Consider the following 57,671-nt stretch of genomic DNA (forward strand, 5'->3'; position numbering starts at 1 on the left):
ATTTTATTTTTAACCAATGCATCAGGAGGAATTAATATAGAATTTCATGCAGGAGATTTCATGTTGATCACAGATCAGATAGCAAGTTTTGTTCCATCTCCTTTAAATGGAGTCAATATAGAAGAATTTGGAGAACGTTTTCCAGATATGAGTCACATTTATGATGAAGATCTACAGGATATGATCAGGCAGAGTGCAGATCACCTGATGATCGATCTGAAAGAAGGCGTCTATATCCAGCTTGCAGGACCGAATTTTGAATCACCAGCTGAGATACAGATGTGTAAAGTGATCGGTGCAGATGCAGTCGGAATGAGTACAGCATGTGAAGCGATCGCAGCAAACCATATGAAGATGAAGATCTGTGGAATTTCCTGTATTTCAAATCCAGCAGCAGGGATCAGTGAGAATCCGCTAAGTCATGAGAATGTACAAAAAATGGCAGATGAAGCTGCACCGAAATTCAAATTGCTTGTAACAGAAGCGGTGAAAAGAATGGGGAAATATTTAGAAACAACGAGGTAATCATAATGATAAGAATTTATCATGCAAGAATTCTGACGATGGAAGAAGATCAGGATATCTTTGATGGAGAAATCTGGATTTCAGGGACAAAGATACAATATGCAGGGCCAGAGAAGAAAGAAGAAGCAGCGAAAATAACATGGGATAGAGAAATTAATGCGAAAGGGAATCTGATCATGCCAGGATTTAAGAATGCACATACACATTCAGCAATGACATTTTTAAGATCCCATGCAGATGATATGCCGCTTTTATCATGGCTAAACGATCAGGTATTTCCATATGAAGCGAAACTCACACCAGAAGATATCTATCATTTATCCAAACTTGCAATCATGGAATATCTGACAAGCGGGATCACAGCGAATGCGGATATGTACCTGACACCAGATACGATGATCGAAGCATCCAGAGACTGCGGCTATCGAACGACAGTGATCGGAGCGGTTAACAATTTTACACAGTCAGTAGAACTTCTCGATGAATGGTATAAGAAATATCACAAAAAAGAGAATCTGATCAATTTCGAGTTAGGATTTCATGCAGAATATACAACAAAGAAAGAGATATTAGAAGGTATCGCAGATCTGGCAGAGAAATATAAAGCTCCTGTATATACACATAATTCAGAAAGTAAATCAGAAGTAGCACAATGTATTGAGCGGACAAAAGTGACACCAACAGTCTATATGGATCGACTTGGAATATTTAATTATGGAGGCGGTTTTTATCACTGTGTTCATATGACACAGAATGATCTCGATATTGTGAAAGAACACAATATATCCGTGATCACAAATCCAGCATCAAATCTGAAACTTGCAAGCGGAATTGCACCGATCGATCATATGTTAAAAGAAGGAATCAATCTTGCGATCGGAACAGATGGTCCAGCAAGCAATAATTGCCTTGATATGTTCCGCGAGATGTTCCTTGTCACAGCACTTGCCAAATACAGAGAGAATGATGCCAGTGCTGTTGATGCATTAGAAGTATTAAAAATGGCAACAATAGGCGGCGCAAAAGCAATGAATTTAACAGACTGTGATGTTTTGGCAGAAGGAAAAGAAGCAGATATTATTATGATTGACCTGAATCAGCCCAATATGCAGCCAATCCATAATATACAAAAGAATCTTGTATACAGTGGAAGCAAGCAAAATGTAAAACTGACCATGGTTGCAGGAAAGATCCTATATGAAAATGGTGAATTCTTTATAGGAACTGATGCATATAAAATTTACGAAAAGGCAAACGATATAGCCGAAAGAATTGTCAAGTAAGAATAAAAAAGAGCCGTATTCAGGCTCTTTTTTTTGTTGGAAATGGATGATATTTTTTCTTCCAGACATTTAACAGATGTTTGATCTTAAAAGCTTGGTATTTTTTATAGCCTTGAATCCCTAAAAAAGCTAATAAAAAAATAAGGAAATGAGTAACAATAAGTTTCATAATGCGATGCATAAAAACCTCCTAGAAATGAATCAATAGTGAAAGCACAAATAATTAACTTTATCATAACAAAAATAAGGCAAATAGTCCAATACAATAAAAACTATTGCTACGGACTATTATTTGCAAACTTGATTCATAATAAAATCAGAGTATATAAGGAGTGTGGGAATTATGACCATCGATTATAAAGCTCTGGGAGCAAAGATTAAGGAATATCGCAAAAAAGAAAATATAACACAGGAACAATTAGCAGAGATGGCAGATATCTCATTAAGCCATATGTCTAATATAGAAACAGCTTCAGCGAGCGTATCACTTCCAGCATTAAAATTGATCGCAGATGCATTGGATGTGACATTAGATGAACTTCTGATAGATAGCTACAGTAAAAAGCAGAAAGAGTATCTCTATAGCAGAAAGTTAGAATGTATTTTGGAACAATGCGAGACTGTGGAGCAGGAGATCATAGTTAATACAGCATCAGCATTAGCAGATAATTTAATGAAGAATCGAAAATAATAAGAGGAAGGTTTAAAAAGGTGTTAGATCACCTTATAAAAACCTTCCTTTTGTTATGTTATTACTATAGGACATCATGGATCAAAGATTCCAGAGTATCGACAGCATATTTTTCCATATTACAGTGATAATAAAATACAGGAACCTGTGCAGCAAGATCTTCCGCCATAGACCAGATCTTTTCTACAACAGAAGGATTCCACACATTGATCGTTAACTGGCTGATCAATTGTTTGACAGAATCAAAATATCGGCATCTCATACCACCATTTTCCGGAGCTTGTCCAAGAAAAACAATGGCTTTCACAGGAAAACTTTCATTATGACAGATTTCAGAAGAACCACAGATCGGCCATCCAAGAGACATCCAGCGATCACCTAACTTCTGAAGCAAAGTACGATCTCCATTGATCACTCTGGCACCACGATGTTTTACCCAGAGATCTGCATGTGTTGACTTTCCAATGCCACTTGGGCCACTAAATAAGATCACGCCATCATTGACTTGCAAAGCAGAACAATGCAGCACCATGGCATCATGGGCAAACATTCGCTTCTCCATAGCAAAAAGAGAAACAAACACGGTATCCGCTGAAAGCATGGAGAGAAACGAACGTTTAAAATAAGAATAGATCACACGTTCAGATTTTTCTTCATATACACCATAAGGTTCAGGAATTCCGACAAAATTCATGCGCCGGCTTTCAATATTCCCATTTTGAAATACCTGCAAATCATTTCGTGTAGTAATACATTCGCCCTGTGGTTCTGGAAGTTCATCAACGATTTTAATAAAATATTCAGTTTGTATATCTTCGGGAGAAGATGAGATTTCAAACTTTTTGAAATTCTCTGGGATATCCAGAGATTCGTCCATATGGACTCCGAAGATGAAATCTGCGATTTTGTATAGTTTCATAGAGAAACTCCTTTTTGCTTGCTATTATAAAAGCTGAAATCAAAATAAGAGATTATCTTGATTTCAGCTTATAAAATTTAAGAATGATTAGGACGACTAGAATCTAAAGGTGCTAATATACCATAATGATTCCAACGTCTGTCTACAAATGACTGTCCCCAATAATTGTTTTTTTTACTTTCTGTATGCCAATAAATTCCGTCTTTAGTATCAACAATGCCATTATTATTTCTATCATCCCAATAATCAAATCCACCATCAAGCCAGCCTTGATCTTTATTATATTCACCAACGCTTTTAACAACAGAACCATCATTAGTGATAACACGGTTAGCACTTGCGTCAGTACAAGTTCCAGATACGAAATCATGTTCATGAAAAACAGAACCTTTTTCGTCATATTTCCATTTGTTTCCTTTATCACCACTATTACCGAAACCAACACTGCAGGCAAGGCCGTAACAAGCAGCTACATATTCATTAGCAACAAAAGCTTCTTCATAAGCCATAAGCTTTTCATACATTCTTTTCATGGCAACTTCCCCTTAGTTGTTTTGAAGTTATCTATTCAATTATTTGAATCTGTTATTAATTTAAAATATTACAATTATATTATATAGGGGATACAGAATTAAGACAAGAAGAAATTTTATCAATTAACGGATTTTAGGATAATTAAACAAAAACTGTCGCAATTTATACGACAGTTTTTGTAAAATCTTATAAAAATTGTGTTATTAGTATTTACCGGATTAAGAATGATTTGGATGATGGTCGTCAATATTGGTGATATTCAGTCTTCCAATATGACTGTAAGTTCCAGAATGCTTATCTCCATCATAACCACATAATCCATGAAGTTTTCCTTGTGAGTCAGTCCAATATCCACTTTTATGACCATTGTAATCGTCAAATTTATCAGTTCGCCCATTCGTTCGCCCATTACCGGGATAAGCACACTGAATTATGCCAGTAATACAAGCGGATACATATTCATTAGCAACAAAAGCCTCTTCATAAGCCATAGGCATTTCATACATTCTTTTCATGGTCAATTCCCCCTTTAATAAAAATACAATTCAATTTTGGGTTAAAATATCTATAATTATGGGTAAGTGATTTCTTGATTTAAATTTAATATAAGGGGGATGGAAAGGGGGCAAGGCGTTTGAAATAAAAGGAAAGTTTTTGGCGTGATAGGCACAAAGGATCACTAGTCCATACTCAAATATAAGTCAAAATAAAACTTCCTTTTTCCATTCTCACATCATATAATAAAACAGAACACACAAGAAAGAAGGTGAGCCAATGTACGATTTAGGTAATATGGATTCAATGGAAAAAAGACTGATTCAAAAAGCATATATAAAACAAGCTCCGATCAATGGAAGTTTAGAGCTGTTACCACTTTGTAATATGAACTGCGACATGTGTTATGTTCGTTTATCCAAAGCAGAGATGGAACAAAAAGGCCGTTTAAGAACGAAAGAAGAATGGATTTCACTGGCTCATCAGATGAAAGATGCAGGTACATTATTTTTATTATTAACAGGCGGGGAACCATTGTTATTTCCAGAATTTAAAGAGCTTTACAAAGAACTTCAGAATATGGGAATGATTTTGACAATAAATTCAAATGGAACATTGATCAATGAGGAATGGGCGGATTTCTTTGCAAAGCATAAACCACGCAGAATCAATATTACATTATATGGGGCAGATGATCAGGCATATGGAAAGTTATGTCATTATCCAGCTGGTTTTCAAAAGACAGTAAATGCAATCAGGATGCTTAGAGATAGAGAAATCGATGTCAAAATTAATGGAAGTATTACATCAAAAAATGAGGAAGATATAAAAAAGATCTTAGATATTGCAAAACAATACGATGCAGCAGTAAACCTGGATACATACATGTATCCGGCAAGCAGGGAAAGAAATAAGCCGTTTGATGAACAAAGCCGTATGAATCCAAAGGATGCGGCAATGGCAAAAGTATTGATTTATAAATACCAGATGGGAGACATTGCGTTTGAAGAATATAGAAGAGCAATAATAAATACGATAGAACAATATATACCAGAAAACTATGGCTATGAACGGCATATTTCCTGTCTTGCAGGTAATTGCTCTTTTACAATTAATTGGCAGGGAATGATACGTCCATGTGTGATGCAAAGTATGCCACAGGTAAATGTATTCGATAAAGGATTTTTACAAGGATGGGAAACGATTTCAAATGAAACAAAAAAGATACTTATCAATGAAGCATGTGTATCATGCAGGTACCGTCCAATCTGCAACATCTGTGCAGTTGCAGCATTGCTTGAAACAGGAAACTATGATGGAATACCAGAATATATTTGTGAATATACAAAAGAATTTTATAGAATCATGAAAGAAGGTGCTCGTATATGTTAGATGATGAAAATCAGGATCAATCAAATCAGAAAATATCATTTGAATCTTTGGACATTCTGATCGGAAAATGGAAAGATGGAACATTTTCAGAGATCATTGATGACTGGAAATGGATTTTTTCATATAGCAAACGATATAAAGGCGCGATCGCATTTTACACGATTCTTGGTATTTTCAGCACATCAATGGGACTGGTAGGAAGTGTTGCCAGTAAATATATGATCGATATCATCACAGGTTATCAGATGAGCAAGCTTTGGATTATGATCGTGATCACACTTGGAAGCGCATTTTTCAGCATGACCATTGGAAATGTGATCGGTCGTATTTCAACAAAGTTAAGTATCTATATTAATAATGACATTCAGGCAGATATTTTTGATAAGATCATTGATGCGGACTGGATGGAGATCAGTCAGTACAGCAATGGAGATGTATTAAACCGATTTAACAGCGATGTCAGTACGATCAGTGGAAATGCGATCAGCTGGCTGCCAACGATCATTATTGCTGTTTATGATTTTATCGCAACATTTGTGGTTATTTGGCATTATGATAAGATCATGTCACTTTTAGCATTTGCAAGTGCACCTTTTATGCTCGTGATGTCTAAATTTCTGATCTCAAAGCAGAGAGAATATGGAAAGAAAGTCCGTGAAATGAGCAGTGATATGATGACGTTTGAAGTAGAAACATTTTATAATTTTGATACGATCAAATCATTTGGAATTTCTTCTCTATATGGAAAGAAGATGAGACAATGGCAGGAGAAATTTAAAGATATCAGTTTAAAATACAACATGTTCACGATCAAAACGAATATCTTAATGTCACTGGTTGGAATGGTCGTACAATATGCGGCATTTGGATATTGCCTGTTCCGATTGTGGACAAGAGATATCACTTATGGAACGATGACTTTGTTTTTGCAGCAGAGAAGCAGTTTAAATGGCGCATTTAACAATCTGGTATCAATTATTCCAAATTTTTTAAACAGCTCCATTTCAGCACACCGTATCAGAGAGCTTGCACAGCTTAAGAAAGAAGTACATATTCCAGAAAGTTCAGAGATGGACGATTATGTGGAAGATGGATTTGAAGTGAAGATGCGGGATGTAAACTTCTCTTATATCGAAGGAAACCGAGTTATCACAGATTCAGCATTTGTGGCAAAACCGGGAGAGATCGTGGCGCTGGTTGGTCCGTCTGGAGAGGGAAAGACAACGATGATCCGTTTGATCTTAGGTCTGATCCGACCGGAAAAGGGAGAAGCATATTTAAAAGCATCCAATGGAAAACAGGTGGAAATGAATGCCGATACTCGCCATTTATTTGCCTATGTACCACAGGGCAATACAATACTTTCTGGAACGATCGCTGAGAATCTAAGAATGGTAAAGCAGGATGCGACGGACGAAGAAATGATAGAAGCTTTGAAGATTTCCTGTGCGTGGGATTTTGTAAAGGAGATGGATGAAACGATCTATACAAAGATTGGAGAGAGAGGCCGCGGATTTTCAGAAGGACAGGCGCAGAGAATTGCGATCGCAAGAGCAGTCTTAAGAGATGCACCGGTATTATTACTGGATGAAGCGACATCGGCACTTGATGTAACAACAGAACGTAAGGTATTAAGAAATATCATACAACAGCGTCCGAACAAGACATGTATCGTGACAACTCACAGACCAAGCGTGTTAAATATGTGCCAGAGAGTCTACAGAGTTATGGAAACACAGGTCACAGAATTATCAGAAGAAGAATCAAGTAAGATGGCAATGGACTTTTAGGACAAAGGATGTCCGAATACGGAAGATTCGTTGACCGTATTTTCAAAAAAATGTATAATATACTTGATAGAATCTATGAAAAAGTAAGGGGGAAGATGATGAAGAAGAACGGATGGAAGATCATTCTGGCAATTGCAGTGTTAGTCTGTGTGGTCTGCCTTGGACGTTTTGGATGGATCAAGTACCAGAATCATAAGACAGAGCAGGCAAGGCAAGAGACATTAAAAGCCATTGCAAGCACTGAATTTACTGGAGAGAATGATGGGGACGAACCAGAGAAAGTTCCAGCGGGAGTTAAGCATGGACAGAAGATTGATTTTAAGAAACTGATCAAGATCAACAGTGATATTTATGCATGGATTTATGTACCGGGAACAAGAATTGACTATCCTGTGGCACTGAATCAGGAAGATGATACCCACTATTTAAAATATAACTTTAAGAATGAACCAGAGTTTGCAGGATGTATCTATACAGAGAAAGCAAACAAAAAGGATTTTACAGACCCTAATACTATTTTTTACGGACATAACATGAGAAATGGATCCATGTTCCAGAATCTTCACAAATTTGAGGATGAACAGTTCTTTAACAAACACAAAGAAGTATATGTATATACACCAAAGAAGACATATACATATACGATCTTTGCAGCTTACAAATTTGATGACAGACATTTATTAAAGACATTTAATTTTAAAAACAAAGCGAAGTTTGAGAATTATTTAAGAAATGTCAAGAATATCAGAGATATGGAAAGTCATATCAGAACAAAGCAGAAGGTTACAAGTAGCGACAAGATTATTACGCTGAGCACCTGCGTAGGAGGACAGCCACATAATCGTTATCTAGTACAGGCGGTGTTAACAGATGAAAGAAGTGCAGAATAAAGTAGATGAAGCAAAGAAACTCAATGACGAACTGAAGAAAGAGCTGGAAGGATATGATTCAGAGACAAAAGAAGAATTCCAAGGCTATGAAGTAAAGGAAGAGAAGCCGGAGAAGAAAAAGCAAAAGAAAAAGAAAACTCCGAAACAGATCGTAAAGAGAATTGTGATCGTGGCAGCGATCATCATACTACTTCCAACAGCGGTTATTTTAGGAATGTGGGCAATTGGGAAAAGTTCTCTTTTTGGCGGTAAAGTAGACATGTCGAAATCAGTGGATGGCGTAAAAGTCCAGAATAAGGGGGATTTGGTCATTTACAAAGGCCACAAATACCAGTATAATGAGAATATGACAAATATCTTATTTATGGGTGTAGACAAAGAGAATCTTGATTCCAAAGAAAGCAAGCTCAAGATGCGTGGAGCCGGGCAGGCTGACACCATATTTGTAGCAGCAGTTGATACCTCAACAGGCAAGGTTACACTTGTCAACGTTCCAAGAGATATTATGACTTACGTCAGATCATATGATAAGAACGGCAAATATGACGGGAAGAAACTTCGTCAGATCTGTCTGGCTTATGCATATGGGGATGGAAAGAAGAAGAGCTGTGAGAATGTAGCATATGCGGTATCACAAGTATTATACGGATTACCGATCCAGTCTTATATGTCCATTGACTTGTCAGCGATCAGCGTTTTGAATGATGCGGTTGGCGGGGTGAATGTTCAGGTGATCGGAGATCTGACTAGTGCAGATCCAGCTTTGAAGGAAGGAGCGAATGTCACACTGCTTGGTGGACAGGCAGAGACATATGTAAGATCCAGAGAATTTGAGCCATTGGATGCAAACTTGAAGCGTATGCAGAGACAGCAGCAGTATATTACATCTTATGCACAGAAAGCATTGCAGGAGATGAAGAATGACTTGACGTTACCACTAGATCTATTGAATCTTGTGTCTGACAATTCAGTAACGAATCTTTCAGCACCGAAGATCACATATCTGGTAACGAAAGTTTCAGGAAGCAGTTTTTCAGCTGATAATATTCAGAGTATCGAATGTAACATCAAAGAAGGTGAGACAGGATATGCGGAATATTATCCAGATGAGACGAAACTCTTTGAGATGATATTAAAGGTATTTTATAAACAGGTCAGCTAAGCTGAACTATTTAAGGGGGAACAGAATATGAAGAAGACAATCGTAATGTTAGCAACATTGATTATGAGTTTTGCTTTTGCAATATCTGTAATGGCAGCACCAAGTCCTGAGGACGAACACGATGATGATAATGGACCAACAACAACTTCACAGAAAAAAGAAACTCAGGAAAAGATTGATAAGAAAACAAAGATTACAGAAGATGAATTTGACAAAGACGGGGATAATGGAAGTTCTTCCTCTCCGAAGACTGGTGATCAGGGAGCACCGGTTACATTAGTATATGTATCACTGGCAGCTGCAGCATTAGCAGTATATGCAGCAAAACATGTACAAGAACAGAATTAATCACAATGTGCACCAAACAAAACCTCCGGTCGTAAAGAGACTGGGGGTTTTTCGAATATGAGGGTTGACTATGATAGATATACATACACACATTTTGCCAGGATTAGATGATGGTGCAAGAGATATGGACGATTCCCTCGAGATGGCAGTAATTGCAGTACAAAGCGGGGTTCATGCACTGGCGGCAACATCACATGCGAATACGGGAGGATTTTTCTCAGAATACAGCGTGGAAGGATATATGAAACGGCTTTCGGATTTCAGAAGAGAACTGGATAGAGAAGCTATTCCGCTAACAGTTTTATCAGGAATGGAGATTTTTATGACACATGAAGTTCCAGATATGATCAGGGAAGAAAGATTGTTGCCGCTCAATGAGACAGACTATTTCCTTATGGAATTCAGCTTTGGAATTGAGCAGGAAGAGATGGATGAACTGATAGATGGAGTGATGGAACTTGGAGTAACACCGATCATTGCACATCCAGAACGTTATCAATGTGTACAAGAATCGGCAAGGGGAATCTTTTACTGGATGGAACAAGGGTGTCTTACACAGATAAACAGAGGAAGTATCTTTGGAAGATTCGGAGAAAGAGCAAAGATATGTGCCGATCATTTATTGTCAAAAAGGATGGTTACCTGTATTGCAAGTGATGCACACAAACCATATGAACGGACAACATATATGGCAGATATAAAAGAATATATGGAAGATCATTATTCTTTTGAATATTCAAAGAAATTATTATATGATAATCCTAAGAAGATTTTTGAAGGAAAGAAGATCATACAAAAATAACAGAAGTTAGGAGACTTAGTGAGATGAAGAAATTAAAGATGGCAAGTTTTGTGATATTTTGTATATCACTGGCGGCGAGTTTGCTTTTTTGGTTTACACAAGTCAGAAAAGGGGACAGGATCGGACCGGTGATCACAATTGATCAAAAAGAACTTACAGTGGATCTGAATGCGACAGATAAGTATTTCTTAAAAGGTGTAAAAGCAATTGATGCAAACGACGGTGATGTGACATCTTCTGTTGTTGTAGAAAGTGTATCAAACTTCTTAAGCGGAGGGCGCCGTCTTGTCGTTCTGGCAGCAGTGGATAATCATAACAATGTTAGCAGAGCCAATCGCATTGTAAAATATGCGGGGTATACCTCTCCGACATTTGATCTGAAGAAGCCATTGTGTTTTGAGTCAGGAGGATCTGTAAAGAATGAGGATCTGTTGAAGAATCTGACAGTCAAAGACAAGATTGACGGAGATTTGTCAAATCAGGTAAAGATTCTAACGAATTCTGTAGTAGATCTTTATACACCAGGGGAATATCCGGTAAAACTACAGGTAAGCAACAGTGCAGGAGATACTGTATCATTTCAGGCAACGATACAAGTATATAATGGAACAGAGAGATCAGAGATTCCATTTATCCATTTGAAGAAATATCTCGTGTATACAAAGAAAGGACATAAATTAAATGCCAAATCTTATATTTCAAAAGTATGTATGGGCGGAGATTATGAATCAAATGTCGAAGGGGACGTTGATAATAAGAAAGTAAGCATTAAGGACGAAGTAGATTATAACAAAGCAGGTTCCTATGAGATCACATATTCTGTAAAGAGTGGGAAGAGCCGTACAGGTACCGTAAGACTGATCGTGATCGTTACAGAATAGGAGGCAGGATGAGATATGAGTAATGAAAAACATAATATATCGGTAAATGATTATGAAATGAATATAGATCTGTACAGCATTCTCAGAGATATCAGCAAATATATTGTAGTGATCCTGCTGTTAGCCGCATCTATGAGTCTGTTGGCTTATGTATATGTAGGAAGAAGTTATCACAAGCAATATGAATCAACCAGCACATTTATTGTCAGCAGCAAAGGAAGTAACAACAGTGTATATTCTGATCTGAGCACAACGACAGAGATGGCAACAAAATTTTCAGAAATCTTAAATAGCAGTATTTTACAGAAAAAAGTTGCCAAAGAGATGAATATGGATTATTTTCCAGGAACTGCTTCGGCAGAAGTTGTCAATGAAACAAACCTTCTTGTATTAAAGGTACAGGCAGATTCACCAGAGATGGCATTTAGTCTGAATAAAGCGATCATGAATAATTATTCCGTTGTCACGAATCGGCTGATCGGTACAGTTGTACTTGATGTATTACAGAATCCAACCGTCCCAAGCGGTCCGGTGAATGAATTTCAGCCAGCAGCATTGATGAAGAAAACATTTGTTATGACAATAGTAGCACTATGTGGGTTGATTGCGATCATTTCATTTTTGAAGGATACCGTGAGAAAACCCAAAGAAGTTTCTAAAAAACTGGACGGAACGTTGCTTCAGACACTTTATCATGAGAGACTTTACAAGTCATGGAAAGCACGAATCCACAGGAAAAAGAGTAGTGTATTGTTGACAAATCCAGGAACAAGTTTTCAATATGTGGAAGATATGAAGAAACTGGCGCGAAAAGTCAGTAGTAAGATGAAAGATAAGCAGGCGAAAACCCTTCTTGTAGCCAGTGTAGAAGAGAATGAAGGAAAATCAACTGTGGCAGCGAATCTGGCACTGGCACTTGCAGAAGAATCAGAGAAAGTGCTATTGATCGATGCAGATTTAAGAAAACCATCACAGTATAAGATTTTTGGACTTGCACCAGAAGAAGTACAGGAATTTGGTGAGGTGCTGAATGGAAATGAAAAGTCAGACCATTTGGTTCATGCACTGGCAAAGTCAGAGTTACTTTTGGTTACAGGAACTATGATCTACCCGAATTCTACAGAAATGATCGCATCGGATATGTTTTATAAGATTGTAGATTTCTTCAAAGAACGACTGGATTATGTGATCATTGACACACCTCCAATGTCACAGGCAGCAGATGCAGAAGAACTTGTAGATTATGCAGATGCATCAATCCTGGTAGTACGCCAGCATACAGCCCTTGTAAAAGATATCAATGAGGCAATCAGCATCCTGAATTCAGGAGAAGGAACGATGCTTGGATGTGTATATAATGATGTATTCCATGGAATCGCACAAACAGCAAGAAATTATGGATATCGTTATGCATATGGAAGTGGAAGCAGTTATGGTTACGGGTATGGCTACGGAAATAAATATGGTTATGGCGGTAAATATGGCTATGGTTACGGCTATGGAAGAAGTAGTAGACAAAGCAAGCAAGAAGAACAGAAGGAACAACATAACAAAGATTCAGTGACAGAACGGCAGGTGAAGAAAGAAGATGAGTAAAGATTATGCAGAACATAGAGAGAATAGGGAGAATCTGATCGATATTGCCGGACTATTTGATGATCTGGTAAAAGTAGCATTTCAGTTGAAATTTAAATTTCTGATCACGATCATAGTATGTGGTGTAATTTTCTGTGGATATAAAAGGTTTACATATTCTCCATATTATATTGCATCGTCAACATTTACGATCAGTTCTAGTATTTCATCAGAGAATTCTAATACCTATATAGAAAATGCAACAGCGAATCAGATGGCAAAGTCATTTCCATATATTTTGCAAAGCGGAGCGTTTAAACAGGTATTAGCCGAGGACCTTGGAATGCAGTCAGTTCCAGGAACAATTGAAGCGGAGGTTATGGAGAATACAAACTTATTTACATTAAAAGTTACAGAGAGTAGTCCAGAACTTGCTCAGAAAGTTTTAGAATCCGTTGTTAAGAATTATCCGTCAGTTGCAGAATTTGTTATCGGAAGTTCCCAGCTGACTTTGATGGATGAAAGCGGAGTTCCAACAGCACCTGCAAACCCATTTAGTTATAAGCATGAGCTGGAGATCGGTGCTGCAATAGGAATCCTTTTATGTGTATTTTTAGATGTACTTCTTGCACTGGGAAAGAATACAGTAAAGAAAGAAGAAGACTTCAAACGCTTATTCCATGTAGACAGTCTTGGAGTTCTGCCTCATGCGAAATTCCATAAGAAACGTACCCAGGTAGAAGAACTGATCGTTTTGGACAATCCAAGACTTCCAAGAAGTTTTTTGGAAGCGTCAAGAACCGTACGAAGAAGAATTGAACGTGCACAAAAAGAAACAGGCATGAAGTCATTTCTTGTAACAAGTGCGATGCCAGGAGAGGGAAAATCTACAGTATCAGCAAACATCGCGATATCTTTGGCTATGAAAGGATATAAAGTAATACTTGTTGATGCCGATTTAAGAAATCCATCAACAGCAAAAGTTCTTGGAATGCAAGAGCAGGAACTTGGAACATTACAGGTACTAAAAGGCGAAGTCAAGATTGAAGATGCGGTACAGCCATATAAAGATACAAGTGTTATGGTACTGGCAGGTTCATCACCAATTCAAGATACTTCTACTGTCCTAAGCGGTGAGAACATGAGACAGTTTATAAAAGAACTGGAAGCAAAAGCGGATTTTGTAGTGATTGATACACCACCAAGTGCCATGTTATCAGATGCAGCGATCGTTGCACAGTATGTGGATGGTGCAGTTTTTGTTATCCGACAGGATTATACAGAAGCAGATCGTATTCTTGAAGGTATGGAAATCCTTTCAAGTTCTGGAGCACAGATCACAGGATGTATTTTAAATGATGCAAATGTGAAAGGAAATAGTTCTCAACATTATAAGAATAGTTATCGGTTGAAGGGGGAAGTGAAAGTTTAATTTGGAGTTGGCCAACTGTAGAATTCGAGTATATGATAAAAAATAAATAAGTAACTGAACGCGATGCGGTGGAATTTGTTCAAAATATGGCAAAATTCCAATGCATCGCGTTCAGTTGTTTTAAATATTGATTCTTATCTTATTTTTGTCACATATACGAAAGCCTATCAAATCAGCCTTTTGCTTTTCCCGTACTTCTTCGTTTTACGATAAATGGTTCAAACTCGAGTTTTGTGACAAAACTTCGAGGTTGATTTTTTGTCTTGGAATCACGGATACGAACAATGATATCAACAGCTTCCCTTCCCTTAGCTTCGATGGAATGTTCAACAGTTGTAAGAGAGATACGATTCATATCAGCCATTGGAACGTTGTCAAAACCACAGACAGAAAAGTCATTTGGAACTTTGTATTTCATTTCATATAAAGCATCCAAAATACCAAAAGCTACCATATCATTATATCCGACAAAAGCAGTGCAGTCCGTTCCTTCCTCGAGGATTTGCTTTGTGAGATTATACCCAGAGGAGTATTCCAAAAGATTTGGAGAAAGCAGATTATATTCTCCAGGAGAAAGAGAACGGATCTGTACACAATCATCTCCAAATCCATGCTCTTTGAAAGTAGCGACAAGAGCATCATAACGTTTTGATCTGGAACGCTCAATATCAGTGATCGGTGTTGATATGTAAGTAATCTTACGATGTCCAAGAGAAATGAGATGTTCTGCGACAAGTCTTGCAGGTTTTACACTGCTGATATGAATCGAATCAAATGTGATCTCATCATTTTTATCACCGATATTAACGATCGGGATCTGTTTGGACATTTCGTTTACTTCTGGAAGAAATGAAGTTGAATACAGATAAATGATTCCAGCAGTATCAAGATCATTTTTCATAAGATCAAGATAATATTGTTCGGTACTTGGATTACGAAGCGTTGGTGCGACAAAAGTTAGATATCCGTAATCATGTGCCCGTTCGGTGATCGAATGTATCAAAGTTGTATAATAGTGATTTGATAAAAATGGACAGATGATCAAAATAACTTTAGAAAGAGGCTTGTTTTTTGATTCTGTTTGTTTCTTCTTTTTTTGGTAACCAAGCTCTTTCGCAGCATCAAATACTTTCTTCTTTGTACTCTCTGAAAATGAAACATTGCTTTTATTATTTAAGATCATGGAGACTGCAGATTGTGAGAGACCGACATGATCTGCAATGTCTTTGGTTGTAACTTTCTTCTTTAAGCCCATAAAATCCTCCTTAATCAAAATTATTTTAATTAATTAATAACTGTTAATAAAAATTTGAAATATTACTAATAAAAAATAAATTATTAATTAAAACCACATTTATCATAGCATATTTTTTTGAAAAAAAACAAGGAAAATCAAGCTTTTTATAATTGAAAGAAATTAAAAAAATCATCTTGAAAAAAATAAAAAAACAAGGTACTATTAATAAAGTTGAAAAATATTAATAAATTCATCGCATAATGCTTAAAAATGCCTTGTTTTGCGATTTGACAACCATCATTGTCCATGGTTAAATAAAGCCAGAAACAAAACAACGAACAAAAACAAACAACAATAAACAATGTTTTTAGGAGGAAGTAAGTTATGAGATTTTTCGTGGACACAGCAGATGTAGATCAGATTCGTAAAGCAAATGATATGGGAGTTATCTGTGGAGTAACAACAAACCCATCATTAATCGCAAAATCAGGAAGACAGTTCGATGATGTTATCAAAGAGATCACAACTATCGTAGATGGAGCGATCAGTGGAGAAGTAAAAGCTACAACAACTGATGCAGAAGGAATGATCAAAGAAGCAAGAGAAATCGCTAAGATCCATCCAAACATGGTTGTAAAAATTCCTACAACAATCGAAGGGTTAAAAGCTACAAAAGTATTATCTTCTGAAGGAATCAAAACAAACCTTACATTAATCTTCAATCCAAACCAAGCATTATTAGCTGCAAGAGCTGGAGCAACATATGTATCTCCATTCTTAGGAAGATTAGATGACATTTCTCAGAACGGATTAGACTTGATTGCAGATATCAGAGAAATCTTTGATGCAGCAGGAGATATCGATACACAGATCATCTGCGCAAGTATACGTAACCCAATCCACGTAATGGAATGTGCTAAGATGGGAGCTGACATTGCCACAGTACCATATAATGTATTCGAACAGATGATGAAACACCCATTAACAGATCAGGGAATCGAAAAATTCCAGGCAGATTATAAAGCAGTATTCGGAGAATAAGAAAGGGTGGTAGATACAATGACAACCGCAGAATTAAAGAAAACAGCAAATGAGGTTCGCAAAGGCATCATTAAGTCAACACATGCTGCCAAATCTGGACATCCAGGCGGATCTTTATCAGCAGCCGACTTATTTACATATCTGTATTTTGTTGAGTTAAACGTTGATCCTAAGAATCCAAAAGATGAAAACAGAGATCGTTTTGTATTATCCAAAGGACATGTAGCTCCTGGATATTATTCAACATTAGCAGAAAGAGGATTCTTCCCTAAAGAAGACCTGTTAACATTAAGACATGTCGGATCTTATTTACAGGGACATCCTGATATGAAGAAAATCCCTGGAGTAGATATGTCCAGCGGATCTTTAGGACAGGGAATCTCTGCTGCAGTTGGTATGGCACTTGCTGCAAAACTTCAGAATAAAGATTATCGTACATATACACTTCTTGGAGATGGTGAGATCCAGGAAGGTCAGGTATGGGAAGCTGCAATGTTTGCAGGATCAAGAAAACTTGATAATTTAGTAGTGATCGTTGATAACAACGGATTACAGATTGACGGACCAATCGATGAAGTAAACTCTCCATATCCAATCGGAGCTAAATTTGAAGCATTTAACTTTAATGTGGTTGAAATTGATGGTCACGACTTTGATCAGATCGCAGATGCATTCAAACAGGCAAAAGAATGCAAAGGAAAACCAACAGCGATCATTATGAAGACGATCAAAGGTAAAGGTGTATCTTTCATGGAGAACCAGGTATCATGGCATGGTTCTGCACCAAATGATGAACAATGTAAACAGGCACTGGAAGAATTAGAAAAGGTGGGCGAGTAAGATGGCAGAAGTAAAGAAGATTGCGACAAGAGAAAGCTATGGTAATGCTTTAGTTGAATTAGGACAGGAAAACCCTAATGTTGTAGTTTTAGATGCTGACTTAGCCGCTGCAACTAAAACAGGAATGTTTAAAAAAGCTTTTCCAGAAAGACATATTGACTGTGGTATCGCAGAGTGCAATATGATCGGTATTGCTGCAGGACTTGCAGCAGCAGGAATGACTCCATTTGCAAGTAGTTTTGCTATGTTTGCAGCTGGACGTGCATTTGAACAGGTAAGAAACTCTGTTGGATATCCACACTTAAACGTTAAGATCGGAGCGACTCATGGTGGTATTTCCGTAGGTGAAGACGGTGCAACACATCAGTGCTGTGAAGATATCGCCCTAATGCGTACAATCCCTGGAATGACAGTTATCGTTCCATCTGATGATATTGAAGCAAAAGCAGCAGTCAAAGCAGCAGCAGCTATGGAAGGACCAGTCTATATGAGATTTGGCCGTCTGGCAGTACCTGTGATCAACGATGAAGATTACAAATTCGAGATTGGTAAAGGTAACGTTTTAAAAGAAGGAACAGACGTAGCGATCATCGCGAACGGACTTTGTGTTGCTGAATCCTTAGAAGCAGCTAAAAAATTAGAGGCAGAAGGAATCAACGCTCAGGTGATCAATATGGCTACAGTAAAACCATTAGATACAGAGCTTGTATTAAAAGCAGCAAAAGAAACAGGAAAAGTCGTTACAGTTGAAGAACATTCAGTGATCGGTGGATTAGGAAGTGCTGTATGTGATGTATTATCTGAACAGCTTCCAACACCTGTATTAAAGATTGGTGTTAATGATGTCTTTGGACATTCAGGACCAGCAGTAGAACTGATCAAAGAATTCGGATTAGATGGTGACAGTATCGCTGCCAAAGTAAAAGAATTTGTAAAATAATAAATTCTCTTAATAAATAAAATGAAGAAACAGCACATTTGTTTTTATAGCAGATGTGCTGTTTTTATGTTATGATAAATTTAGTTTTATGATCAAAACAATTTAGGAAAGGGACAGGTGATTGATTATGTGGACACGAGGTGAATTAAAGGAACGAGGAAAGGCGGCATTGCATCGCAATTACTGGATCGTTGTGCTGGCAACACTTGTAGTTACAGCATTGACAGGAGGATTTAGCAATACAGCTGGAAATGGTTCTTTACAAGATGGAAGTAATGCAGTAGCTGGAAATGGTGATGCATCTGCAACTTTGATGCAAATGTTGTTTTCACTTTTTGGGGTTACCGGTGATATGATTTATAAAAAATTAATAGGACCAGTATACGCAGGAATGTATGCATCATTTCTATTGATCCTGATAATGATAGTTATTAGTGCTGGATTGTTGTTTCGGATTTTTGTTGGTAATTTATTTGAAGTTGGCGGATGCCGTTTCTATGAAGAAAACAGTGAACATAAAACAAGGATTGCATGGATTATTGATGGATTTCGTAATGGGGCTTACTTAAGGAATGTTGTAACGATTTTTTTGAGAGATTTGTATACATTATTATGGATGCTATGCTTGATCATACCAGGAATTGTAAAAAGTTATGAATATAAAATGATTCCGTATATTCTTGCAGAAAATCCACAGATTTCAAGGAAAAGGGCTTTTGAATTAAGTAAACAGATGATGGATGGACAGAAAGGGGACGCATTTGTGTTAGATCTTTCTTTTATCGGATGGGAGTTTTTATCTTTTATCACACTTGGAATTGTTCAAATCTTTTATGTGGGTCCATACATAAATGTGACATGGGCAGAATTTTATAAAGTTATGCGTGAGAATGCATTGGAGTCAGGAATTGCGACAAGAGAAGAACTTCCAGGACTTCAAAAAGAAATAGACGAATAAAGATTTCATAAGAGGACTTAGATAGAATTGATCTGAGTTCTCTTTTATATTATTTAAGAAAAAGTTCATAGATTCTATATTTGATAGGAACTGTGAATCATGTTATACTATAGATTAGCAAAAAAATAATCAGGAATTATTTAAGGAGTTTGTAAGATGGGAAAATATTTTGGAACAGACGGGTTCCGTGGAGAAGCAAATATAAATTTAACTGTAGAACATGCATATAAAGTAGGACGTTACATCGGATGGTATTTTAATCAGAAGTCAAGCAGCAGAGCAAAGATCGTCATTGGTAAAGATACAAGACGAAGCAGTTATATGTTCGAGAATGCACTAGTTGCAGGACTGACTGCATCTGGTGCTGATGCTTATATGCTTTATGTAACAACAACACCAAGTGTTGCTTATGTCGTAAGAACAGAACAATTTGACTGTGGTATCATGATCTCAGCAAGCCACAATCCATACTATGACAATGGGATCAAACTGATCAATGCCAAAGGACATAAGATGGAAGCAGAAGTCGAAGCGAAGATCGAGGCATACATCGATGGAGAGATCGAAGAACTTCCATTTGCAACCAAGAAAGAAATCGGTCGTGCAAAAGACTATGCAGCAGGAAGAAACCACTACATCGGATATCTGATCTCAACTGCAACAAGATCATTTAAAGGTGTGAAAGTCGGATTAGATTGTTCTAACGGAAGTTCTTTCGCAATCGCTGAGAATGTATTTAAAGCACTTGGAGCAGAAACACATGTGATCAATAACGAACCAGATGGAACAAACATCAATACAAACTGTGGTTCTACACATATCGAAATCTTACAGGGATATGTCAAAGAGAATCATTTAGACGTAGGGTTTGCATATGACGGAGACGCTGACCGTTGTATCGCTGTTGATGAGAATGGTAAGGTTGTTGATGGAGACCTGATCCTTTATGTATGCGGACAATACATGAAGAAACATGGAGAATTAAATAACAATACAGTTGTAACAACAGTGATGTCTAACCTAGGATTATATAAAGCATTTGATGCAGCAGGAATCTCTTATGAGAAGACAGCTGTTGGTGATAAATATGTCAATGAAAATATGGTCAAGAACGGACATGCATTAGGTGGAGAACAGTCTGGACATATCATTTTCAGTAAGTTCGCAACAACAGGAGATGGTATCTTAACATCTATTAAGATCATGGAAGCAATGATCGAACAGAAACAGACACTTGCACAGTTAGCAGAACCAGTACAGATCTTCCCACAGATTCTTGAAAATGTCCGTGTGACAGATAAAGCAGCAGCACAGGCAGATGAAGATGTGCAGAAGGCAGTCAAAGAAGTGGAAACAGAACTTGGAGATGAGGGAAGAATCTTAGTACGTGAAAGTGGAACAGAACCACTAGTACGAGTTATGGTTGAGGCAAGAAGCCATGAGATCTGCAGAGAGAAAGTAGATAAAGTGGTGAAAGTCTTAAGAGAGAAAGGTCACGTTATCAAATAGTCTATGGAAAAGTTATATGCGGATATTATCATTAATATTTCTCATGAGGCACTGGATAAGGTATTTGCCTACAAAGTGCCTTTTTCCTTGATTCAGGATATTCGAGTGGGGCAGCAGGTCGTTGTCCCATTTGGACGTTCTAATAAGGAGCAGACAGGATATGTGGTCAATCTTTCAAGAACTGTAAACTACGATGAGAGTAAAGTCAAGGAGATCATAAGAATCGAGACAGACCATGTTGGCGTGGAAGCGAAGATGATAGAGCTTGCAGCGTGGATTCGGGAGAATTATGGATCAACAATGATTCAGGCACTAAAAACAGTTCTTCCAGTACAAGAGAAAGTTGCAAGAAAAGCAAGAAAATATATTGAACTGACCATGGATGCAGTACATGGACCTGCGATGCTTGAGGAGTATTTTAGTAAGCATTATGTGGCGAAAGCAAGACTTTTGGCAGCATTGCTAGATCATCATAAGATTTCATGGGAGATGGCATCAAAAGACTTAAAGATTTCCAAAAGTACAGTGGACAGCATGGAGAAAGAAGGAATTCTCCATGTTGTGACAGAATATTATTATCGAAGTCCGGGACAATTCAATGCAGCATACTCCCAGACAGAGATTACATTAAATGAACAGCAGCAGGAATTGATCGATGAATTCAGAGAAGATTTTTTGAAGAAGAATTACAAAACATATCTTTTACATGGAATTACAGGAAGTGGAAAGACAGAAGTATATCTTGCAGCGATTGAAGAAGTGATCAAGAAAGGAAAACAGGCAATTGTCTTAATCCCCGAGATCGCATTGACGTATCAGACAGTAACAAGATTTACAAAGCGTTTTGGTGACCGCGTGTCAATCTTGAATTCGAGGTTATCAAAGGGAGAGAAATACGATCAATGGCTGCGTGCAAAACGTGGGGATATTGATGTGATTATTGGACCAAGATCAGCATTGTTTGTGCCATTTCCGAATTTGGGATTGATCGTGATCGATGAAGAACATGAAGGAAGTTACAAGAGTGAGCAGACGCCGAAATATCACGCAAGAGAAGTAGCGATCAAGAAAGCACAGATGGAAGGTGCATCTGTGATCCTTGGTTCAGCAACACCATCTATGGACAGTTATAAACATGCACAGGATGGAACTTACCGTTTATGGGAACTTACTAAACGTGCTAAAGAAGCAGTTCTTCCAAAGGTTTATATAGAAGATCTAAGGGAAGAACTAAAGGCTGGAAACCGCAGCATGTTTAGTAGAAGATTACGAGATCTTATACAAGACCGTCTGGATAAAGGTGAGCAGATCATGTTGTTTTTAAACCGCAGAGGATATGCAGGATTTGTTTCATGCAGAAGCTGTGGCCATGTGATGGAGTGCCCACATTGTGATATTTCGATGACGTATCACAGAGATGGCAGACTTCGGTGTCATTATTGTGGGTATGAACAGCCGATGCTGAAAGTCTGCCCAGAATGTGGAAGTCCGTACATTGGAACATTTGGTCTTGGTACTCAGAAAGTAGAAGCAGCACTTTATAAAGAATTTCCACAGGCAAGAGTTCTTCGAATGGACATGGATACAACGAAGAGAAAAAACAGTCATGAAAAGATACTATCAGCATTTTCCGATGGTGAGGCAGATATCTTAGTTGGAACACAGATGATCGTGAAAGGGCATGATTTTGCAAATGTAACATTAGTTGGAGTTCTGGCAGCAGATCTTTCACTGCATGCAAATGATTACAGAGCCGGGGAGAGAACCTTTCAGCTTCTTACGCAGGCAGCAGGAAGAGCAGGAAGAGGAAGCAAGCCGGGCGAAGTTGTGATCCAGACGTATTCACCAGATCATTACAGCATTCAGACGGCAGCCAGACAGGACTATCATGCATTTTATAATGAAGAGATCGCATATCGTACGATGATGAAATACCCTCCGGTATGGCAGATGTTAGTTGTATTTGCATCAGGAGAAGATAAGGCATGGCTTGATAAAGTAATGGATGCGATGGCAGAAGTTGCAAAGCATATGGATCTTATGGTGATCGGACCGAGTGAGGCAGGATTTGGCAAGATCAATGATCAATACCGCAAGGTTATTTATATTAAGAATAAAGATTACGAGATACTGGTAAAGGCAAAGAATCGTCTGGAGCAGTGGATTGACTTGAACAATATCAGAAAGAAATTACTGGTTAATTTTGATTTTAACCCGATGAACAGTTATTAACCAAGAAATAGGTATTAAGACATATAGTTGTTAACAAGAAGAAAAGGAGAAAATTATGGCAATTCGACAGATTCGAGTATTAGGAGATGACATTTTAAGAAAGACATCCAAAGAAGTAAAGGAAATGACACCAAGAATGCATACATTAGTAGAGGATATGTATGACACAATGTATGAGGCAATGGGAGTTGGACTTGCGGCACCGCAGGTTGGAATCTTAAAGAGAATCGTAGTGATCGACACAGGAGAAGAAGGAGAATGTGTAACACTTGTAAATCCAGTGATCACATTAAAAGAAGGAGAACAGGTTGGAGAAGAAGGATGTTTAAGTCTTCCAGGAAAAGTAGCCGTTGTAAAACGTCCAGACCACGTTATCTGTGAAGCATTTGACGAAGATATGAACCCGATCACAGTCGAAGGATTTGGTTTATTTGCAAGAGCAATCTGTCATGAAACAGATCATTTAGATGGAATTTTATACCCAGATGTAGCAGAAGAACCAGCAAGAGACATCACAATGGAAGAGGTAGAATAAGATGAGAGCAGTATTTATGGGAACTCCGGAGTTTGCAGTACCAACCTTGCAGGCACTGATCGATCACCATGAAGTGCTTGCCGTTGTGACACAGCCGGATAAACAAAGAGGACGCGGAAAGAAAATGCAGTTTCCTCCAGTGAAAGAAAAAGCAGTTGAATACGACATCCCGGTTTATCAGCCACAGAGAGCCAGAGATGAAGAATTTATCGAAGAATTAAAGAAGATCAATCCAGATGTGATCGTAGTCGTAGCTTATGGGCAGATTTTGCCAGAAAGCATCTTAAATATTCCAAAATACGGATGTATCAATGTGCATGGATCACTTCTTCCAAAATACAGAGGAGCAGCACCAATTCAGTGGGCAGTCCTTGATGGAGAAGAAAAGACAGGAATCACAACGATGTATATGGAAAAAGGTCTTGATACTGGAGACATGATCGACAAAGCAGAAGTTGTGTTAGACGAGAAGGAAACAGCAGGTTCTCTGCATGATAAACTCATGGTATTAGGGGCAGACTTATTATTGGAGACATTAAAGAAATTAGAAGATGGTACTGCGGTCAGAAAGAAACAAAATGACGAAGAAAGCTGTTATGCTAAGATGTTAAGCAAAGATATGGGACAGATCGATTTTACAAAAGATGCAAAAGAGATCGAATGTCTTATTCGTGGAATGAATCCATGGCCAAGTGCCTATACATCTCTTGATGGAAAAACAATGAAAGTCTGGGAAGCAGATGTGTTAGACAGAGAAAGCAAAGAAGAACCAGGAACGATCGTCGAAGTGACAAAGAAAGAGATCATCGTGGCGACAGGAAGCAACGATCTTGCACTTCATGAGATTCAGCTGGCAGGAAAGAAACGTATGCAGGTACAGGCATTTTTACTTGGATATCAGGTAGAAGCAGGTATGAAATTAGGAGAGTAATTGATGGAGAATCCAAGAGAATGTGCATTGGATGTGCTTATTAAAGTTGATAAAAAGGAAGAATTATCCCATATAGCGATCAGCAATGTTTTAGAAAAATACCAGTTTTCAGAAAAAAGAGACAGAGCCTTTTTTACAAGATTGGTGGAAGGAACACTAGAACGTCAGATTACGATCGATTATGTGGCTGATCAGTTTTCAAAAACAAAGATCAGAAAATGCAAACCTTTAATCAGAGCATTGCTTCGCATGGGAATCTACCAGATCCTTTACATGGATCAGGTACCAGATTCAGCAGCATGTAATGAGGCAGTAAAATTAGCAAAGAAGCGAGGATTTTCAAGATTATCAGGCTTTGTAAATGGAGTACTCCGCAATATTTCAAGAAAAAAAGAAACGATCAGTTATCCAAAGAAGGACAAGAATCTTGTAACATATTTGTCTGTGACCTATTCAATTCCAGAATGGATCATAAAATTCTTTATGAAAACATACGACGATGAGACAGTGGAGAAGATCATAGAATCTTACTTAGAAGACAAAAAGACAACACTGTGCTGCCTTATGAGCAAAGGCGGCAAAGATGTGATCCGTAAGGAATTAGAAGAAGAGAATGTCACAGTAGAAGACGGAGAACTGATTGAAAATGCAGTGAAGATTTCAGATTATGATTTCTTATACCGACTGAGAGCATTCCGTGAAGGAAAATGCTATGTGCAGGATGAAAGTTCCATGTTATGTGCAAAGTTAGCTGGAGCAAAAGAAGGACAGTTTGTAATGGATCTTTGCAGTGCACCAGGAGGAAAATCCTTGTATACAGCTGATCAGATGAAAGGCAGTGGGCAGGTATTATCAAGAGATCTGACAGAATATAAGACAGATCTGATCGAAGATAACATTGAGCGCATGGGATTTACCAATATGGAAGCAGAAGTATTCGATGCGACAATTTTGGACGAAGAACATATCGAAGCAGCAGATGTAGTGATCGCAGATGTTCCATGTTCTGGTCTTGGGATCATGGGTAAGAAAAATGATATCAAATACCATATTTCTGAAGATGGAATGAAAGATCTTGTAAAACTTCAAAGAGAAATTCTTACAAATGCAGTACAGTATGTAAAACATGGAGGAACTTTGATCTACAGCACATGTACGATCAATCCAGAAGAGAATGAAAAGAATATGCAGTGGATAATTAATAATTTTGATTACGAAGCTGTGGATATCACAGAAGAATTGCCAAAGAATCTAAAGATTGAAACTGCAAAAGATGGATATATCCAGCTGCTTCCGGGAGTTCATCCATGTGATGGATTCTTCATAGCAAAATTAAGGAGAAAATAATTTTATGGATTTAAAATCAATGACTCTTATTGAGATGCAGGAATATATGGAATCGATCGGAGAGAAGAAATTTCGTGCCAAACAGGTATACGAATGGTTTCATAAACATCTTGCACTATCTCTTGATGAGATGAATAATATACCAAAGAAATTAAAAGAAAAAATAGAGCAGACACAGGATGTTTATGGAGTCAAACCAGTCGATTGTTTTATATCAAAGATTGATGGAACCAGAAAATATCTGTTTGAATTATATGATGGGAATATCATTGAAAGTGTATTGATGAAATACAAGCATGGAAATTCTGTCTGTATTTCATCTCAGGCAGGTTGCAGAATGGGATGTAAATTCTGTGCATCCACACTTGGTGGATTAGACCGAAACCTGACACCATCCGAGATGCTTTCCCAGATTTATTATATCCAGAGAGATACAGGAGAAAGAGTTTCCAATGTTGTGATGATGGGAACAGGGGAACCGATGGATAATTACGACAATGTGTTAAGGTTTTTAGAATTGATCACATCTGAGAATGGATTAAATATCAGTCAGAGAAATATCACGATCTCAACATGTGGAATTGTTCCAAAGATCAAAGAATTAGCTGAAAAACATTTGCAGATTACATTAGCAATCTCTCTTCATTCTCCAAATGATGAAATGAGACGAGGACTTATGCCAATTGCTATGAGATATTCGATCAATGAGTTGTTAGATGCATGCCATTACTATTTTAAAGAAACAAATCGAAGAATGACATTTGAGTATAGTCTGGTAGCCGGTGTGAATGATCAGCCGGTACATGCACAGGAACTGGCGTCAAGATTAAAAGGTTTTCCATGTCATGTAAATCTGATCCCAGTCAATCCGATCAAAGAGCGAGATTTCAAGCAGTCCATGCCTCAGTCAGTGATGGAATTTAAAAAGATACTTGAAAAAAATCGTGTAAATGTTACCATAAGAAGAGAAATGGGCGCAGATATCAATGCCGCCTGTGGACAGCTTAGAAGAAAAAAACTGCAGTCAAGATTGTAAAGGAGAACGATATGCGATCCGTAGGAGCTTCACATATAGGCAAGGTAAGGACAGAGAATCAGGATAAGATTTTCTTTCATGACCAGCCTGTAGGGAACTTAAAAAATCTTTATATTGTGGCAGATGGTATGGGAGGACACCGCGCAGGAGGGAAGGCCTCTTCTTTTGCAGTGGAAAGATTTGTAGAATTGATCGAAGAATCAGAACAGACAGACCCGATTGAGCTTATGAAGACTTGTATTGCCACAGTGAATCAGGAAATCATTGCAGAAAGCAAGGAGAATGAAAAGTACGCAGGAATGGGTACGACTTTTGTTGCCGCAACGGTTTCTGATCATAAAGTTACTGTTATGAATATTGGTGATAGCAGATTATATTATGGAAATAAGGAATTAAAACAGATTACGGTAGATCATTCTTATGTAGAAGAACTGATCAATGCTGGAATGTTAGATAGAGAACAGGGAAGGATTCATCCGAAGAAGAATGTGATCACAAGAGCTCTTGGTTCACAGGTAGCAACGCCGGATTTTTTTGAATTTGAAGCAGAAGAAGGATACCTGCTGCTTTGCAGTGATGGACTTTCCAATATGATATCAAACGATGAGTTAAAAGAACTTCTTTTAGATCACGATCAGATTGCCAATAAGATAAACAAGATGATCGCTCGTGCCAATGAGTACGGAGGAAAAGATAATATTTCGTTGGTGATCGTGGATTTAAAGAGATGAGGTGAAGGATAGATGTTAGAACTTGGTACGATGCTGTCAGGCCGTTATGAGGTGCTCAAGCGCGTTGGAAGCGGTGGAATGGCAGATGTTTATATGGCGAAAGATCATAAACTAAACCGGAACGTTGCAGTGAAGGTATTAAAAAGTGAATATGTAGAAGACGAGAAATTTTTAAAAAAATTTGAGACAGAAGCACAAGCCGTAGCAAGATTATCCCATCCAAATATCGTTAATATCTATGATGTTGGGATAGAAGATGGCATTAACTATATTGTTATGGAACTTGCAGAAGGTATTACATTAAAAGAATATATCAGAAAAAAAGGATATTTAAGTCCAAAAGAAACGGTGGAGATTTCAACGCAGATCGCATCCGCAATCTCCCATGCACATAAAAATCATATTATTCACAGAGATATCAAACCGCAGAATATCCTTGTGTCTGATACTGGAATTATTAAAGTTACAGATTTTGGGATTGCAAAGGCAACAAGCAGTAATACAGTAACTTCCACAGCAACAGCTATGGGATCCGTACATTATATTTCGCCAGAACAGGCAAAGGGACGTTTTTGTGATGAGAAGAGTGATATTTATTCTTTAGGTATCACAATGTATGAGATGGTTACAGGTCATGTTCCATTTGATCATGAAAATGGTGTAACGATCGCATTGATGCATTTGCAGAATGAGATCACACCTCCAAGTCAGATCAGGGATGGAATTCCAGACAGCTTAGAAAAGATCATTCTAAAATGTACAATGAAAAAGCCGGAAGAGCGTTATCAGACAGCAGATGATCTGATCGCTGATCTGCGACTTGTATTTGAAGACACATCTGGCGGTTATGTAGGTGTTGTGCCGGCAATCGATGATTCGCCAACGATTATGATCGATCAGAATGAGCTGACACAGAGAATCAATACACCAAAGAAGGATCAAAAGATACAACAGGAAGAACCATTGAAAGATGAAGAACAGAATGCGTATCTTGATGAAGATGATGAGGAAGAATCCGGAATGAATTCCAAGATTGAGAAATTAGTTATTGTGCTTGCGGCAGTTGTTGGAGCAATCATATTAATTTCAATCATTGTATTTGTTGTGAAAAGTTCTGGAGTGTTCAAATCCGGAAAATCAACAACGACAACAAGCATTGGAACAACGGCAGAATCAAATGACACGGAATCTAAAAAATATACAGTCGACAACTATATTGGAATGTCATTAAGTGCAGCAAGAGAGAAGATCGATGGCAAATTTAAGATCAAAGTAGAAGAAGAATATTCTGCTGATTATGCAAAGGGTCTTGTTATAAGACAGGATCCAGAAAGTGATACAGAATTAGAGGAAGGCAAAACACTGACTTTAGTTGTAAGCAAAGGTACAAGAACAGAAGATAAAGTTTCTGTGCCAGAAGTTGTAGGCAAGATGGAATCGTCAGCCAAAAGTGAGTTAGAAGCAGCAGGACTGAAAGTATCTGTTAAGACAAAATACAGTACAGATGTAGCAAAAGGAAAAGTTATTTCCCAGTCACCAGGAAGTGGAAATCAAGTTACAAAGAATTCTACAGTCGTTATTACTGTAAGCCAAGGTGAGAAACCAGAGACTATGGTAAGAGTGCCAAATCTTCGTTATTTCACAGAATCAGGAGCAAGAAGTGAACTAAAGAATTCGAATTTGGTACTTGGAAGTGTATTAACAGAATATAGTGACAGTGTTGAAAAAGGACTTGTTATCAGACAGACAGTAAGTTCAGGAAGCAAAGTAAAAGAAGGAACAGCAGTCGGAATTTATGTGAGCCTTGGGCCTCGCCAGACTGCAACAACAGCAGATCAGGATTCAACAGCAGATGAAGAATAGCAGGAGATAATTCATGCAGGGAAAGATCATAAAAGGAATCGCAGGATTTTATTATGTGCAGACAGAAGATAAATTATATGAATGTAAGGCAAAAGGTATTTTCAGGAATAAGAAGATGAAGCCATTAGTCGGAGATAATGTTGAAATTGATATTCTTGACGAGGAAGATCAGGAAGGAAACATTACAAAGATCTATGAGAGAAGTAACGAATTGATCCGTCCGGCAGTTGCAAATGTCAATCAGGCGTTGATCATATTTGCAGCGAAAAACCCAAAGCCGAACTATAATCTGTTGGATCGATTCTTGATGATGATGGAGAAACAGGAAGTACCTGTGATCGTCTGCTTCAACAAAGTGGATCTTGCAAAAGAACAAGATCTGACATTGTTAGAAAAAGTATATGAAAACTGTGGACATATTGTAAAGTTCATCAGCGTCAAAGAAGAAGAAGGAATTGATGAGATCAGGAAACTGATCCACGGAAAGACGACAGTGCTTGCAGGACCATCCGGAGTAGGAAAATCATCTTTGATGAATCTGCTCCAGCCAGAAGCACAGATGGAAACAGGAGAAGTCAGTGAGAAGATCAAAAGAGGACGTCATACAACAAGGCATTCGGAATTGATCCGTATCGAGAAAGATACATTTGTATTAGATACTCCGGGATTTAGTTCTTTATTTATTCATATGTTTGAAGAAGACGAGATCAAAGATTATTTTCAGGAATTTGCTGATTATGAAGATGAATGTAGATTTCAGGGATGCAGTCACACGCATGAGCCTGACTGTGGAGTTAAGAAAGCTTTGGAAGAAGGAAAGATTTCAAAGATCCGATATGATAATTATGTAAATATTTATACAGAATTAAAAGAAAAGAGAAAATGGTAATGCGCGTATTGATTTTAACAGGCGGAGCGGTAGAAGAAACATTTGCGGCAGATTATATTAAGAAGTGGAATCCAGATAAAGTGATCACCGCAGACAAAGGACTGCTTTACGCTAAAAAATTAGATATCAAACCAGATATCATTCTGGGTGATTTTGATAGCTGCAACAAGGATGTAATGGAAGAGTTTTCCACAGATGAGAAGATCATCGCACCATGTGAGAAAGACGATACCGATACAGGACTTGCAATGCAGAAAGCCATTGAAACAGGTGCAGACGAGATCCTGTTAGTGGGAGGAACAGGAACAAGGCTGGATCATGTTTTAGGTAATATCGGGCAGTTGTTTTATGCACACAGCAAGGGTGTAAAGGCAGAGCTGATCGATGCGAATAATCGTATGAGAGTTCTGGATCACAAAAGCACAGTATCAAAGAAAGACCAGTTTGGTAAATATGTATCTTTGATCCCGATATATGAGGCAAAAGGTGTCACATTACAGGGATTTAAATACCCACTGAATAATGACACGCTGGTATTCCATGAATCATGGGGGATCAGCAATGAACTGGAAGCAGAAGAAGGAACTATCTCTTATCGAGAAGGCAAACTGCTTCTGATAGAAAGTAGAGATTGAGGTTATACAAGATGAAGAAAGAAAATGTAACAACGAATAAAGTAACAAGAAAGCTGGAAAAGGTTCTCTGGGCGGTTTTGATCCTGATGTTTATCATATCAGTGATCGGAATGTTTTTAGGACAGTATATGAATGGTAACGTATTCTATAAAATGTGTGTGATCATGACAATATTAGCTGCCGCCATTTTATCAGCAGAACGTTTTTATTTTGGAAAAGAAATGGGAAGAGATATGCCAGAAGCATTTAAGATCGGTTACTGGCTGATCATCGCATGGGCAGTGATCTTACTGATCCACGCGGCAGGATTGGCATTTTTACCATTTTTAATGGAACTTGAATACAGAGTATTATGGGTAGTGGTTCCAACGGTCAGCTTATTATGGATGACAAGATATATCTTCGGAGACAACCTAGACTGGGATAAGACAGACAAGAAGGGTTGGAAAGAAGGAAGAATGAACTACTCTCAGAAGAGCAATAAGAAGAATATCGGGAGATAGAACATGAATTACAAACAGGCAAAGATCGCTGATTCAGCAAAAGTAGCAAAAGAAACTGTTTTAGTTGGGGATATTACTATAGGAGAAGAATCTACGGTACTGTTCTTTACAGCAATGCGCTGTGAAGGAGAAGAGTCCATTGTGATCGGAAATCAGAGTAATATACAGGAAAATTGTACGATCCATGTAGATGAAGGGAATAGTGTAAAAATCGGTGATGGAGTGACAGTTGGACATAACAGCGTGATCCATGGATGCCAGATCGGAGATAATTCCATGATCGGAATGGGATCTGTTATTATGAATGGAGCAAAGATCGGTAATCACTGCTTGATCGGGGCAGGAAGTCTTGTAACACAAAATACAGTGATCCCAGATAGATCTTTAGTTATGGGAAGTCCAGCAAGAGTCAAACGTACATTGACAGAGGACGAGATCAAATATCTTGAGGGAAGCAGAGAAGAATATGTAGAAGTAGGAAAGCTGCTTCGAGAAGATGGGATACTTTAAGAATAAGTTAGAAATGGAAGGTATGGAATGAAACCTGGAATAAAAGATGTGGCAAAAGTAGCGGGAGTTTCTCCTACAACAGTATCCAGGGTATTAAATAACCGAGGATACATCAGCGAAGAAACAAGAAAAAAAGTATATGATGCTATGGAAGAGATCAATTATTATCCAAATGAGATTGCCAGAGCGTTGTTAAATAACAGAACGTATTTTGTCGGGGTTATCGTTCCTACTGTAACATCACCATTTCATGGAGAAATTGTAGAACAGATAGAATATTATTTATCACAGAAAAATTACAAAATGCTTCTGTGTAACAGCAAAAATCAGATGGATACAGAGAAAGCCTATATTGATATGCTAAGACGCAATCAGGTAGATGGAATGATCGTTGGAACACATAACGCAGTCGTAGAGACATACTCCAAGTTAAAGATGCCAGTCGTAGGAATTGACCGTTATCTTGGAGAACATATTCCAGTCGTTTCATGTGATAACTATGCGGCAGGGCAGATGGCAACCAGACATTTGATCGATAAAGGTTGTCAGCATATTTTATGTATCCGAGGAAACAGTAAATTAAAGATGCCAGGTAACAATCGAAGTCAGGCCTATATTCAAGAGATGGAGAAAGCAGGGCTTCCTCAGATGATTTTAGAAGTACCATTCATCATGGAGAATGTGGAGAAGCAAAAACTTATTTATGATATGTTAAATGCACACCCTGAGATTGACGGTATTTTTGCAGGAGATGATTCGCTTGCAGTGATCGCACTTCATGTCGCAAGGCAAAAAGGAATCAATATTCCGAAAGATCTAAAGATCATCGGAGTAGATGGAACAAAGCAGATTTTAGGATTTGTTCCAGAACTGACAACGATCCAGCAGCCAGTTAAACAGATTGCAAAGGTAGCGGTGGATAAGCTGATTGATCTGATCGAAGGGAAAACAGCAGAAAGCTGCATGGATCTTCCAGTAAAATTACTGGAAGGACAGACAACATAATAGAGAATAAAAAAAGGAAGAGAAAATACTACTCTTCCTTTTTTTGATGCCTAAAAATATGTTAGAACGTACAAAATAAAATGAGTTTTGTGCAAAACTACCAAAAATTGTCCTAATATTTTATACAAAAATAAATGTGGTAACGATTGACATATGAAAACGTTTGACATATAATAAAGCCATAGAAAGCAACAAGGTAAATCAAAGAAAGGATTAAATTATGTATCAGTTATATTATCAGCCAGAAGGTATTTGGGTAGGAGATATTATGCCTTATGGAAAAGAAGGTCAGTTTTATGTATATCATCAGAGAGATACAAGAAATCCAGGACCTTTTGGAGAACCATTCGGTTGGGCATTAGCAACAACAAAAGATTTTGTAGATTACAAAGACTATGGAGAAAGCTTAAAGCGTGGAACGGATGAAGAAGCAGATCAGTTCATCTATGCAGGAAGTGTTTTTGAAACAGAGGCAGGATTTCATGCATTTTATACAGGATATAATAGAGAATTCTTAAAGGCAGGAAAGACATCACAGACATTACTTCATGCTACAAGTACAGACGGAATCACATGGGAGAAATCGAAAGAAGCATTAGAGATTCCTCCACAGGAAGGATATGATAAGAGAAACTGGAGAGATCCATTTGTCCTATGGGATGAGGAAAGAGAAGAATATCTGTTGATCCTTGGAGCAAGAAAGGGAGAAGATAAGAGAAAACAGACAGGACGTCTCGTACATTTCACATCAAAAGATTTAAAGAAATGGGAATTTAAAGGAGATTTCTGGGCACCAGGAATCTACACAATGTTTGAGATGCCAGAGATCTTTAAGATGGGAGACTGGTGGTATCTTGTATTCTCAGAATACAGTGATGGTAATAAAATCCATTACAGAAGAAGCAAGAACCTATACGGGCCTTGGGAAGCACCATTTGATGATGCATTTGACGGTAAAGCATACTATGCAGGACGTACAGCATTTGATGGAGAACGAAGAGTACTTTTTGGATGGGTGCCAACAAGAATCGATAACGATGACAAGAACGCATACTTGTGGGGAGGAACTTTCGTGCCACACGAAGTATTCCAGAAAGAAGATGGAACACTTGGGGTAAAACCGGTAGACCAGATGATGGAAGCATTCGATGGTTGGAAAGATTTATTTAATCCTTGCATGAAAACGATTGACACAAAAGAAGAAACACTTCTTTGTGAAGATACAGGAAGCATCGCAGCATTCAAAACAACTGTAAAATTTGAAGAAGGAACGAAAGAATTTTCTATCAGATTTTACAAAGATGAAGAAACAGAAGTTTCATATGAATACAGATTCTTTGTGGAAGAAAATAAAGTTGTCTTTAACAAATGTCCAAATTATCCATGGTATCAGTGCTTTAACATTGGACTTGAGCGTCCGATCAAATTGGAAGCAGACAAAGAATATGAAATCTGCCTGATCATAGACCAGGATATTTCAACATTATATATTAATGGAACGGCATTAAATGCAAGATTATGTGATCATCCAGGAAATGGATTGGCACTGACAGTGACAGATGGTACACTAGAAGCAAAAAACACAAAAATAGCAACAAAAATAAACAAATAAAAAGAGAGAAATAAAGGAGACAAGTATAGATGGATTACAAAAAAATATCACAAGATGTGGTAGATCACGTTGGTGGGATTAGTAACATCAAAGGTGCGACACATTGTGTGACAAGACTTCGACTGATTTTAAATGATGAAACAAAATATGACCGTAAAGCATTAGAGAATATCGAAGGTGTTAAAGGTGTCTTATTTAATAGTGGGCAGCTGATGATCATTTTTGGAACAGGAACAGTTAACAATGTCTATGATGCATTTATTGAATTAACAGGTGTCAAAGAAATGTCTCAGTCTGATGCCAAGGCAGAAGGAATGAGCAAGATGGGGAAATTACAGCAGGGATTCAAAGTATTCTCTGATATCTTTATTCCGATCATTCCAGCATTTGTTGCAGCAGCGATCCTGACTGGTGTCAAAGCATTATTGACAGCCAATGGATTATTTGGATTAGAAGGATCCTTAGCAGATCAGAGCAAACTTGTTGCAGATATTGCAGAATTCTTAGCAATCATGGCAACAACATTTAATTATCTGCCAATCCTTGTAATGTATAGTGCTGTCAAACGATTCGGTGGGAATCCGATCCTTGGTATCTTAGTCGGAATCGTTATGGTACATCCAGATCTTGTAAATCGTAATACGTTTGTATTAGACCCATCTGCCGCAAGCTACTGGCATTTCGGACCATTAGCAATTGCAAAAGTTGCATTCCAGGGTGGAGTATTCCCAGCAATCTTAACCGCATGGTTTATGTCTAAAGTAGAAAAGATCGCACAGAAATATGTACCAGCTGTGGTATCATTTGTATTCGTACCAACAATTACTATTTTCTTTGCAAACGTAGCATTATTTACAGTATTCGGACCAGTTGGAAATATGATCGGTAACGGATTAGCAGCAGTGATCGATGTTTTATACAACAGTTTCGGAGCATTTGGAGCATTTGTCTTTGCAGCGTTATTACAGCCATTAGTAGTTACAGGAACACATCAGGCGATTCAGGGAATTGAAGCAAATCTGATCGCTACGACAGGATTTAACTACATTCAGGGAATCTGGTCTGTATCAATCATTGCACAGGGTGGTGGAGCCATCGGAATGTACTTGTTAGCAAAGAAACATTCTAAAGACAGAGATATCGCAATGTCAAGTTTCATTCCAACATTAGTAGGAATTTCAGAACCAGCCATCTTTGCTGCAAACTTAAAATATTCCGTGATTCCATTTGTATGTTCTTGCTTAGGAGCTGGATGTGGAGGAGCATTCATGAAACTTGCAGGCGTAAGAGCCATTGGACAGGGATTAACAGGAATATTAGGACTTCTGATCGTAGTACCAAATAAATTAGTATTTTATGTCATTGGAAACCTGATCGCATTTATCGTACCAATCGTACTGATCGTTATTTATAATAAAACAAAAGGTGTTCCACATGGTGAAGAAGAGGAGGAAGCTGAATCTGCATTAACAATTGATGAGACAGCGAAAGTACCAGTCAAAGCAGTTGTTGACGGAAAAGTTATTGCGATTGAAGATGTAAAAGATGGAATCTTCTCTGAAAAAGTATTAGGAGACGGGGTGGGGATCATCCCAACAAGTGAAACAGTCTTAGCGCCGGCAGAAGGTGAAATCTGTACAGTGATGGAAGGTTCAAAACATGCCATCGGTGTTCGAACAACAAACAATAGTGTATTTCTAATCCATGTAGGAATCGAAACAGTATCCATGAATGGGGAAGGATTTGAATATCTTGTAAAGAAAGGACAACACGTGAAGGAAGGTCAGCCAATTCTCAAATTTGACAAAGCAAAGATTGAAGCAAAAGGATTAAATCCAGTTGTCGTATTTGTCAAAACGGATGAAGGTAACCAGACACCTGTGGCATTTAAGACAGGAATCAATGTCAAAGCAGGAAAAGACGTGATCGGGGAATAATATGAAATTTTTAGATGTAGAAAAATATACACCGATCCAAAAAAGCCATGAAGCATATTTAAAGGAGCTTATGGAGTATTGTAAAGATACTCCACGGCATCCATCCTATCATATACATCCCCCATGTGGACTAGTGAACGATCCAAATGGACTGGCGTATTTTGGAGGAAAATACCATGTGTTTTATCAGTGGTTTCCATTTGGACCAGAACACGGAATGAAACACTGGGCACATGTGATCTCGGAAGATCTCATAAAATGGGAACGGTCTGATCAGATGCTCATTCCAGATCAGGAATATGAGAAAAATGGATGTTATTCAGGAAATTCCATAGAAGCAGATGGTAAGCTTTATCTTTATTACACAGCAAACTATAAGACAGAACAGGGAAAGATTCCAAAACAGGCAATGGCAGTTATGAACAGTGATGGTACAATTCTTAAATCTCCAAACAATCCGATCATCGATGAACAGCCAGAAGGACTGATCGGGGAGATCAGAGACCCATTTGTCTTTGAAAAAGAAGGAGCATACTGGATGCTTTTAGGTGGTGGAAGCATCGATGGGCAGGCAAGATTGATTTTGTATAAGAGTACGGATCTTGAAAACTGGGTATATCAGGGAAATATTGAACTGACAGGAATTGACCTGGAGCTTGGTTATATGTATGAATGTCCATCTTATATTGAAATAGATGGAAAAGATGTTTTATTCTTATCATTAATGGGACGTACACCAATGGGAGAACGTTTTCACAATGAGTTTTCCAGTGTATATTTTGTCGGTGAGTTAAGTCTTGAAGATAAAACATTTCATGTGGAATCATTTGATGAGATCGACAAAGGATTTGATTTTTATGCACCACAGGCATTCTATGGAAAAGACAAACAACCAATGATGTTTGCGTGGCTTGGGTGTGGGGCACAGGAACTCCCATATGCAAAAGAAGATATGTGGATCCATAGTCTGACAATGCCAAGGTTCTTAACGATCAAAGAAGGAAAGTTATGCCAGGAAGTGCCAGAAAATATTAAGAATGAATATGCACATCTTGATATAGACAGTAAAAGAATTAAACCAGAAGAAGATACATGGTATATCAATCTGACAGATAAACAGATCTCAGAAATTCAGATCGGAGATCAAGAAGATCATCTAAGTATTAAGATTGACTGGGCAGCAGGACATATAGTTGCAGACCGAAGTACGCTTAAGCATCAGTTTAGTACAGAATACGGAATTCAAAGAGAAGTTTCAATGTCAGAAGAACTCAAAAACATTGAGATATATTATGATAATACATTTATTGAAATTTATCTAAATGATGGAAAAGATACAATGACCCTTCGTGCATTTCCAGAAAATGTGGAAATTAATTTAATTTAGAAAAGATATGGTGGAGAAATCTGCCATATTTTTTTGTTGATATATAACAGATAAAGTCGAGCAATTCTTGAAAACACTAAGATTATATGATACCATTTCCATAAGATAAAAACGAATCAGTAAGAAAGCAGGGTCTATGAAATACGAGAAATGTCCAATCTGTGAAGAAAAGTTAAGAAATGGTGTCTGCCCAATGTGTGGTTATGATTTTAATCGCTTAGGTCGGTCAAGAATATTAAAAGATGGTCATTGGGATATATTAACGATTGACAAAAAGACTTCTCAGCCAAAATATATCCATGATGAAAAACGACATCCAGATTTTAAAAATATTAAGAATACAAAGACGCAGTCAATGAAGACACAGAGGAAAACATCAACCTATAAAAATAAAAAAGAAAAGAAGAGATCAAAAAAAGGAATGTGGGCGGTGATCGTTTTCATTCTTTATCTGTTGTCATTTTTAGCAGATCTTGTACCAGAGGCATTCACTCACATAAAAGATTTTATAAATCAGATCCTGAATGGATTAAATTTTTAAAAAAAGTAAGCAAAAGTCTGTCATTTTTTGAGAAAAAACGGCAGACTTTTGTTCATTTTATATTTTAAAAACATTCAAATTATGGTAACATTAACTCTATAGGCAAATTAACAGGAGGAAATTTTATGGCAAATCATATTGATGATGCAACGATTGAATATGTCGGAATTTTAGCAAAGCTTGAATTATCTGGCGAAGAAAAAGAACAGGCCAAGAAAGATATGGAAAGCATGCTTGACTATGTAGATAAATTAAACGAATTAGACACAAGCAGTGTCGAACCAATGTCTCACGTATTCCCAGTGAAGAATGTATTCAGAGAAGACGTGGTAACAAATGGGGACGGAAGCGAAGATACATTAAAGAACGCACCAGAAGCGCAGGACAATGCCTTTGTCGTGCCAAAGACGATCATATAGGAGGCAGAAGATGAGTATTTTAGAATTAACTGCCGTAGAATTAGGCAAGAAGATTAAAGACAAAGAGATCACAGTTGTAGAAGCAACAAAGGCAGCACTTGAGCAGATCAAGGCAGTCGAAGGTGATGTACACGGATATGTTTCTTACGATGAAGAAAGTGCATTAAAGAGAGCAGAAGAAGTACAGAAAGGAATCGATGATGGAACTTATACAGGACCATTAGCTGGAGTTCCAATGGCAATTAAAGATAATATCTGTACAAAAGGATACACAACAACATGCAGTTCTAAGATATTAGAGAACTTTGTACCAACATACTCCGCACAGGCAGTCGAGAACCTGATCAAAGAAGGAGTTGTATTCTTAGGAAAGACAAACATGGACGAGTTCGCCATGGGAAGTACAACAGAGACTTCCGCATATGGTGTGACAAAGAACCCATGGGATTTAGAAAAAGTACCTGGTGGATCATCAGGTGGATCTGCAGCAGCAGTTGCAGCTAATGAATGTTTTATGGCATTAGGATCTGATACGGGTGGATCTATCAGACAGCCAGCATCTTACTGTGGTGTTACAGGAATCAAACCAACTTATGGAACAGTATCCCGTTACGGACTGATCGCGTATGGATCATCCTTAGACCAGATCGGACCATTAGCAAAAGATGTCACAGACTGTGCAACATTATTAGAAGCAATCGCATCTTATGATGAGAAAGATTCCACATCTGTCAAATTAGAATCTTATGACTTCACATCTGCATTAAAAGATGATGTCAAGGGAATGAAGATCGGTATTCCAAAAGATTACTTTGGAGAAGGTCTTGACGAAGAAGTCAAAGAAGCTGTTTTAGCAGCAGCAAAGACATTAGAAGAAAAAGGAGCCATTGTAGAAGAATTCGATCTTGGATTAGTTGAATATGCAATCCCTGCATACTATGTTATCGCAGCAGCAGAAGCAAGTTCAAACTTATCACGTTTCGATGGTGTTAAATATGGCTACAGAGCCAAAGATTACGAAGGACTTCACAACATGTATAAGAAGACACGTTCTGAAGGATTCGGAGCCGAAGTAAAACGCCGTATCATGTTAGGATCATTCGTATTAAGTTCAGGATATTATGATGCATATTACTTAAAAGCATTAAGAACAAAAGCACTGATCAAGAAAGAATTCGACAAAGCATTTGAGAAATACGATGTCATCTTAGGACCAGTTGCACCAACAACAGCTCCAAAATTAGGAGACAGCTTAAGTGATCCGATCAAGATGTATTTAGGAGATATCTACACAATCTCCGTAAACCTTGCAGGACTTCCAGGAATCTCTCTTCCATGTGGAAAGGACAAGAACGGAATGCCAATCGGACTTCAGCTGATCGGAGACTGCTTCAATGAGAAGAAAATCATTCAGGCAGCATACACATTTGAGCAGACAAGAGCATATGAAGCTCCAGCAATCGCTAAAGGAGGGGCTAAATAATGAGCAAGAATTACGAAACAGTCATCGGACTTGAAGTCCATGTAGAATTAGCAACAAAGACAAAAATCTTCTGTGGATGCAGTACAGCATTCGGAGGAGCACCAAATACACATACATGCCCTGTATGTACAGGTATGCCAGGATCTTTACCAGTATTAAATAAACAGGTTGTAGAATACGCTATGGCAGTTGGACTTGCAACAAATTGCGACATCACACAGAACTGCAAATTTGACCGTAAGAACTATTTCTACCCAGATAATCCACAGAATTATCAGATTTCTCAGTTATACTTACCAATTTGTCGAAATGGTAAAGTAGAAATCGATGTCGATGGAGAGAAGAAAGACGTAAGAATCCACGAGATCCATATGGAAGAAGATGCTGGTAAATTGGTGCATGATCCATGGACAGGAGATTCTTTAGTAGACTTTAACCGTTCTGGAGTACCACTGATCGAGATCGTATCCGAACCAGATATGCGTTCTGCAGACGAAGTTATCGCATATCTTGAGAAATTACGTCTGATCATCCAGTATTTAGGAGCATCTGACTGCAAATTACAGGAAGGTTCTATGAGAGCTGACGTCAACTTATCTGTCCGTGAAGTCGGAGCAGAAGAGTTCGGAACACGTACAGAGATGAAGAACTTAAACTCTTTCAAGGCCATCAAGAGAGCAATCGAAGGAGAAATGGAACGTCAGATCGACCTGATCGAGGCAGGAGAGAAAGTCGTACAGGAAACAAGACGTTGGGATGATACAAAGGGAGCATCTTATGCAATGCGCTCCAAAGAAGATGCACAGGATTACCGCTATTTCCCAGATCCAGACTTAGTACCGATTGAGATCAGTGATGAATGGATGGACAAAGTAAGAGAAGCACAGCCAGAGTTCAGAGACGAGAAGAAAGTCCGTTATAAAGAAGAATATGACCTTCCAGACTATGATATCGACATCATTACAGGATCAAAACATCTTGCAGATATTTTCGAAGCAACAATTGCACTTGGATCAGAGCCAAAAGAAGTATCTAACTGGTTAATGGGAGAGACCATTCGTCTGGTAAATGAATCAGAGATGGATATCGACGATGTATCATTCAAACCAGAACATCTTGCAAAACTGATCGAGATGATCAAGAAAAATGAGATCAACAGAAGCGTAGGAAAAGAAGTGTTCGAGAAAGTCTTCAAAGAAAATATCGATCCCGCAGCATACGTTGAAGAACATGGATTGAAATCCATGAATGACGAAGGAGCCTTAAAAGCAACGATCGAAGAGATTGTAGCCAACAATCCGAAATCTGTTGAAGATTACAAAGCAGGTAAGAAGAAAGCCATCGGATTCTTAGTTGGACAGACAATGAAAGCGACACAGGGAAAAGCAAACCCTGGAATCGTTAATAAGATCTTAACTGAGATTTTAGATAATATGTAATTAAGAACAATTCGTTCAAAGGATCACAACACATACAAAAATCAGAATCTGAAACATCAGGTTCTGATTTTTTTGTGTGATAAAACATTGAAATTCATCCCATGAAAACGTACAATATAATTACGTATGTAAAAATAAAAAACAGGATGGAGAGAGTTATGAACAAATACAAAGGTGTCGTATTCTTCGACTACGATGGAACAACAGTTGATGAAGTCGATAATATTGCAACAGCAACACCAAAGACAGTAGAATCCTTGAATAAATTAAAGGAAAATGGTTATCTGACAATGTTATGTTCTGGAAGAACCCACAGATTTCTAGAGATGGACGTGGATAAATTCATGGGAGCGATCACATGTAATGGATCACATACAGAAGTTGAAGGGGAAGTGATCCGTGATATCTGTATTCCAGACGAACTGTTATTTAAAGTAGTCAATGAATATTTTCCAAGAGATACGATCATTCATTTTGATACAAGGGATATCAGTTATTATCTGCATCAGGATGCAGAATTTTTTATGCATCACTGTGAACTGTTTCATCTTCCACAGCGCTGGTATGCACCATGGAAATTCCGCCAGAAAGACAATCATGTAAGTAAATTAGTTATGAATTATAAAGATCCACAAGTAAAGATAGATTTTGAAGAAGAATTTAAAGATGTCTTTACTGTTGCAAAACATGTTCGAGAGAATTTTATTGATATCACATTAAAGGGAGTTACAAAAGGTGATGCAATTGTTGAATTGATCGATAAATTAGGAATCGATAAGAAAGATACTTATGCTTTTGGAGATGCAGACAATGATGTAGAGATGATGGAAGCCGTTGGAACAGGAATTGCTATGGGACGTCACAGCGAAGCCGTTGAAAAGGTAGCATCTATGATCACAGGAACAGTGAAAGAAGAAGGAATCACAACAGCATTAAAGAAGTTAGGACTAATTTAGTATGAAGAATGTAATATTTGATGTAGATGATACATTATATGACTTGATGGAAGCCTTTGATAAAGTTCATAAAGAATTTTTTGAAGACAAGACCAAAGAAGACTGTGAAGAACTTTTCAAACGTTCCAGAATTTACAGTGATGAGGCGTTTTATATGGCAAGAGAAGGAAAAATCAGTCACGACGATGAATTTGCATACCGCATTCAGAAGACTTATAAAGACTCTGGGATTGAAGTAAGCAAAGAAGAGGCAAAGCAATTTGAAGAACGATATCGTTATCATCAAAAACATATTCATGTACCAGATGGCATCAAAGCACTGCTAAGCGAATGTAAAAAGCAGGGAAAGACGATGGGTCTGCTTACGAATGGAACAGTGCGTCATCAGGGAAAGAAATTAAAGACTCTAGGACTTTCTCAATGGTTTGATAAAGATGAGATGTTTATCTCCGATGCAATCGGATATACAAAACCAAATATCAAAGCATTTCAGATCGTACAGGATAAGATGAATCTGATTCCAGAAGAAACATGGTTTGTAGGGGACACCTTTGAGGTAGACGTTGTAGGAGCCAAGAAAGCAGGATGGCATGTAATCTGGTTTAATCATAGAAAACGTCCGATGCCAGAAGGAGATATCAGGCCTGATCTTGAAGTTAGAACAGTTGAAGAACTGATGGATGTAATTACAAAGTAGATAATGTGAAAAAGAAGGTGGAACCAAATGATAAGTTCCATCTTCTTTTATGATTTTAAGATTGAGATGTAATTGTATGAGAGATAAGAAATTATTTTTTCTTAGTTTTTAAGTTCTTTGCAGATGACCAAGAAGCACGTAAAGTTGTGTTCTTATTATCAACTTTTACAGTTCTTACGGCTCTGACTCTTACATAATACTTCTTATTCTTTTTAAGTTTTGTTAAAACTTTAGAAGAAGATTTAGAAGAAACTTTTACAGTTTTTGCACCTTTGAAGCTCTTAGATGTACCATACTGTACTTCGTAAGAAGTAGCGTTGGCAACTTTGCTCCAAGAAGCTTTTAAGGATGTCTTTTTCGCTTTGCTTAATTTAACAGTTGTCTTAGCAGGTGCTTTCGCATTGATCTTGTAAGTTAATTTCTTTGTACCTGTGTAGTTTTTACCATTAAATTTAACAGTTGCTGTATAAGTTCCAGGTTTTTTACTGTTGGAGTTAGAGTAAGATACTGTGTAATTGCTTGCTGCGATTGTTTTGTTGGCAGAATCTTTTGCTACAACAGTAGCTTTCTGGACTTTTCCGTTTTCTGTGAAAGATGTTTTGTTTAATGCGATAGATTTAATCTTGGCGATTGTTGTTGTACTCTTAACATCACCACAGTTAGAGCATTTTACTACGATAGAACCATCTTTAGATGTTGAAGCTGGTGTAGTAATTGTTTTGTAATTCTTCTTTGTGACAGCTTTCATAGCAGATGTTAAATGAGATGTGCATTCTTTTACAGTACCAGAATAAATAACTTCATCTTTTAAAGCATCAACAGCTTCACCAAGTTCTGTGTCAAGATCTGCCCAAGCCTTGTCCTGTCCATCACAGTAAGAATCTTTGTCAGCTTTCATATCATTTGCCTGATCGATCAGTTTCTGAAGATCGGATTTTTCTGTGTCTGTTGCATCTTTAGCATTTGCGATATTGTCACCTGTAGCCTGAATATTGAATGAGAAGTCCTCATATCCAAGAGCAGAAATAGTAAGTTTCCAGTAACCAGTTCCATCATAATCTTCAGGTAACTGACAACGAATAGATTCTGTTAAACCAAGCTGGATTCCCATAGATTTATGCATCCAGTTGTCAGCAGCAAATTTAGTACCATATGTTGCTAATGGTTTAGAATATGTATCATCATATCCATAGTATGTCCATGTAACAGCCTGCATATTTGAACCAAGATCTCCATAAGCATCACCATTAAGATCGACACGTAAAAACTCACCATAAGAACCTGCACCAGGTTGAACGGTAACAGTAATCTTATCAGAATCCACTTTCTTGATAGCAGTATCTTTTAAACCAGATTCAGAACCAGTTTTGCGAGCACTGAAAGAGAAAGATCCATCAGAGTTTTCTGTAGCTGTTTTTAAACCATTTGTATTTGCTGTTACATTTGCAGTTGCAGTATAAGCAGATAAATTTACTTCGGTGTAACCACCAGTTAAAGTACCACCATTTTCAACAACCTGATATTTGGCTTTTAAATCATTTAATTGAGAAGTTTTAACAGCTACAGGAACATACTTAATACCAGAAACTTCATAATGGGACATTGTATAAGTATTTCCGTTATCAGTAATCTTTCCTTTATTCCAGCTGACAGATGAACCATCTGTTAAATAGATTGTTTTACCATCATCAGACCAGTGAGAAACTTTGTACTCAGGACCAGTTTTACCATCTGCATCTGTAGTAAAGATGGTAGCCATGCACTGATAGCTTCCACGATGTAATCCATGTTTTGCTGTTGCTCGAGTAACAACATCATATCCACCTTTATCTGATTCTTTTTTAGAATCTAAAACATCTGAGCTAGAAGCATCACCAGCATTATAAACATCCTCATGTGCCCAATATTCTGCCCAAGTAAGTCCAACATAACAATATGTCCATTCTTCAGCCTGATCAGCTTCAGCAGCTTTTACAACATGAGCCACATTAAAGATGTTAGCAGTTACAGGAGTAGCTGTGAAAGCCATAGCACCAGTCATGGCAACTGCAAAAGCTTTATCAATTAATCTTTTACGCATATAGTTTTCCTCCGTTTTCTTTTAATAAAATAATAGCGCGTATAATAGTTAGAAGAATCTAACTGCTGGAAAATATGATACCATATGAATGGTTAGTGGACAATAACTACAAATGAGAATAATTATCAATATACTGCCGAGCGAAAGCGGGTCACTAGTCAGTAATATTGATAATTATTCGGGAGGTGCTATGGTACAATTTAACCTTTAGAATGGCAGATATTGGTATAACATTTACTTTGCAGGTACAATTCAATATAATAAAGAAAGTTAAGAATTTTGTAAGAATTACATTAAGGGAAATTAAAGAATTAATTGTTAAGATAAAACCATCAAAGATACGAGGAGGAAAAACTATGAACCAGCCAAAGATTCTGGTCGTCGATGACGACAAGGAGATCGTAGGGGCGATCAAGAAACGTCTGGAAATGGAAGACTATGAAATTATCACTGCATATAACGGACTGGAAGCAATGGATGTGCTGATGGAACAAGATGTCCAGCTTTTGATCATAGACGTCATGATGCCAAAGATGGACGGACTTTCAGCTACCATGAAGATCCGTGAAAGCAAGAACATTCCAATTATCATTTTGTCAGCAAAGACAGAAGAAAGCGATAAGATTCTCGGATTATCCATGGGAGCCGATGATTATGTCAGCAAACCATTCCGCCCAGATGAACTGGTGGCAAGAGTCAAATCACAACTGCGAAGATACATGCAGTTTGGTGGGATGAATGCCCCAAAAAGCAATAAGGAACAAATTATAAACGGCGGACTGATCCTTGATATGAAAGGAAAAAGAATGTTAGTTGACGGGGAAGCTGTGAAACTGACAGCAACCGAATATAAGATCGTAAGCCTTCTCATGAAGAATCTTGGCAGGGTATTTTCAGCAGATGAAATCTATGAACGTGTATGGAACGAAGAAGCCTACGCAACAGAAAATACAGTCATGGTCCATATCCGCCGTATCCGCGAGAAAATAGAAATAGATGCAAAAAATCCAAGATATTTAAAGGTGGTGTGGGGAATTGGATACAAGATCGAAAAAATGGACTAATACGATACTGGTCACATTTGTGATCATTGTTATGACCTTGTCAGGAATGTATGGGATCAGTACGATTCATAACATGGCACTGACGGGAAATAGCAGTTTTACAGTGGATGAGCTGGATCAGATTGATTATATCAAAAAGACACAGACATCATTATTTGACAAATGGGCAGAGCAACAAGGTGCAAAAACTTATTCCGGCCAGCAAAACCATGTGTCAGAGGATCTGCTTACAAAGATTAAAAATGAATCCAGAGTAAAAGTAACAATGAAAGTCAAACCATATGACAAAAAGATGACAACAACAACATCGTATTATGGGGCGAAAAATGCAGATTATACAGGGGGAAGGATTGAACATTTTCATATAGAACGATCCGAAACAGAATTAAATAAAGATGGAAGTTTTAAAGGATGGGACCCAACCGATGATTTTAATGCAAATCCAGAAGAATATTATGCGTTTGCTGGAGACAGCTACACGATGGAATTTGTATTTCCATCCAATCTTCTGATCAATAATAAAAAGAAGCAGCGTCTGGAAACAGCAGAAATTGAGATTTCGTTGACAAAGAAAGCTTTAACAGAGATTGATCAGTTTCAGAAGAAGGCAACAAAACAGCTTGCTACAGGACTGAAAGCCATCGTTATTGTATCAGTGGTTGAAGTAATCGGAACAATCTTATTGTGTATTTTATTCGCACTGCAGAAGAAACGAACCAAATTTTTTAATGCACTGGATAAAATCTGGTGGGAAATTATACTGGCAGCAGGATTGATCCTGATCGGACTTGCAATTGCATTGTGCATTGGAGACTGGCAATATACGATCGAATACGCACAGGGTACAATGATGAGTTTGAGTTCATCGATATTAGAGATGATCATGATGCTAAGTTATCTGTCCGTACCATTTTTTATCATGGCGTTCGCAGTATGCGTACAGACCACGGTATGGAGAATAAAAGAAAGAAATCTTTTGGATTCCACGTTTTGCTTAGGGTATTTTAGAAAATGGTATCGTCATGAAAAGCAAAGACGAGAATTGGAAGAAGAAGCAATGTCTTTTGCACAAAAACATGCAAGAGACAGGATCAGGCAATACCGCGTTTTGAGATATATCATGATTGGAGGCGTTGCGGTCTGCGTTATCATATTGTTCACAGGAGCTCAATTGAGCGACTTCCTGGTTGCTTTAATAGCAATTACATGTATTTCATTATTCAAATTCTTTAAGAAATATTCAAACAAATATGCAGAAGAGCAAAGAGATTTAGGAAAATTAGTCGATCAGATCGAACGTATCTCAAATGGAGAATTGACAGCAATAACAGATATAAGTGAGGACTCAGATTACTACGAATACAGCCAGAAACTGACCCATATCGGACAGGGAATGGAAAAAGCATTAGAAACGCAGATGAAAGGCGAGAGGATGAAGATCGACCTGATCACCAATGTTTCTCATGATTTAAAGACTCCTTTGACATCGATCATTGGCTACGTTGATCTCTTAAGCAGGGACGATACATTATCTGATGAAGCAAAAGATTATGTGACGATCCTTGTGAAGAAGACAGAACGTTTAAAAGACATCATCTCAGATTTGTTTGAACTTGCAAAATCAACGAGTGGAGATATCAAGGTTGATATGGAAGAAATGGATATGAAACGTCTGGTGGAACAAACATTGGGGGATATGGCTGATCAGATAGAGGAATCAGGATTTGGAATCAGATATCAGTGCAATACAGAACATACAAAATTCATGGGTGATGGAAACCGTATGTACAGAGTTGTGCAGAATGTCATTGAAAATGCATTGAAATATTCACTCAAAGGCACAAGAATCTTCATTTATATCACTGAAGAAGCAGGAAATATCGTTTTGAAAGTTACGAATACAGCATCGTATGAAATGAATTTTACCGAAGAAGAGATCATGGAACGCTTTGCGAGAGCAGAAAAATCAAGAACAAGTGAAGGCAACGGATTTGGACTGTCCATTGCAGATAGTTTTACAAAGAACTGCGGAGGTAAATTTGAGATCAAAATTGAAGGCGATCAGTTTACTGTAACCATACAATTTAAACAATATTTTAAAGAAAATAATTAGTTTTCGTATCTTTTCTGCTAAAAAAGCAACGTTCTGAAAAAAAACCACGCGAAAGGGTAGAAAAAATAAATATAAAAGTATATACTAGATATTGTGTCAACAATATGCAAACAGACCATTTTCTTGAATGGTTTTATAATCCTTTCCTCGTGAAGTTTTTATGATACATGGTAACTTTTGGATCGGTTGCGTATTTGGAGACATCTGCTTTTAAAGACCTTTCAGTTCATTCAGGAGTTGGAGGGTCTTTTTTTGTTTCATAGGAAATTTCGATGAAATCCCTATGAAATAAAAAAGCCCTCCGGGCAGGATTCTTTTTTACAGTAAAATTGCAAGATGAAAAAGCATCTGATATAATATTAAGAAAAATACATGTACGAGAAAGGGCATGAAGATGATGAAGAAACGGTGGATAAGTCTCCTGCTGATCCTTGTGCTTGTTATGGCAGCAGGATGCGGAAAGAAGAATACAACGAAGAAAGTAAAGACCGAGGATCTTGACGAGGCAACACTGCAGGGAATGGCAAAGGATATTACGAAAGATATGTCATTGAAGAACAAGATCGGACAGCTGTTTATGGTATCTATATACCAGCTAGATGAAGCAGAAAGTAAAAATCAGACAAAAATAACAGATGCTATGAAAAAGACATTAAAGAAATATCCTGCGGGTGGCATTGTGATGTTTGCAAAGAACATTGAGACTCGTGAGCAGACAAAGAAAATGATAAAGAAGTTACAGAATGCTTCTTATGTACCACTATTTATGGCAGTGGATGAAGAGTGTGGAACAGTTTCAAGAGTTGCATCTAATCCAAAGATTGGAATGACAGCATATCCATCGGCACAGGAAGTAGGCAAAACATATGATGATAAGCAGATTGCCAAGATGGGGCAGACACAAGGTAAAGAATTAAAAGAATTAGGATTCAATATGAATCTGGCACCAGTTGCAGACGTACTTACGAATAAGAATAATACAGAGATTGGCGACAGAAGTTTTGGAACAGACTCAAAGAAAGTATCATCAATTGTAGCAAGCTTAGTTAAAAACATGCAAAAGCAGCAGATTTCCGCAACGATAAAACATTTTCCAGGAAGCGGTGGATGCGGAGGAGATACTCACCGTGGAAGTACAGAGACATACCAGACGATCGAGACATTAAGAAATGCAGATTTTAAACCATTTAAGGCAGGAATCAAGGCAGATGTGGATGCGGTGATGGTATCACATTTAATGCTAAGCAATGTGACAGACGAGAAAGAACCTTCCAGTTTAAGCAGTAGGGTTGTCAGTGATATTTTAAGGGACGAACTTGAATACAAAGGAATCATTATGACCGATGCGATGAACATGAAAGCGATCACAGACAACTACAGCTCAGGAGAAGCAGCAGTCAAAGCTATTCAGGCAGGAGTCGACTTAATTGTGATGCCTGATAATTATAAGGAAGCATATCAGGCAATTGAGAAAGCAATAAAAAATGGACAGATCAAGGAATCAAGGATTGATAAATCTGTAAGAAGGATCCTTTATGCCAAGATCAAGAGAGGAGAAATACCACCAGATACTACCTTATTAAAGGATAATGAGTAGAGTAAGACTCTTGCAGATTTAAAATGAATATGTTACTATCAAAAATGTGTATTTTACAAAGGAAACTAAAGATTGTATAACAGAAAGGTCAAAAGATCACGATGAGCAGAGAGAACTTTGATAAGTTGGGAGAAGAATGTGGAGTTTTCGGTATCTATGATTTCGATGGCAACGATGTAGCGTCAACAATCTATTATGGATTGTTTGCCCTGCAGCATCGAGGTCAGGAAAGCTGTGGAATCGCAGTTTCTGATACGAATGGTCCAAAACGTAATGTCACATCTCAAAAAGGTATGGGATTATGTAATGAAGTGTTTACACCAGATTCCCTTCAGGCATTAAAGGGAGATATCGGTGTAGGACATGTAAGGTATTCAACAGCAGGAGAGAGCGTTCCAGAGAATGCCCAGCCACTGGTATTAAATTATGTAAAAGGGACATTAGGACTTGCACATAATGGTAATCTGATCAATGCGTTAGAACTTCGTGAAGAATTAGAACAGACAGGAGCTATTTTCCAGACAACGATCGATTCAGAAGTTATCGCATACCATATCGCAAGAGAACGTGTGAATACATCATCTATTGAGAAAGCAGTTGCGAAAGCAATGCAGAAGATCAAAGGAGCGTATTCCCTGATCGTTATGTCACCACGAAAACTGATTGGTGCCAGAGATCCTTATGGATTTAAACCACTTTGTATCGGTAAGAGAGATAATGCATTTGTTTTAGCATCTGAAAGCTGTGCATTAGATACGATCGGAGCAGAATTTATCCGCGATGTCAATCCAGGAGAGATCGTAACGATCACAAAAGACGGAATTCAGTCTGATTGTAGTATGTGCCTTCCACAGGAGAAGACAGCAAGATGTATCTTTGAATACATATATTTTGCAAGACCTGACAGTGAAATTGATGGTATAGGAGTTTACCACTCAAGAATTCAGGCAGGAAAATACCTTGCACAGGATTCACCAGTCGAAGCAGACTTAGTTGTAGGAGTACCAGAATCAGGAAACGCAGCAGCACTCGGTTATTCTTTAGAATCAGGAATTCCATATGGAACAGCATTTGTAAAGAATGGTTATGTTGGAAGAACCTTCATTAAGCCAGGACAAAGCAGCCGTGAATCAAGCGTACAGATTAAGTTAAATGTATTAAAAGAAGCAGTCAAGGGAAAGAGAGTCATCATGATCGATGATTCCATTGTTCGTGGAACAACAAGTGATCGTATCGTATCTATGCTTCGTGAAGCGGGAGCAACAGAAGTGCATGTAAGAATCAGTTCACCACCATTCTTATGGCCATGTTACTTTGGAACAGATATTCCAGAGAGAGAACAGCTGATCGCATACAACCGTTCCATTAACCAAATCTGCGAAGTAATAGGAGCAGATAGTTTAGGATACTTAAGAGAAGAAAGACTTTCAGAGATGGTTCAGGGATTACCGATCTGCAAAGGATGTTTTACAGGAAAGTATCCAATGGAACCACCAACAAGAGATATTCGTGGAAATTTTGAAAGATAAAGATAAGGAGATTTTTATGAACGACCGTTACCAGAGCCCATTATCAGAACGTTATGCAAGCAAAGAGATGCAGTACATCTTTTCTCCAGATAAGAAGTTTAAGACATGGAGAAAATTATGGATCGCACTTGCTGAGACTGAGAAAGAATTAGGACTAGATATTACACAGGAACAGATTGATGAGTTAAAAGCACATGCAGAAGATATCAACTACGATGTAGCTAAAGAACGTGAAAAATTAGTCCGCCATGACGTAATGTCCCACGTATATGCATACGGAGTACAATGTCCAAAAGCAAAAGGAATCATCCATTTAGGAGCAACTTCCTGCTATGTTGGAGATAACACAGATATCATCATCATGACAGAAGCATTAAAACTTGTCAGAGTAAAATTATTAAATGTAATCAACGAATTATCCAAATTCGCAATGAAATATAAAGATCTTCCAACACTTGGATTTACACATTTCCAGCCAGCACAGCCTACAACAGTAGGTAAGAGAGCAACACTGTGGCTGATGGATCTTGTATATGATTTAGAAGATCTTGACCATGTAATTGCGAATATGAGACTGTTAGGTTCTAAAGGAACAACAGGAACACAGGCAAGTTTCTTAGAATTATTTGAAGGAGATCATGAAACGATCAAGAAGATCGATGGAATGATCGCTAAGAAGATGGGATTTGACAAATGCCAGCCAGTATCAGGACAAACATATTCAAGAAAAGTTGATTCCCGTGTGCTTAATGTATTAAGTCAGATCGCTCAGTCTGCTCATAAATTCTCAAATGATATCCGTCTGCTTCAGCATTTAAAAGAAGTAGAAGAACCATTTGAGAAGAACCAGATCGGATCATCTGCAATGGCATATAAGAGAAATCCAATGAGAAGTGAAAGAATCGCTTCTTTAGCAAACTATGTGATTTCTGATGCAATGAATCCAGCATTAGTTGCATCTACACAGTGGTTTGAAAGAACTTTAGATGACTCTGCCAACAAACGTTTATCCGTACCTGAAGGATTTTTAGCAATCGATGGAATCTTAGATCTTTACTTAAACGTTGTAGATGGATTAGTTGTATATCCAAAAGTTATCGAAAGCCGTTTAAGAAGCGAACTTCCATTCATGGCAACAGAGAATATCATGATGGATGCTGTAAAAGCTGGTGGAGACCGTCAGGAACTTCACGAGAAGATCCGTGTACATTCTATGGCAGCAGGAAAAGTTGTCAAAGAAGAAGGAAAACCAAATGATCTGTTAGAAAGAATCGCAGCAGATCCAGCATTTGGAATGAATATGGAACAGTTACAGTCAATCATGAAACCAGAGAACTTCGTAGGACGTGCACCACAGCAGACAGAAGAGTTTGTGAATGAAGTGATCAATCCAATTCTGGAAGAGAATAAAGAAGTACTCGGATTAACAGCTGAGATCAACGTATAAAAAGATAGAATCTTGATAAAAAGATAAAATTTTAACATAAAAAGAGATGGAAAGATCAAAACAATATAGATTTTTCCATCTCTTTTTGCTGTATTTTAAGAAAAAATTACCAAAAAGCAGGAAATGAGCAGGAGTAGATATAGGAAATTAAGAAAAGGAATGGTATAATAGGTTTAAAACAAATATGTGAGAGCATATGTAAGGGGAAAGTATAATGAAGAAATTAAAAACAATCGCTCAAAGAAAAAAATGGAATATGATACTTGGGATCTCAGATATCATAATGATGATCATAGCATCATATCTTGCATTATTAACGCGATTTGAATTCTATCCATCACAGATCGCACCGATTTTTTTGAAAAATGCTGCAAAATACATGCCGTTGAATCTCTTTTGCAGTATTGTGATCTTTATGGCATATCGATTGTATTCAACGCAATGGAAGTATGCAGGAATCTCCGATTTTATTAATGTCGTTAAAGCAGTTGTGATCGCAGCAGCTTTCCAGTTGATCGGAATTTATATGTTACAATGGGAGATACCAAGAAGTTACTATTTCTTGTATTTGGTATATCTGCTGTTGGGAATGTTTTTTATCCGATTACTTGTCCGATTGATTCAGGGAAGTGAACCACTCAAAGTGAATGACATTGGCAAGAAGAAAGTTCCGGTAATGTTGATCGGAGCAGGAGAAGCAGGAAGCATCATTTTAAATGAGATCAAAAAGAGTACATATGTGACTAAAACGATCCGTTGCATCATAGATGATGATCCAGCGAAGAAAGGAACATATTTATCTGGGATACCAGTGGTTGGCAATCGTAATACGATCCTGCGCAATGCAGTTAAATTTGATGTTGAAGAGATCATTCTGGCAATTCCGACAATAGAACCCAAGGATCGCAAGGACATCCTTGAAATCTGCAAGCAGACAGGATGCCGTCTGAGTATTCTTCCGGGCTTATATCAGCTGATCAACAGTGAAGTTACAGTATCTGCTCTAAGAGAAGTAGAGATTGAAGATCTGCTTGGAAGAGAGCCAGTGAAAGCCAATCTTCCATCAATCATGAGCTATGTCAAAGACAGAGTCGTATTTGTCACAGGGGGAGGCGGATCGATCGGAAGTGAGATCTGCAGACAGATCGCAAGATATCAGCCGAAGAAGTTAGTGATCATTGATAATTATGAGAACAACGCCTACGAGATCCAGATGGAATTAAAGAGAACACATCCAGAACTAGATCTGAAAGTATTGATCGTATCTGTCCAGAATCATCTGCGAATACACAATATTTTCGAAGATTATAAGCCTGATATCGTATTTCATGCAGCAGCACATAAGCATGTGCCATTGATGGAAGACAGCCCGCATGATGCGATTAAGAACAATGTATTTGGCACATTTAACATAGCCCAAGAAGCAGGAATGAGCGGCGTAAAGAGAATGGTACTGATCTCCACGGATAAGGCAGTAAGACCGACAAATATCATGGGTGCTTCCAAGAGGATCTGTGAGATGGTCATTCAATACATGAATAGCTTATACGATACAGAATACGTTGCTGTAAGATTTGGAAATGTTCTTGGAAGTAACGGAAGTGTCGTTCCGTTGTTCAAGAAGCAGATTGCCAATGGTGGTCCGGTAACAGTTACACATCCAGAGATCATCCGATACTTTATGACGATCCCAGAAGCCGTCAGTCTGGTGTTAGAAGCAGGAGCTTATGCAGAAGGCGGGGAAATATTTATCCTTGATATGGGAGAACCAGTCAAGATCTTAGATCTTGCGAAGAATATGATCCGTTTATCAGGACTTACACCAGGAGAAGATATAGAAATCCAGTTTACTGGCTTAAGACCAGGGGAGAAGCTGTATGAAGAACTTCTGATCGATGAGGAGAATAAAAAAGAGACAAAGAACAAACGAATTTTCATTGGAAGTCCAAGGATGATGGAGACAGAACAATTTAGTGAACTGATCGCTGAATTAGATCATGCGGCATTTTCTGAAGATCCGAATATTCGTGAAGTTGTAAAAAGATTAGTTCCAGAGTATACATATAAACAGACAAATCAACAGACAAAATGACGGGGGGATGAGACAGCATGAAAGAACGTATATATATGGCATCACCAACGATGCATGGGGAAGAACAGAAGTTTGTGCAGGAAGCATTTGACACCAACTGGATCGCACCACTTGGGCCAAATGTCAATGGCTTTGAACGTGAGATGGAAGCGTATACAGGAATCGCACACTGCAGTGCACTAAGCGCAGGAACCGCAGCACTGCATCTGGCGGTGAAATTATTAGAAGTCGGGGAAGGAGATACCGTGATATGTCCTTCGCTGACTTTTGCTGCAACAGTGAATCCAGTCGCCTACGAAAAAGGCAAGATTGTATTCGTGGATTCTGAACCAGAGACATGGAATATGTCACCACAGGCATTGAAAAGAGCATTGGAAGAACATAAAGAAGCAAAAGCAGTGATCGTTGCACACCTTTATGGAACACCAGCCAAGGTAGACGAAATCAAAGCAATCTGTGAAGAATATAAAGTTCCACTGATCGAAGATGCTGCAGAAAGTCTGGGAGCAACATATAAAGGAGTCCAGACAGGAAGATTCGGAGTCATGGCAGGATTTTCATTTAATGGAAATAAGATCATCACGACATCAGGCGGTGGAATGATCGCATCAGAGAATGAAGAATACATCAAGCATGCAACATTCCTGGCAACACAGGCAAAAGAACCAGTCCGACATTATGAACACAAGGAAATCGGATATAACTACCGAATGTCTAATATCACAGCGGGAGTTGGAAGAGGCCAGCTTCTGCATCTGGATGAACACATTGCGAAGAAAAAAGCAATCTATGAGACATACAAAGATGCTTTCAAGGATTATAAACAAGTGCATATGAATCCATATGAAACATGCAGTGAACCAAACTTCTGGTTATCATGCATGACGATCGATGAAGACAGTAAGACAAAACCATTAGATATCATAGAAGCTTTGGAAAGAGAGAATATCGAAAGCCGTCCGATCTGGAAACCATTACATCAACAACCAGTATTTAAAGGGTGCGAATTCTATTCTCATTACGAAGATGATAAGAAGCCAGTATCAGAAGATATCTTTGACTGCGGATTATGTCTTCCAAGTGATATTAAGAATACAAAAGAAGATATGGATCGGATCATAGGAATCATAAGATCCGTACTGGACCGATAAGAACAAAATGTAAACGGAGTATATATAAAGATGTATCACAAATATATCAAACGATTTTTTGACATCATATTGTCACTGTGCTGTATCATTGTATCAAGCCCAATCCTGCTTGTCACAGCACTGTTAGTAAGGAGCAAATTAGGGAACCCCGTGATCTTCAAACAAGAAAGACCGGGATATCATAACGAAATATTTACACTCTACAAGTTCAGAAGTATGACAGACGCCGTCGATGAGAATGGTGATCTGCTGCCAGACAAAGAACGTCTTCCAAGATTTGGACAGATGTTAAGATCCACAAGCCTTGATGAATTACCTGAATTCTTCAACATCTTATTTGGACATATGAGTTTTGTCGGGCCAAGACCGTTATTGAAACAATACATAGATTTCTACAGTGCAAGACAGAAACGACGTGCAGATGTAAGACCAGGACTGACTGGACTTGCACAGGTGAATGGTAGAAATGCCATCAGCTGGGAAGAAAAGTTTGAATTCGACCTTGAATATGTGGATAACATTTCATTTCTTACCGATATCAAGATCATACTAAAGACCGTGACAAAAGTCTTAAAAAGAGCAGGAATCAGTGCACAGGAATCTGTGACAATGTATGCCTTTCAGGGAACAAAGAAAGACCAGTTTTCCAAATACAAGAAAGCAGGA

The 57,671-nt window shown here is 38.0% G+C and carries 51 protein-coding genes (2 of these 51 cut by a window edge); 46 read left to right on the top strand and 5 right to left on the bottom strand.

Features of this window, described 5'->3' with window-relative positions:
• From OCV53_RS02790 to OCV53_RS02800, 3 genes are all read left to right on the top strand, one after another.
• On the top strand, positions 1-525 hold the 3' portion of the coding sequence (locus OCV53_RS02790) for a purine-nucleoside phosphorylase (RefSeq protein ID WP_055196501.1). It extends 321 nt beyond the left edge of the window; the window shows 525 of its 846 coding nt (coding positions 322-846); its start codon lies off the left edge, out of view; its stop codon occupies positions 523-525.
• Between the two features lie 5 nt (positions 526-530).
• On the top strand, positions 531-1,808 hold the full coding sequence (locus OCV53_RS02795) for an amidohydrolase family protein (protein ID WP_055196502.1): 1,278 nt from the start codon (positions 531-533) through the stop codon (positions 1,806-1,808).
• Positions 1,809-2,151: 343 nt separating this feature from the next.
• Positions 2,152-2,499: a helix-turn-helix domain-containing protein gene (locus OCV53_RS02800; protein WP_022374114.1), complete on the top strand. Its 348-nt coding sequence runs from the start codon at positions 2,152-2,154 to the stop codon at positions 2,497-2,499.
• Between the two features lie 64 nt (positions 2,500-2,563).
• Here the strand turns inward: OCV53_RS02800 and OCV53_RS02805 are convergent, their stop codons facing one another.
• From OCV53_RS02805 to OCV53_RS02815, 3 genes are all read right to left on the bottom strand, one after another.
• Positions 2,564-3,418 carry a phosphoenolpyruvate carboxykinase (ATP) gene (locus OCV53_RS02805; RefSeq protein ID WP_022374113.1) on the bottom strand — a complete coding sequence of 285 codons (855 nt, stop codon included), beginning with the start codon at positions 3,416-3,418 and terminating at the stop codon, positions 2,564-2,566.
• Between the two features lie 77 nt (positions 3,419-3,495).
• On the bottom strand, positions 3,496-3,951 hold the full coding sequence (locus OCV53_RS02810) for a hypothetical protein (RefSeq protein ID WP_055196503.1): 456 nt from the start codon (positions 3,949-3,951) through the stop codon (positions 3,496-3,498).
• Between the two features lie 219 nt (positions 3,952-4,170).
• Positions 4,171-4,467 (bottom strand): hypothetical protein, encoded by a 297-nt coding sequence (locus OCV53_RS02815; RefSeq protein ID WP_022374999.1) that lies wholly within the window; start codon positions 4,465-4,467, stop codon positions 4,171-4,173.
• Between the two features lie 259 nt (positions 4,468-4,726).
• On the opposite strand from OCV53_RS02815, the gene OCV53_RS02820 reads away from it, so the two are divergent.
• From OCV53_RS02820 to OCV53_RS02860, 9 genes are all read left to right on the top strand, one after another.
• On the top strand, positions 4,727-5,839 hold the full coding sequence (locus OCV53_RS02820) for a radical SAM protein (RefSeq protein WP_055196504.1): 1,113 nt from the start codon (positions 4,727-4,729) through the stop codon (positions 5,837-5,839).
• Complete coding sequence (locus tag OCV53_RS02825; RefSeq protein WP_055196505.1) at positions 5,833-7,629, top strand: ABC transporter ATP-binding protein; 1,797 nt, start codon at positions 5,833-5,835, stop codon at positions 7,627-7,629. The genes OCV53_RS02820 and OCV53_RS02825 overlap by 7 nt, the downstream gene beginning before the upstream one ends.
• A gap of 98 nt (positions 7,630-7,727) precedes the next feature.
• Positions 7,728-8,519, top strand: a complete 792-nt coding sequence (srtB, locus tag OCV53_RS02830) for a class B sortase (RefSeq protein ID WP_055196506.1) — start codon at positions 7,728-7,730, stop codon at positions 8,517-8,519.
• On the top strand, positions 8,500-9,681 hold the full coding sequence (locus OCV53_RS02835; RefSeq protein WP_055196507.1) for an LCP family protein: 1,182 nt from the start codon (positions 8,500-8,502) through the stop codon (positions 9,679-9,681). The genes srtB and OCV53_RS02835 overlap by 20 nt, the downstream gene beginning before the upstream one ends.
• Positions 9,682-9,708: 27 nt before the next feature.
• Positions 9,709-10,029 carry a hypothetical protein gene (locus OCV53_RS02840; protein ID WP_022375004.1) on the top strand — a complete coding sequence of 107 codons (321 nt, stop codon included), beginning with the start codon at positions 9,709-9,711 and terminating at the stop codon, positions 10,027-10,029.
• Positions 10,030-10,099: 70 nt separating this feature from the next.
• The gene (locus OCV53_RS02845) at positions 10,100-10,831 is read left to right on the top strand and encodes a tyrosine-protein phosphatase (RefSeq protein WP_055196508.1); all 732 of its coding nucleotides are present in this window, start codon (positions 10,100-10,102) and stop codon (positions 10,829-10,831) included.
• Positions 10,832-10,854: 23 nt separating this feature from the next.
• The gene (locus tag OCV53_RS02850; RefSeq protein ID WP_055196509.1) at positions 10,855-11,712 is read left to right on the top strand and encodes an immunoglobulin-like domain-containing protein; all 858 of its coding nucleotides are present in this window, start codon (positions 10,855-10,857) and stop codon (positions 11,710-11,712) included.
• Positions 11,713-11,727: 15 nt separating this feature from the next.
• Complete coding sequence (locus OCV53_RS02855) at positions 11,728-13,308, top strand: polysaccharide biosynthesis tyrosine autokinase (RefSeq protein WP_055196510.1); 1,581 nt, start codon at positions 11,728-11,730, stop codon at positions 13,306-13,308.
• Positions 13,301-14,719, top strand: coding sequence for a tyrosine-protein kinase domain-containing protein (locus OCV53_RS02860; protein WP_055196511.1), 1,419 nt, complete (start codon positions 13,301-13,303; stop codon positions 14,717-14,719). The genes OCV53_RS02855 and OCV53_RS02860 overlap by 8 nt, the downstream gene beginning before the upstream one ends.
• Positions 14,720-14,891: 172 nt before the next feature.
• On the opposite strand, the gene OCV53_RS02865 is transcribed toward OCV53_RS02860, so the two are convergent.
• Complete coding sequence (locus OCV53_RS02865; RefSeq protein WP_055196512.1) at positions 14,892-15,974, bottom strand: LacI family DNA-binding transcriptional regulator; 1,083 nt, start codon at positions 15,972-15,974, stop codon at positions 14,892-14,894.
• A gap of 366 nt (positions 15,975-16,340) precedes the next feature.
• On the opposite strand from OCV53_RS02865, the gene fsa reads away from it, so the two are divergent.
• The 26 genes from fsa to OCV53_RS02995 all read left to right on the top strand — a co-directional run bounded on the left by fsa (position 16,341) and on the right by OCV53_RS02995 (position 43,932).
• Positions 16,341-16,997, top strand: coding sequence for a fructose-6-phosphate aldolase (gene fsa / locus OCV53_RS02870; protein WP_055196513.1), 657 nt, complete (start codon positions 16,341-16,343; stop codon positions 16,995-16,997).
• Between the two features lie 18 nt (positions 16,998-17,015).
• Complete coding sequence (locus tag OCV53_RS02875) at positions 17,016-17,837, top strand: transketolase (protein ID WP_055196716.1); 822 nt, start codon at positions 17,016-17,018, stop codon at positions 17,835-17,837.
• 1 nt (position 17,838) lies between these two features.
• Positions 17,839-18,777 (top strand): transketolase family protein, encoded by a 939-nt coding sequence (locus OCV53_RS02880; protein ID WP_055196514.1) that lies wholly within the window; start codon positions 17,839-17,841, stop codon positions 18,775-18,777.
• A 127-nt stretch (positions 18,778-18,904) separates the two neighbouring features.
• Positions 18,905-19,735: a DUF975 family protein gene (locus OCV53_RS02885; protein WP_022374242.1), complete on the top strand. Its 831-nt coding sequence runs from the start codon at positions 18,905-18,907 to the stop codon at positions 19,733-19,735.
• 156 nt (positions 19,736-19,891) lie between these two features.
• Positions 19,892-21,244 (top strand): phosphoglucosamine mutase, encoded by a 1,353-nt coding sequence (gene glmM / locus OCV53_RS02890; RefSeq protein ID WP_055196516.1) that lies wholly within the window; start codon positions 19,892-19,894, stop codon positions 21,242-21,244.
• A gap of 3 nt (positions 21,245-21,247) precedes the next feature.
• The gene (gene priA / locus OCV53_RS02895) at positions 21,248-23,476 is read left to right on the top strand and encodes a replication restart helicase PriA (RefSeq protein WP_055196517.1); all 2,229 of its coding nucleotides are present in this window, start codon (positions 21,248-21,250) and stop codon (positions 23,474-23,476) included.
• A gap of 55 nt (positions 23,477-23,531) precedes the next feature.
• On the top strand, positions 23,532-24,011 hold the full coding sequence (def, locus tag OCV53_RS02900; RefSeq protein ID WP_022374245.1) for a peptide deformylase: 480 nt from the start codon (positions 23,532-23,534) through the stop codon (positions 24,009-24,011).
• Between the two features lies 1 nt (position 24,012).
• On the top strand, positions 24,013-24,942 hold the full coding sequence (gene fmt / locus OCV53_RS02905; protein WP_055196518.1) for a methionyl-tRNA formyltransferase: 930 nt from the start codon (positions 24,013-24,015) through the stop codon (positions 24,940-24,942).
• Positions 24,943-24,945: 3 nt separating this feature from the next.
• Positions 24,946-26,289 (top strand): 16S rRNA (cytosine(967)-C(5))-methyltransferase RsmB, encoded by a 1,344-nt coding sequence (gene rsmB, locus OCV53_RS02910; protein ID WP_055196519.1) that lies wholly within the window; start codon positions 24,946-24,948, stop codon positions 26,287-26,289.
• A 4-nt stretch (positions 26,290-26,293) separates the two neighbouring features.
• On the top strand, positions 26,294-27,325 hold the full coding sequence (gene rlmN, locus OCV53_RS02915; RefSeq protein WP_022374248.1) for a dual-specificity RNA methyltransferase RlmN: 1,032 nt from the start codon (positions 26,294-26,296) through the stop codon (positions 27,323-27,325).
• Between the two features lie 11 nt (positions 27,326-27,336).
• Complete coding sequence (locus tag OCV53_RS02920) at positions 27,337-28,056, top strand: Stp1/IreP family PP2C-type Ser/Thr phosphatase (protein ID WP_022374249.1); 720 nt, start codon at positions 27,337-27,339, stop codon at positions 28,054-28,056.
• A 12-nt stretch (positions 28,057-28,068) separates the two neighbouring features.
• Positions 28,069-29,919, top strand: a complete 1,851-nt coding sequence (pknB, locus tag OCV53_RS02925; RefSeq protein ID WP_055196520.1) for a Stk1 family PASTA domain-containing Ser/Thr kinase — start codon at positions 28,069-28,071, stop codon at positions 29,917-29,919.
• A 13-nt stretch (positions 29,920-29,932) separates the two neighbouring features.
• Complete coding sequence (gene rsgA / locus OCV53_RS02930; RefSeq protein ID WP_022374251.1) at positions 29,933-30,808, top strand: ribosome small subunit-dependent GTPase A; 876 nt, start codon at positions 29,933-29,935, stop codon at positions 30,806-30,808.
• A complete protein-coding gene (locus OCV53_RS02935; protein ID WP_022374252.1) occupies positions 30,808-31,443 on the top strand; it encodes a thiamine diphosphokinase in 636 nt (211 codons plus the stop codon). The genes rsgA and OCV53_RS02935 overlap by 1 nt, the downstream gene beginning before the upstream one ends.
• A gap of 11 nt (positions 31,444-31,454) precedes the next feature.
• Positions 31,455-31,946, top strand: a complete 492-nt coding sequence (locus OCV53_RS02940; protein ID WP_022374253.1) for a hypothetical protein — start codon at positions 31,455-31,457, stop codon at positions 31,944-31,946.
• A gap of 3 nt (positions 31,947-31,949) precedes the next feature.
• Positions 31,950-32,456 carry a gamma carbonic anhydrase family protein gene (locus OCV53_RS02945; protein ID WP_055196522.1) on the top strand — a complete coding sequence of 169 codons (507 nt, stop codon included), beginning with the start codon at positions 31,950-31,952 and terminating at the stop codon, positions 32,454-32,456.
• Between the two features lie 27 nt (positions 32,457-32,483).
• Positions 32,484-33,461, top strand: a complete 978-nt coding sequence (locus tag OCV53_RS02950) for a LacI family DNA-binding transcriptional regulator (RefSeq protein ID WP_022374255.1) — start codon at positions 32,484-32,486, stop codon at positions 33,459-33,461.
• A gap of 220 nt (positions 33,462-33,681) precedes the next feature.
• The gene (locus OCV53_RS02955; RefSeq protein ID WP_055196523.1) at positions 33,682-35,073 is read left to right on the top strand and encodes a family 43 glycosylhydrolase; all 1,392 of its coding nucleotides are present in this window, start codon (positions 33,682-33,684) and stop codon (positions 35,071-35,073) included.
• A gap of 29 nt (positions 35,074-35,102) precedes the next feature.
• Positions 35,103-37,010: a PTS sucrose transporter subunit IIABC gene (locus tag OCV53_RS02960; protein WP_055196524.1), complete on the top strand. Its 1,908-nt coding sequence runs from the start codon at positions 35,103-35,105 to the stop codon at positions 37,008-37,010.
• 1 nt (position 37,011) lies between these two features.
• The gene (locus OCV53_RS02965) at positions 37,012-38,397 is read left to right on the top strand and encodes a glycoside hydrolase family 32 protein (RefSeq protein WP_055196525.1); all 1,386 of its coding nucleotides are present in this window, start codon (positions 37,012-37,014) and stop codon (positions 38,395-38,397) included.
• A gap of 136 nt (positions 38,398-38,533) precedes the next feature.
• Positions 38,534-38,938, top strand: coding sequence for a Clp protease/crotonase-like domain-containing protein (locus OCV53_RS02970; RefSeq protein WP_055196526.1), 405 nt, complete (start codon positions 38,534-38,536; stop codon positions 38,936-38,938).
• Between the two features lie 125 nt (positions 38,939-39,063).
• Positions 39,064-39,357, top strand: coding sequence for an Asp-tRNA(Asn)/Glu-tRNA(Gln) amidotransferase subunit GatC (gene gatC, locus OCV53_RS02975; RefSeq protein ID WP_008394280.1), 294 nt, complete (start codon positions 39,064-39,066; stop codon positions 39,355-39,357).
• A gap of 10 nt (positions 39,358-39,367) precedes the next feature.
• A complete protein-coding gene (gene gatA / locus OCV53_RS02980) occupies positions 39,368-40,840 on the top strand; it encodes an Asp-tRNA(Asn)/Glu-tRNA(Gln) amidotransferase subunit GatA (RefSeq protein WP_055196527.1) in 1,473 nt (490 codons plus the stop codon).
• Positions 40,840-42,279, top strand: coding sequence for an Asp-tRNA(Asn)/Glu-tRNA(Gln) amidotransferase subunit GatB (gene gatB / locus OCV53_RS02985; protein ID WP_022374434.1), 1,440 nt, complete (start codon positions 40,840-40,842; stop codon positions 42,277-42,279). The genes gatA and gatB overlap by 1 nt, the downstream gene beginning before the upstream one ends.
• A gap of 158 nt (positions 42,280-42,437) precedes the next feature.
• Positions 42,438-43,235, top strand: coding sequence for a Cof-type HAD-IIB family hydrolase (locus tag OCV53_RS02990; RefSeq protein ID WP_055196528.1), 798 nt, complete (start codon positions 42,438-42,440; stop codon positions 43,233-43,235).
• A gap of 1 nt (position 43,236) precedes the next feature.
• Entirely contained in the window at positions 43,237-43,932 is a 696-nt protein-coding gene (locus OCV53_RS02995) for an HAD family hydrolase (RefSeq protein WP_055196529.1), read from the top strand.
• 91 nt (positions 43,933-44,023) lie between these two features.
• On the opposite strand, the gene OCV53_RS03000 is transcribed toward OCV53_RS02995, so the two are convergent.
• Entirely contained in the window at positions 44,024-46,012 is a 1,989-nt protein-coding gene (locus OCV53_RS03000; RefSeq protein ID WP_055196530.1) for a penicillin-binding Tp47 domain C-containing protein, read from the bottom strand.
• Positions 46,013-46,368: 356 nt separating this feature from the next.
• Here OCV53_RS03000 and OCV53_RS03005 point away from each other — a divergent pair, with 356 nt between their 5' ends.
• The 8 genes from OCV53_RS03005 to OCV53_RS12240 form a co-directional block, all read left to right on the top strand.
• Positions 46,369-47,076, top strand: coding sequence for a response regulator transcription factor (locus tag OCV53_RS03005; protein WP_022374438.1), 708 nt, complete (start codon positions 46,369-46,371; stop codon positions 47,074-47,076).
• On the top strand, positions 47,048-49,189 hold the full coding sequence (locus tag OCV53_RS03010) for a sensor histidine kinase (protein ID WP_242852098.1): 2,142 nt from the start codon (positions 47,048-47,050) through the stop codon (positions 49,187-49,189). Before OCV53_RS03005 ends, OCV53_RS03010 begins: the two co-directional genes overlap by 29 nt.
• Before the next feature lie 388 nt (positions 49,190-49,577).
• Positions 49,578-50,786 carry a glycoside hydrolase family 3 protein gene (locus OCV53_RS03015; RefSeq protein ID WP_055196531.1) on the top strand — a complete coding sequence of 403 codons (1,209 nt, stop codon included), beginning with the start codon at positions 49,578-49,580 and terminating at the stop codon, positions 50,784-50,786.
• A gap of 101 nt (positions 50,787-50,887) precedes the next feature.
• Complete coding sequence (gene purF / locus OCV53_RS03020; RefSeq protein WP_055196532.1) at positions 50,888-52,315, top strand: amidophosphoribosyltransferase; 1,428 nt, start codon at positions 50,888-50,890, stop codon at positions 52,313-52,315.
• Positions 52,316-52,331: 16 nt separating this feature from the next.
• The gene (purB, locus tag OCV53_RS03025; protein WP_055196718.1) at positions 52,332-53,762 is read left to right on the top strand and encodes an adenylosuccinate lyase; all 1,431 of its coding nucleotides are present in this window, start codon (positions 52,332-52,334) and stop codon (positions 53,760-53,762) included.
• Positions 53,763-53,976: 214 nt separating this feature from the next.
• Complete coding sequence (locus OCV53_RS03030; RefSeq protein WP_055196533.1) at positions 53,977-55,854, top strand: polysaccharide biosynthesis protein; 1,878 nt, start codon at positions 53,977-53,979, stop codon at positions 55,852-55,854.
• A gap of 17 nt (positions 55,855-55,871) precedes the next feature.
• A complete protein-coding gene (locus OCV53_RS03035; protein ID WP_055196534.1) occupies positions 55,872-57,005 on the top strand; it encodes a DegT/DnrJ/EryC1/StrS family aminotransferase in 1,134 nt (377 codons plus the stop codon).
• Between the two features lie 30 nt (positions 57,006-57,035).
• Positions 57,036-57,671: the beginning of a sugar transferase gene (locus OCV53_RS12240; protein ID WP_055196535.1), read on the top strand. 1,608 nt of this gene lie beyond the right edge of the window; 636 of the gene's 2,244 nt are visible here — the first part of the coding sequence; it begins with the start codon at positions 57,036-57,038; its stop codon lies off the right edge, out of view.

The organism is Anaerostipes amylophilus (assembly GCF_025567365.1).
Lineage (GTDB): Bacteria > Bacillota > Clostridia > Lachnospirales > Lachnospiraceae > Anaerostipes > Anaerostipes amylophilus.

Coding starts and splice junctions, on each gene's coding strand:
- purF (WP_055196532.1), top strand. CDS start 50,888: ATGAGCAGAGAGAACTTTGATAAGTTGGGAGAAGAATGTGGAGTTTTC.
- OCV53_RS02920 (WP_022374249.1), top strand. CDS start 27,337: ATGCGATCCGTAGGAGCTTCACATATAGGCAAGGTAAGGACAGAGAAT.
- OCV53_RS02850 (WP_055196509.1), top strand. CDS start 10,855: ATGAAGAAATTAAAGATGGCAAGTTTTGTGATATTTTGTATATCACTG.
- OCV53_RS03030 (WP_055196533.1), top strand. CDS start 53,977: ATGAAGAAATTAAAAACAATCGCTCAAAGAAAAAAATGGAATATGATA.
- OCV53_RS03000 (WP_055196530.1), bottom strand. CDS start 46,012: ATGCGTAAAAGATTAATTGATAAAGCTTTTGCAGTTGCCATGACTGGT.
- rsgA (WP_022374251.1), top strand. CDS start 29,933: ATGCAGGGAAAGATCATAAAAGGAATCGCAGGATTTTATTATGTGCAG.
- fsa (WP_055196513.1), top strand. CDS start 16,341: ATGAGATTTTTCGTGGACACAGCAGATGTAGATCAGATTCGTAAAGCA.
- OCV53_RS02860 (WP_055196511.1), top strand. CDS start 13,301: ATGAGTAAAGATTATGCAGAACATAGAGAGAATAGGGAGAATCTGATC.
- OCV53_RS03035 (WP_055196534.1), top strand. CDS start 55,872: ATGAAAGAACGTATATATATGGCATCACCAACGATGCATGGGGAAGAA.
- OCV53_RS02885 (WP_022374242.1), top strand. CDS start 18,905: ATGTGGACACGAGGTGAATTAAAGGAACGAGGAAAGGCGGCATTGCAT.
- OCV53_RS02880 (WP_055196514.1), top strand. CDS start 17,839: ATGGCAGAAGTAAAGAAGATTGCGACAAGAGAAAGCTATGGTAATGCT.
- OCV53_RS02795 (WP_055196502.1), top strand. CDS start 531: ATGATAAGAATTTATCATGCAAGAATTCTGACGATGGAAGAAGATCAG.
- gatB (WP_022374434.1), top strand. CDS start 40,840: ATGAGCAAGAATTACGAAACAGTCATCGGACTTGAAGTCCATGTAGAA.
- OCV53_RS02820 (WP_055196504.1), top strand. CDS start 4,727: ATGTACGATTTAGGTAATATGGATTCAATGGAAAAAAGACTGATTCAA.
- fmt (WP_055196518.1), top strand. CDS start 24,013: ATGAGAGCAGTATTTATGGGAACTCCGGAGTTTGCAGTACCAACCTTG.
- OCV53_RS02845 (WP_055196508.1), top strand. CDS start 10,100: ATGATAGATATACATACACACATTTTGCCAGGATTAGATGATGGTGCA.
- OCV53_RS02835 (WP_055196507.1), top strand. CDS start 8,500: ATGAAAGAAGTGCAGAATAAAGTAGATGAAGCAAAGAAACTCAATGAC.
- OCV53_RS02940 (WP_022374253.1), top strand. CDS start 31,455: ATGAAGAAAGAAAATGTAACAACGAATAAAGTAACAAGAAAGCTGGAA.
- OCV53_RS02955 (WP_055196523.1), top strand. CDS start 33,682: ATGTATCAGTTATATTATCAGCCAGAAGGTATTTGGGTAGGAGATATT.
- OCV53_RS02960 (WP_055196524.1), top strand. CDS start 35,103: ATGGATTACAAAAAAATATCACAAGATGTGGTAGATCACGTTGGTGGG.
- OCV53_RS03005 (WP_022374438.1), top strand. CDS start 46,369: ATGAACCAGCCAAAGATTCTGGTCGTCGATGACGACAAGGAGATCGTA.
- OCV53_RS02800 (WP_022374114.1), top strand. CDS start 2,152: ATGACCATCGATTATAAAGCTCTGGGAGCAAAGATTAAGGAATATCGC.
- OCV53_RS02805 (WP_022374113.1), bottom strand. CDS start 3,418: ATGAAACTATACAAAATCGCAGATTTCATCTTCGGAGTCCATATGGAC.
- OCV53_RS02970 (WP_055196526.1), top strand. CDS start 38,534: ATGAAATACGAGAAATGTCCAATCTGTGAAGAAAAGTTAAGAAATGGT.
- purB (WP_055196718.1), top strand. CDS start 52,332: ATGAACGACCGTTACCAGAGCCCATTATCAGAACGTTATGCAAGCAAA.
- OCV53_RS02840 (WP_022375004.1), top strand. CDS start 9,709: ATGAAGAAGACAATCGTAATGTTAGCAACATTGATTATGAGTTTTGCT.
- OCV53_RS03015 (WP_055196531.1), top strand. CDS start 49,578: ATGAAGATGATGAAGAAACGGTGGATAAGTCTCCTGCTGATCCTTGTG.
- rlmN (WP_022374248.1), top strand. CDS start 26,294: ATGGATTTAAAATCAATGACTCTTATTGAGATGCAGGAATATATGGAA.
- OCV53_RS02855 (WP_055196510.1), top strand. CDS start 11,728: ATGAGTAATGAAAAACATAATATATCGGTAAATGATTATGAAATGAAT.
- gatA (WP_055196527.1), top strand. CDS start 39,368: ATGAGTATTTTAGAATTAACTGCCGTAGAATTAGGCAAGAAGATTAAA.
- OCV53_RS02950 (WP_022374255.1), top strand. CDS start 32,484: ATGAAACCTGGAATAAAAGATGTGGCAAAAGTAGCGGGAGTTTCTCCT.
- OCV53_RS02810 (WP_055196503.1), bottom strand. CDS start 3,951: ATGAAAAGAATGTATGAAAAGCTTATGGCTTATGAAGAAGCTTTTGTT.
- OCV53_RS02865 (WP_055196512.1), bottom strand. CDS start 15,974: ATGGGCTTAAAGAAGAAAGTTACAACCAAAGACATTGCAGATCATGTC.
- OCV53_RS02825 (WP_055196505.1), top strand. CDS start 5,833: ATGTTAGATGATGAAAATCAGGATCAATCAAATCAGAAAATATCATTT.
- srtB (WP_055196506.1), top strand. CDS start 7,728: ATGAAGAAGAACGGATGGAAGATCATTCTGGCAATTGCAGTGTTAGTC.
- OCV53_RS02995 (WP_055196529.1), top strand. CDS start 43,237: ATGAAGAATGTAATATTTGATGTAGATGATACATTATATGACTTGATG.
- OCV53_RS02990 (WP_055196528.1), top strand. CDS start 42,438: ATGAACAAATACAAAGGTGTCGTATTCTTCGACTACGATGGAACAACA.
- OCV53_RS02875 (WP_055196716.1), top strand. CDS start 17,016: ATGACAACCGCAGAATTAAAGAAAACAGCAAATGAGGTTCGCAAAGGC.
- OCV53_RS02945 (WP_055196522.1), top strand. CDS start 31,950: ATGAATTACAAACAGGCAAAGATCGCTGATTCAGCAAAAGTAGCAAAA.
- gatC (WP_008394280.1), top strand. CDS start 39,064: ATGGCAAATCATATTGATGATGCAACGATTGAATATGTCGGAATTTTA.
- rsmB (WP_055196519.1), top strand. CDS start 24,946: ATGGAGAATCCAAGAGAATGTGCATTGGATGTGCTTATTAAAGTTGAT.
- OCV53_RS02965 (WP_055196525.1), top strand. CDS start 37,012: ATGAAATTTTTAGATGTAGAAAAATATACACCGATCCAAAAAAGCCAT.
- OCV53_RS02815 (WP_022374999.1), bottom strand. CDS start 4,467: ATGAAAAGAATGTATGAAATGCCTATGGCTTATGAAGAGGCTTTTGTT.
- def (WP_022374245.1), top strand. CDS start 23,532: ATGGCAATTCGACAGATTCGAGTATTAGGAGATGACATTTTAAGAAAG.
- OCV53_RS02935 (WP_022374252.1), top strand. CDS start 30,808: ATGCGCGTATTGATTTTAACAGGCGGAGCGGTAGAAGAAACATTTGCG.
- glmM (WP_055196516.1), top strand. CDS start 19,892: ATGGGAAAATATTTTGGAACAGACGGGTTCCGTGGAGAAGCAAATATA.
- priA (WP_055196517.1), top strand. CDS start 21,248: ATGGAAAAGTTATATGCGGATATTATCATTAATATTTCTCATGAGGCA.
- pknB (WP_055196520.1), top strand. CDS start 28,069: ATGTTAGAACTTGGTACGATGCTGTCAGGCCGTTATGAGGTGCTCAAG.